61 protein-coding genes, 5 pseudogenes and 1 riboswitch are annotated in these 57,671 nt (G+C 48.5%); of the genes and pseudogenes, 45 read left to right on the top strand and 21 right to left on the bottom strand.

What is annotated here, in order from left to right:
- Window positions 1-60: 60 nt before the first annotated feature.
- The 17 genes and pseudogenes from ACFPQ4_RS02405 (at window position 61) to ACFPQ4_RS02325 (ending at window position 10,619) form a co-directional block, all read left to right on the top strand.
- A complete protein-coding gene (locus ACFPQ4_RS02405) occupies window positions 61-648 on the top strand; it encodes a histidine phosphatase family protein (RefSeq protein WP_378110131.1) in 588 nt (195 codons plus the stop codon).
- Between the two features lie 11 nt (window positions 649-659).
- Window positions 660-1,211 (top strand): nucleotidyltransferase family protein, encoded by a 552-nt coding sequence (locus ACFPQ4_RS02400; protein ID WP_378110130.1) that lies wholly within the window; start codon window positions 660-662, stop codon window positions 1,209-1,211.
- A 127-nt stretch (window positions 1,212-1,338) separates the two neighbouring features.
- Complete coding sequence (locus ACFPQ4_RS02395) at window positions 1,339-1,776, top strand: GNAT family N-acetyltransferase (RefSeq protein WP_378110129.1); 438 nt, start codon at window positions 1,339-1,341, stop codon at window positions 1,774-1,776.
- Between the two features lie 163 nt (window positions 1,777-1,939).
- Window positions 1,940-2,116, top strand: a pseudogene (locus ACFPQ4_RS02390) (serine/threonine protein phosphatase); the annotation flags it as partial.
- Window positions 2,117-2,134: 18 nt separating this feature from the next.
- Window positions 2,135-2,764: a hypothetical protein gene (locus ACFPQ4_RS02385; protein ID WP_378110128.1), complete on the top strand. Its 630-nt coding sequence runs from the start codon at window positions 2,135-2,137 to the stop codon at window positions 2,762-2,764.
- 15 nt (window positions 2,765-2,779) lie between these two features.
- Window positions 2,780-2,902 (top strand): hypothetical protein, encoded by a 123-nt coding sequence (locus ACFPQ4_RS02380; RefSeq protein WP_378110127.1) that lies wholly within the window; start codon window positions 2,780-2,782, stop codon window positions 2,900-2,902.
- 31 nt (window positions 2,903-2,933) lie between these two features.
- Entirely contained in the window at window positions 2,934-3,392 is a 459-nt protein-coding gene (locus tag ACFPQ4_RS02375) for a GNAT family N-acetyltransferase (protein WP_378110126.1), read from the top strand.
- Window positions 3,389-4,099, top strand: a complete 711-nt coding sequence (locus ACFPQ4_RS02370) for an alpha/beta fold hydrolase (protein ID WP_378110125.1) — start codon at window positions 3,389-3,391, stop codon at window positions 4,097-4,099. Before ACFPQ4_RS02375 ends, ACFPQ4_RS02370 begins: the two co-directional genes overlap by 4 nt.
- Window positions 4,100-4,111: 12 nt before the next feature.
- Entirely contained in the window at window positions 4,112-4,762 is a 651-nt protein-coding gene (locus ACFPQ4_RS02365) for a hypothetical protein (RefSeq protein WP_378110124.1), read from the top strand.
- A gap of 91 nt (window positions 4,763-4,853) precedes the next feature.
- A complete protein-coding gene (locus ACFPQ4_RS02360; RefSeq protein ID WP_378110123.1) occupies window positions 4,854-5,249 on the top strand; it encodes a GNAT family N-acetyltransferase in 396 nt (131 codons plus the stop codon).
- Between the two features lie 67 nt (window positions 5,250-5,316).
- Window positions 5,317-5,493 (top strand): hypothetical protein, encoded by a 177-nt coding sequence (locus ACFPQ4_RS02355; protein WP_378110122.1) that lies wholly within the window; start codon window positions 5,317-5,319, stop codon window positions 5,491-5,493.
- An 11-nt stretch (window positions 5,494-5,504) separates the two neighbouring features.
- Window positions 5,505-5,762, top strand: coding sequence for a DUF2164 domain-containing protein (locus ACFPQ4_RS02350; RefSeq protein WP_378110121.1), 258 nt, complete (start codon window positions 5,505-5,507; stop codon window positions 5,760-5,762).
- Window positions 5,763-5,780: 18 nt separating this feature from the next.
- Window positions 5,781-6,443, top strand: coding sequence for an HAD family hydrolase (locus ACFPQ4_RS02345; protein WP_378110119.1), 663 nt, complete (start codon window positions 5,781-5,783; stop codon window positions 6,441-6,443).
- Between the two features lie 15 nt (window positions 6,444-6,458).
- A complete protein-coding gene (locus ACFPQ4_RS02340) occupies window positions 6,459-7,304 on the top strand; it encodes an EamA family transporter (protein WP_378110118.1) in 846 nt (281 codons plus the stop codon).
- A 111-nt stretch (window positions 7,305-7,415) separates the two neighbouring features.
- Window positions 7,416-7,850: a GNAT family N-acetyltransferase gene (locus ACFPQ4_RS02335; RefSeq protein WP_378110117.1), complete on the top strand. Its 435-nt coding sequence runs from the start codon at window positions 7,416-7,418 to the stop codon at window positions 7,848-7,850.
- A 178-nt stretch (window positions 7,851-8,028) separates the two neighbouring features.
- Window positions 8,029-9,927, top strand: coding sequence for an LTA synthase family protein (locus tag ACFPQ4_RS02330; RefSeq protein ID WP_378110116.1), 1,899 nt, complete (start codon window positions 8,029-8,031; stop codon window positions 9,925-9,927).
- 77 nt (window positions 9,928-10,004) lie between these two features.
- Window positions 10,005-10,619 carry a LysE/ArgO family amino acid transporter gene (locus ACFPQ4_RS02325; protein WP_378110115.1) on the top strand — a complete coding sequence of 205 codons (615 nt, stop codon included), beginning with the start codon at window positions 10,005-10,007 and terminating at the stop codon, window positions 10,617-10,619.
- Here the strand turns inward: ACFPQ4_RS02325 and ACFPQ4_RS02320 are convergent.
- Complete coding sequence (locus ACFPQ4_RS02320) at window positions 10,554-10,895, bottom strand: hypothetical protein (protein WP_378110114.1); 342 nt, start codon at window positions 10,893-10,895, stop codon at window positions 10,554-10,556. The genes ACFPQ4_RS02325 and ACFPQ4_RS02320 overlap by 66 nt on opposite strands.
- A gap of 202 nt (window positions 10,896-11,097) precedes the next feature.
- Between ACFPQ4_RS02320 and ACFPQ4_RS02315 the strand changes: the two genes are divergently transcribed.
- Window positions 11,098-11,601, top strand: coding sequence for a GNAT family N-acetyltransferase (locus ACFPQ4_RS02315; RefSeq protein ID WP_378110113.1), 504 nt, complete (start codon window positions 11,098-11,100; stop codon window positions 11,599-11,601).
- A 75-nt stretch (window positions 11,602-11,676) separates the two neighbouring features.
- On the opposite strand, the gene ACFPQ4_RS02310 is transcribed toward ACFPQ4_RS02315, so the two are convergent.
- From ACFPQ4_RS02310 to ACFPQ4_RS02300, 3 genes are all read right to left on the bottom strand, one after another.
- Window positions 11,677-13,233 (bottom strand): ABC-F family ATP-binding cassette domain-containing protein, encoded by a 1,557-nt coding sequence (locus ACFPQ4_RS02310; RefSeq protein ID WP_378110112.1) that lies wholly within the window; start codon window positions 13,231-13,233, stop codon window positions 11,677-11,679.
- A 152-nt stretch (window positions 13,234-13,385) separates the two neighbouring features.
- Window positions 13,386-14,099, bottom strand: coding sequence for a response regulator transcription factor (locus tag ACFPQ4_RS02305; protein WP_378110111.1), 714 nt, complete (start codon window positions 14,097-14,099; stop codon window positions 13,386-13,388).
- A 93-nt stretch (window positions 14,100-14,192) separates the two neighbouring features.
- Window positions 14,193-18,017 (bottom strand): response regulator, encoded by a 3,825-nt coding sequence (locus ACFPQ4_RS02300; protein WP_378110110.1) that lies wholly within the window; start codon window positions 18,015-18,017, stop codon window positions 14,193-14,195.
- A 158-nt stretch (window positions 18,018-18,175) separates the two neighbouring features.
- Between ACFPQ4_RS02300 and ACFPQ4_RS02295 the strand changes: the two genes are divergently transcribed.
- Window positions 18,176-18,469 (top strand): response regulator transcription factor, encoded by a 294-nt coding sequence (locus ACFPQ4_RS02295; RefSeq protein ID WP_378110109.1) that lies wholly within the window; start codon window positions 18,176-18,178, stop codon window positions 18,467-18,469.
- Window positions 18,470-18,478: 9 nt separating this feature from the next.
- Here ACFPQ4_RS02295 and ACFPQ4_RS02290 read toward each other — a convergent pair whose 3' ends face one another.
- The gene (locus ACFPQ4_RS02290; RefSeq protein ID WP_378110108.1) at window positions 18,479-19,726 is read right to left on the bottom strand and encodes a sensor histidine kinase; all 1,248 of its coding nucleotides are present in this window, start codon (window positions 19,724-19,726) and stop codon (window positions 18,479-18,481) included.
- Window positions 19,727-20,398, bottom strand: a complete 672-nt coding sequence (locus ACFPQ4_RS02285) for a response regulator transcription factor (RefSeq protein WP_378110107.1) — start codon at window positions 20,396-20,398, stop codon at window positions 19,727-19,729.
- Between the two features lie 186 nt (window positions 20,399-20,584).
- Between ACFPQ4_RS02285 and ACFPQ4_RS02280 the strand changes: the two genes are divergently transcribed.
- From ACFPQ4_RS02280 to nrdF, 6 genes are all read left to right on the top strand, one after another.
- Window positions 20,585-21,208, top strand: coding sequence for an HD domain-containing protein (locus tag ACFPQ4_RS02280; protein WP_378110106.1), 624 nt, complete (start codon window positions 20,585-20,587; stop codon window positions 21,206-21,208).
- A gap of 3 nt (window positions 21,209-21,211) precedes the next feature.
- Window positions 21,212-21,796 (top strand): GNAT family N-acetyltransferase, encoded by a 585-nt coding sequence (locus ACFPQ4_RS02275; RefSeq protein WP_378110105.1) that lies wholly within the window; start codon window positions 21,212-21,214, stop codon window positions 21,794-21,796.
- A 4-nt stretch (window positions 21,797-21,800) separates the two neighbouring features.
- Window positions 21,801-22,859, top strand: a complete 1,059-nt coding sequence (locus ACFPQ4_RS02270) for a phosphotransferase (protein WP_378110104.1) — start codon at window positions 21,801-21,803, stop codon at window positions 22,857-22,859.
- 259 nt (window positions 22,860-23,118) lie between these two features.
- A riboswitch (cobalamin riboswitch) is annotated at window positions 23,119-23,319 on the top strand.
- A 176-nt stretch (window positions 23,320-23,495) separates the two neighbouring features.
- Entirely contained in the window at window positions 23,496-23,855 is a 360-nt protein-coding gene (nrdI, locus tag ACFPQ4_RS02265; RefSeq protein ID WP_378110103.1) for a class Ib ribonucleoside-diphosphate reductase assembly flavoprotein NrdI, read from the top strand.
- A complete protein-coding gene (gene nrdE, locus ACFPQ4_RS02260) occupies window positions 23,842-25,926 on the top strand; it encodes a class 1b ribonucleoside-diphosphate reductase subunit alpha (RefSeq protein ID WP_378110102.1) in 2,085 nt (694 codons plus the stop codon). Before nrdI ends, nrdE begins: the two co-directional genes overlap by 14 nt.
- A 36-nt stretch (window positions 25,927-25,962) precedes the next feature.
- Window positions 25,963-26,922, top strand: a complete 960-nt coding sequence (nrdF, locus tag ACFPQ4_RS02255; RefSeq protein WP_378110101.1) for a class 1b ribonucleoside-diphosphate reductase subunit beta — start codon at window positions 25,963-25,965, stop codon at window positions 26,920-26,922.
- A gap of 16 nt (window positions 26,923-26,938) precedes the next feature.
- Here the strand turns inward: nrdF and fumC are convergent, their stop codons facing one another.
- On the bottom strand, window positions 26,939-28,327 hold the full coding sequence (gene fumC, locus ACFPQ4_RS02250) for a class II fumarate hydratase (protein WP_378110100.1): 1,389 nt from the start codon (window positions 28,325-28,327) through the stop codon (window positions 26,939-26,941).
- 181 nt (window positions 28,328-28,508) lie between these two features.
- A complete protein-coding gene (locus ACFPQ4_RS02245) occupies window positions 28,509-28,844 on the bottom strand; it encodes a YqzG/YhdC family protein (RefSeq protein WP_378110099.1) in 336 nt (111 codons plus the stop codon).
- A gap of 165 nt (window positions 28,845-29,009) precedes the next feature.
- Between ACFPQ4_RS02245 and ACFPQ4_RS02240 the strand changes: the two genes are divergently transcribed.
- From ACFPQ4_RS02240 to ACFPQ4_RS02230, 3 genes are all read left to right on the top strand, one after another.
- The gene (locus ACFPQ4_RS02240) at window positions 29,010-29,834 is read left to right on the top strand and encodes a DUF3221 domain-containing protein (RefSeq protein WP_378110098.1); all 825 of its coding nucleotides are present in this window, start codon (window positions 29,010-29,012) and stop codon (window positions 29,832-29,834) included.
- Between the two features lie 174 nt (window positions 29,835-30,008).
- Window positions 30,009-30,611: a DUF3990 domain-containing protein gene (locus tag ACFPQ4_RS02235; RefSeq protein WP_378110097.1), complete on the top strand. Its 603-nt coding sequence runs from the start codon at window positions 30,009-30,011 to the stop codon at window positions 30,609-30,611.
- Window positions 30,604-30,861, top strand: a complete 258-nt coding sequence (locus ACFPQ4_RS02230) for a hypothetical protein (protein ID WP_378110096.1) — start codon at window positions 30,604-30,606, stop codon at window positions 30,859-30,861. Before ACFPQ4_RS02235 ends, ACFPQ4_RS02230 begins: the two co-directional genes overlap by 8 nt.
- A 66-nt stretch (window positions 30,862-30,927) precedes the next feature.
- Here ACFPQ4_RS02230 and xerS read toward each other — a convergent pair whose 3' ends face one another.
- Entirely contained in the window at window positions 30,928-32,016 is a 1,089-nt protein-coding gene (gene xerS, locus ACFPQ4_RS02225; protein ID WP_378110095.1) for a tyrosine recombinase XerS, read from the bottom strand.
- A 69-nt stretch (window positions 32,017-32,085) separates the two neighbouring features.
- Between xerS and ACFPQ4_RS02220 the strand changes: the two genes are divergently transcribed.
- The 10 genes and pseudogenes from ACFPQ4_RS02220 to ACFPQ4_RS02175 all read left to right on the top strand — a co-directional run.
- Window positions 32,086-32,337, top strand: a complete 252-nt coding sequence (locus ACFPQ4_RS02220) for a hypothetical protein (protein WP_378110094.1) — start codon at window positions 32,086-32,088, stop codon at window positions 32,335-32,337.
- 134 nt (window positions 32,338-32,471) lie between these two features.
- Window positions 32,472-33,260, top strand: coding sequence for a molybdate ABC transporter substrate-binding protein (modA, locus tag ACFPQ4_RS02215; protein ID WP_378110093.1), 789 nt, complete (start codon window positions 32,472-32,474; stop codon window positions 33,258-33,260).
- A gap of 344 nt (window positions 33,261-33,604) precedes the next feature.
- A complete protein-coding gene (locus ACFPQ4_RS02210) occupies window positions 33,605-35,431 on the top strand; it encodes an assimilatory sulfite reductase (NADPH) flavoprotein subunit (protein WP_378110173.1) in 1,827 nt (608 codons plus the stop codon).
- Window positions 35,432-35,467: 36 nt separating this feature from the next.
- Complete coding sequence (gene cysI, locus ACFPQ4_RS02205; RefSeq protein ID WP_378110092.1) at window positions 35,468-37,192, top strand: assimilatory sulfite reductase (NADPH) hemoprotein subunit; 1,725 nt, start codon at window positions 35,468-35,470, stop codon at window positions 37,190-37,192.
- A gap of 187 nt (window positions 37,193-37,379) precedes the next feature.
- Window positions 37,380-38,321: a helix-turn-helix transcriptional regulator gene (locus tag ACFPQ4_RS02200; protein ID WP_378110091.1), complete on the top strand. Its 942-nt coding sequence runs from the start codon at window positions 37,380-37,382 to the stop codon at window positions 38,319-38,321.
- A 15-nt stretch (window positions 38,322-38,336) separates the two neighbouring features.
- The gene (locus ACFPQ4_RS02195) at window positions 38,337-39,221 is read left to right on the top strand and encodes a prenyltransferase/squalene oxidase repeat-containing protein (RefSeq protein WP_378110090.1); all 885 of its coding nucleotides are present in this window, start codon (window positions 38,337-38,339) and stop codon (window positions 39,219-39,221) included.
- Between the two features lie 45 nt (window positions 39,222-39,266).
- A complete protein-coding gene (locus ACFPQ4_RS02190) occupies window positions 39,267-39,575 on the top strand; it encodes an MTH1187 family thiamine-binding protein (RefSeq protein WP_378110089.1) in 309 nt (102 codons plus the stop codon).
- A gap of 82 nt (window positions 39,576-39,657) precedes the next feature.
- Window positions 39,658-40,341 carry an AlkZ-related protein gene (locus ACFPQ4_RS02185; protein WP_378110088.1) on the top strand — a complete coding sequence of 228 codons (684 nt, stop codon included), beginning with the start codon at window positions 39,658-39,660 and terminating at the stop codon, window positions 40,339-40,341.
- 630 nt (window positions 40,342-40,971) lie between these two features.
- Window positions 40,972-41,688, top strand: a pseudogene (locus ACFPQ4_RS02180) (cbb3-type cytochrome c oxidase subunit I); the annotation flags it as partial.
- Between the two features lie 61 nt (window positions 41,689-41,749).
- Window positions 41,750-41,866 (top strand): annotated as a pseudogene (locus ACFPQ4_RS02175) (excalibur calcium-binding domain-containing protein); the annotation flags it as partial.
- A 149-nt stretch (window positions 41,867-42,015) separates the two neighbouring features.
- On the opposite strand, the gene ACFPQ4_RS02170 reads toward ACFPQ4_RS02175, so the two are convergent.
- Window positions 42,016-42,771: a hypothetical protein gene (locus tag ACFPQ4_RS02170; protein WP_378110087.1), complete on the bottom strand. Its 756-nt coding sequence runs from the start codon at window positions 42,769-42,771 to the stop codon at window positions 42,016-42,018.
- A 59-nt stretch (window positions 42,772-42,830) separates the two neighbouring features.
- Between ACFPQ4_RS02170 and hisC the strand changes: the two genes are divergently transcribed.
- The gene (hisC, locus tag ACFPQ4_RS02165) at window positions 42,831-43,955 is read left to right on the top strand and encodes a histidinol-phosphate transaminase (RefSeq protein ID WP_378110086.1); all 1,125 of its coding nucleotides are present in this window, start codon (window positions 42,831-42,833) and stop codon (window positions 43,953-43,955) included.
- A gap of 58 nt (window positions 43,956-44,013) precedes the next feature.
- Here hisC and ACFPQ4_RS02160 read toward each other — a convergent pair whose 3' ends face one another.
- The 5 genes and pseudogenes from ACFPQ4_RS02160 to ACFPQ4_RS02140 form a co-directional block, all read right to left on the bottom strand.
- A complete protein-coding gene (locus ACFPQ4_RS02160; RefSeq protein ID WP_378110085.1) occupies window positions 44,014-44,292 on the bottom strand; it encodes a cytochrome o ubiquinol oxidase subunit IV in 279 nt (92 codons plus the stop codon).
- A 1-nt stretch (window position 44,293) separates the two neighbouring features.
- Window positions 44,294-44,903: pseudogene (gene cyoC, locus ACFPQ4_RS02155) on the bottom strand (cytochrome o ubiquinol oxidase subunit III).
- A 49-nt stretch (window positions 44,904-44,952) separates the two neighbouring features.
- Window positions 44,953-45,330, bottom strand: a pseudogene (locus ACFPQ4_RS02150) (arginine decarboxylase); the annotation flags it as partial.
- Between the two features lie 312 nt (window positions 45,331-45,642).
- Entirely contained in the window at window positions 45,643-45,780 is a 138-nt protein-coding gene (locus tag ACFPQ4_RS02145; protein WP_378110084.1) for a hypothetical protein, read from the bottom strand.
- A 58-nt stretch (window positions 45,781-45,838) separates the two neighbouring features.
- Entirely contained in the window at window positions 45,839-46,960 is a 1,122-nt protein-coding gene (locus ACFPQ4_RS02140; protein WP_378110083.1) for a benzoate/H(+) symporter BenE family transporter, read from the bottom strand.
- Window positions 46,961-47,198: 238 nt separating this feature from the next.
- On the opposite strand from ACFPQ4_RS02140, the gene pdxR reads away from it, so the two are divergent.
- Window positions 47,199-48,641, top strand: coding sequence for a MocR-like pyridoxine biosynthesis transcription factor PdxR (gene pdxR, locus ACFPQ4_RS02135; protein ID WP_378110082.1), 1,443 nt, complete (start codon window positions 47,199-47,201; stop codon window positions 48,639-48,641).
- A gap of 641 nt (window positions 48,642-49,282) precedes the next feature.
- Here pdxR and ACFPQ4_RS02130 read toward each other — a convergent pair.
- The 4 genes from ACFPQ4_RS02130 to ACFPQ4_RS02115 all read right to left on the bottom strand — a co-directional run bounded on the left by ACFPQ4_RS02130 (window position 49,283) and on the right by ACFPQ4_RS02115 (window position 52,562).
- Complete coding sequence (locus ACFPQ4_RS02130; protein WP_378110081.1) at window positions 49,283-49,573, bottom strand: YolD-like family protein; 291 nt, start codon at window positions 49,571-49,573, stop codon at window positions 49,283-49,285.
- A 248-nt stretch (window positions 49,574-49,821) separates the two neighbouring features.
- Window positions 49,822-50,157 (bottom strand): NO-inducible flavohemoprotein, encoded by a 336-nt coding sequence (locus ACFPQ4_RS02125; protein WP_378110079.1) that lies wholly within the window; start codon window positions 50,155-50,157, stop codon window positions 49,822-49,824.
- Between the two features lie 335 nt (window positions 50,158-50,492).
- Window positions 50,493-51,899 (bottom strand): NAD(P)-binding domain-containing protein, encoded by a 1,407-nt coding sequence (locus ACFPQ4_RS02120; protein WP_378110078.1) that lies wholly within the window; start codon window positions 51,897-51,899, stop codon window positions 50,493-50,495.
- A 315-nt stretch (window positions 51,900-52,214) separates the two neighbouring features.
- Window positions 52,215-52,562, bottom strand: coding sequence for an ArsR/SmtB family transcription factor (locus tag ACFPQ4_RS02115; RefSeq protein ID WP_378110077.1), 348 nt, complete (start codon window positions 52,560-52,562; stop codon window positions 52,215-52,217).
- Window positions 52,563-52,794: 232 nt separating this feature from the next.
- On the opposite strand from ACFPQ4_RS02115, the gene ACFPQ4_RS02110 reads away from it, so the two are divergent.
- The 5 genes from ACFPQ4_RS02110 to ACFPQ4_RS02090 are packed head-to-tail and all read left to right on the top strand — an operon-like array spanning window position 52,795 to window position 55,740.
- A complete protein-coding gene (locus ACFPQ4_RS02110; protein WP_378110076.1) occupies window positions 52,795-53,109 on the top strand; it encodes an ArsR/SmtB family transcription factor in 315 nt (104 codons plus the stop codon).
- Between the two features lie 13 nt (window positions 53,110-53,122).
- Window positions 53,123-54,415: an arsenic transporter gene (locus ACFPQ4_RS02105; protein WP_378110075.1), complete on the top strand. Its 1,293-nt coding sequence runs from the start codon at window positions 53,123-53,125 to the stop codon at window positions 54,413-54,415.
- 38 nt (window positions 54,416-54,453) lie between these two features.
- Window positions 54,454-54,873: an arsenate reductase (thioredoxin) gene (arsC, locus tag ACFPQ4_RS02100; protein WP_378110074.1), complete on the top strand. Its 420-nt coding sequence runs from the start codon at window positions 54,454-54,456 to the stop codon at window positions 54,871-54,873.
- Window positions 54,874-54,875: 2 nt separating this feature from the next.
- Window positions 54,876-55,349 (top strand): ArsI/CadI family heavy metal resistance metalloenzyme, encoded by a 474-nt coding sequence (locus ACFPQ4_RS02095; RefSeq protein ID WP_378110073.1) that lies wholly within the window; start codon window positions 54,876-54,878, stop codon window positions 55,347-55,349.
- Window positions 55,350-55,374: 25 nt separating this feature from the next.
- The gene (locus ACFPQ4_RS02090; protein WP_378110072.1) at window positions 55,375-55,740 is read left to right on the top strand and encodes a protein-tyrosine phosphatase family protein; all 366 of its coding nucleotides are present in this window, start codon (window positions 55,375-55,377) and stop codon (window positions 55,738-55,740) included.
- 83 nt (window positions 55,741-55,823) lie between these two features.
- On the opposite strand, the gene ACFPQ4_RS02085 is transcribed toward ACFPQ4_RS02090, so the two are convergent.
- Entirely contained in the window at window positions 55,824-56,318 is a 495-nt protein-coding gene (locus ACFPQ4_RS02085) for a GNAT family N-acetyltransferase (protein WP_378110071.1), read from the bottom strand.
- Between the two features lie 133 nt (window positions 56,319-56,451).
- Window positions 56,452-57,671 (bottom strand): P-loop NTPase family protein (locus ACFPQ4_RS02080; RefSeq protein WP_465251451.1); only part of this gene is annotated, 1,220 nt, incomplete at its 5' end.

The raw sequence follows: 57,671 nt of genomic DNA, 5'->3' as shown, positions 1-57,671 counted from the left end.
GATAATGACCAACTAATCAAGATTAATAACCAATCGATAAAATAGTTTCGGAGGTCTACGATGACAACGATCTATATGGTTAGACATGCAGAGTCCCCCTATACGGAAGGTACGGAAAGAACAAGAGGACTAACGCTTGATGGGAAGAAAAAGGCTCAAGAAATAACTAAGTTACTTAAAGATGAAGGAATCGACGTTATCGTATCTAGTCCTTATGCGCGAGCTATGCTAACGGTTGAAGGTCTGGCTCAGGAGTTGAATGTAGAAATCAAGGTGTATGAAGATCTTCGAGAAAGACATTTTTCAGGGGTAGATTACACGATTTCAGATGAAGAGTTTATGCCGGCCATAAGACAAAGTTTTAGCGATCCTGACTTCGTGCTGCCAGGTGGAGAATCCACCGCAGTTTGTCAGAAAAGAGCGATTGCGGTATTGAAAAATGTTTTGGAACAGTTCGAGGGAAAGCGTATCGCGATAGGAACCCATGGGAATGTAATGACGCTGATGATGAATTATTTCGATTCCCAATATGGGTTCGAATTTTTATCGCAGACAAGGAAGCCTGATGTATATAAGTTGCAAATAGAAAATATGGAGCTAGTAGAGGTAACAAGACTTTCGATAGAATCGGATAGTATAGAGGGGTAAGATTCGCTACTATGACGTTAGAAGAGAAATTGAAATCTATCTTATCTACCCATAAGAGTCTGATTAGAGATCTCAATCTGGTTAAGTCATTAAACATGCCCAACTGGTGTATATCCGCGGGGTATGTACGCAATTTTGTATGGGACTACCTACACCACTATAAGGACGCGACCCCATTAAACGACGTCGACGTTGTGTATTACGATTCGTCTCAGCAACGTGCTGAAGCCGACAAGGAATATGAGGCGCTTCTGAAAAGGAGTTATCCAGACTATAATTGGTCAGTCAAAAATCAAGCCAGAATGCACGTGCGAAAAAAGGAGTCCTCGTATAGCTCCGTTGAAGATGCGATGGAGAGATGGCCAGAGACGGTGACAGCGATCGGAGTAAGCCTGGATCAGAATGATCATGTGACCCTAGTGGCGCCTCACGGATTGAACGATCTGTTTGAATTAGTCATTAGAAGAAGCCCCTATTTCGCAGATTATGATTATTTTATAAAGAGAGTCTTAAACAAAAATTGGTTGAATACTTGGCCGAAATTAAGATTGATTGAGGAATAGGTGGATTTCATTGCAGTGAAATAGTCGAAGAAGGGATTCCATGCAGGGATATGATCAGGCTTAGAATAGAATTGAGTCATTCGTGAATAAGAAGTTTAAGCATATGCGATAAAGGATGGGATTTTCGATGACAGAGGTTAGATCGATTAAATCTGGAGAGTTACCAAGTTTAGCTGCGTTGTACGATGAGTTGATCGAGGTTAAAACAAACGTAGCGAAGATGACCACCGTGTATAACGCTATTAAGGACAACGATAATTATATCATTCTCGGAGCATTTAACGATTCGGATCTCATCGGTTCTCTTATGGGCATCGTATGCTTCGATATAATCGGGGATTGCAAACCTTTTATGGTTATCGAGAACGTCATCGTATCGGATCGCGCCCGGCGACAAGGTATCGGCAAGCAGCTGATGATGAGAATTGAGCAAATCGCGATCGAGAGAGGCTGTTGGTACATCATCTTGGTATCCGGAGAGACGAGAAAAGAAGCGCATCGGTTTTACGAACAACTAGGGTTCAAAGAAGAGAAAGTCGAAGGTTACAGGAAACATTTGAAATGAGTGAATAAGGGGGCGTAAGCATTAAACACCTGCTCGTTATCGTATCGATTTTTGTGATCATTATTGGCTTGATCGTAGGTTGCGTAAAGCAAGATATGCTGATCATTGTAGCCTGCATCGTTGGCGGTCTGCTGCTTCTGGGAGTATCCAAAGCAAGTTCGATCTAGGTAAAAAAGTCGTATTCGGGCATACGAGAACAATCGAAATTCATGGCAAGCCGGACGTCTGGTTCGATAGCGACAAAATCGGGATCGATGGCGGTTGCGCGTATGGGATGCAGTTGAACGCTCTTATTTTCCAGGACGAGGACTATAGCGTAGTGAGCTGTAAAAGAAGCTAAGGCGAAAGAAGGTGCGCAATGAGGAAACCATCGTTGTTCTTCATCGCAATCGTAATAGCAATGCTTCTTATGACCAATCATTATATGAACTATTCCGTCGGTGATTCGCTTTTCCGTTTCATCGGGACTTCTCCTTGGACTGAAGGAGATTCGACAGGAATGCACTTGCCGGTCGTACTAGGATTAATCTTGATCGTCGTAGGCATAGCAGGTGCATCTAAAGCCTATAAGCCTACCTATCCCAAAATCGTAAGCCGAATCATAATCGGATGTATTCTATTCTCGTTCCTATATCCATGGGCTACCGAGAAAGCTGCGTTTATAATCAAACATAATGCTACCGGAATGGACTCATTCGACTATTCCAAGAAAGATAGCAGTTGCACGATTCGTTCGGATAAACCGAATAATAACCAATTAACCGCGAATTGTTCGTTTACGATCTTCAATTATGGTAACGAAAGTCAACTTACGGTTAGACCGATCGTTTCTTCGGAGGCAGATCTTCAATTTGAGGCGAAGAAGATTATGATCCCCTCGCATACTAAAGTGAATGTCGGCGCAATGTTCGACGGCGTGCAGAATAGGGGGACCGGGTTTAGCGGGACGGTCAGTAACATAGAGCTCGTAATCGAGTCGGTTGGATGAAGGGAAGAGAATAATATGAAAGTGTATCATATCGATGCTTTTTCCAAGACGCCTGGTATGGGAAATCCGGCTGGAGTAGTCGTAGACGCCGATCTCAAGCTGCCGTATTCGTCAAAGAGATTGACTTATGAAGCATAACTTCAACTTCCTACAAAAAGGGTGATCGCACATGATTCAATTGAAAAGAGTACAAACCGACGATACCGACTTCGCTACTTTGATCGATCTGCTGGATAAAGACCTATGGGCTAGATATCCGGATACGCAGCAGTTTTTCCATGCTTTCAACATAGTCAAATTAGACGCGAACGCAATCGTAGCGTACGAGAATGGTATCCCGGTTGGATGCGGCTGCTATCGGGAGACGGAAGACGGCCATGTCGTCGAAGTGAAGAGAATGTTCGTGAAGGAAGAAGCCCGAGGCAAAGGGATTGCTAAGAAGATCGTTATGGAGCTAGAACGATGGGCACATGAGAATGGTTATAGCAGAGCTATTCTCGAGACCGGAACGAATCAACCGGAAGCGATCGCTCTCTATACGAAGATGGGTTATAAGCTGATCGATCGTTATGCGCCTTACATAGACAGTGAACAGAGCGTGTGTATGGGAAAGGAGCTGAGCCTTTGAAGGCCGAATCGAAAATAGCCGACAATAACGGCGTGCGAATTCACTATTTGGATTCCAATAGCGACTCGTCCATGGTCCCGGTGCTCATCTGCCCCGGCTTATCGGAGACCGCCGAAGAGTATACGGATTTAATGGCCTACATGATGCCTAGACGGTGCGTCGCTCTTTCGTTCAGAGGTAGAGGGGGGAGCGATACGCCGGAAGCGGGATACGACTTGGCACAGCATATAGTGGATATTGAATGCGTGGTACAAGCTGCCGGTTTAAACCGATTTCATCTGTATGCCTATTCACGCGGGGTTTCGTATGCGCTCGGGTATGCAGAGAATAACTTGTCCCGAATCTCTTCCCTCATCGTGCAAGACTACCCCGCGATGCATAAGCGTATGCCAGATGGCTGGGCAAATCAATATATTAGCAGTTATTTAGTGCCGTTCTCCAGGCAGAGGAACATTCGTCCGGAAGCGATCCGTGGCATACAATTGGAATCTGAACATTTACAATTCAACTACGCCCTGCCTAAAAAGCTACTGGTGCTACGTGGCATGCTAGAGGATAGCTTGCTAGACGACGAAGGTGTTGACGGATATCGGAAGCTAAACGCGGACGTTATCGTCAAAAACTTCGAGCGGTCCGGTCATGATATTAGGAGCACGGAAAGAGATCATCTATATAAAACGATCGGAGACTTCATTAATAGTCTGTGAGGGAGCGGGACCATGATCTCTAGCTTAATAAAAACACTGTTCTACCGCAGAACGGATGCCATGTTTACCGATCAAGAGACCGCGGAATTCGAACTTATGCTTCGCAATACGGACAGTGAAGGATCCGTTCGGTATGAGTCGAAGTTTCCGAAGTACCGTTTTATCGATTACGTCGTTCAAAACAAGAACATGGTCGTACATGGCTCCAACCGAACGGACATCGATCAATTCGAAGTCAGGCGACAGACGCTCTTCAACGGTCAGCCTGTCGAGGCGGTATTCGCTAGCAAGGATGGCATCTGGTCGATCTTCTATGCGATATTGGATAGGAGCAAGGTAGTCTATAATTTTCGGAACGGCTGCATTAAGACGGCTAGCGACATGCGGTATTATTTCTTCTCCCTCACTGAGCCGACATACGCGAGCGATCCTTGGACTACGGGGTCCGTATACTTTTTACCGGCGGACGCTTTCGAGAGGACTACGAGAAGCAAAGCTTATTTCGACGAGTGGGTATGCAGGCAACGCATTCATCCCGTTATGAAGCTATCGATAAACAAAGAGGACTTTGTCTACTTGAACAAAGTAGCGGTGCATAAGCCGAACGAATCGATCGCGTTAACGTGGTTATTGTACAAATTCCGAACTCGAAGCAAACGCTGAACATAATTCGCGGACAATTACGTTTCATATTGCAGTTCAGAGGTTCGTCTGGCATAATCGTCATCATCAAAGATAGAGGGGGGACCGCTAAATGATCACATACGCGAACGACAGGAAAGTCGAAGCCAAAGACGTAGCCGAAGTATTCAAAAATTCGGGTATTAAAAGGCCTTACGACGACTTGGAACGAATTCAGAAAATGATTGACCATGCGGATATAACCGTTAGCGCATGGAGCGAAGGTAAATTGATCGGAATCGCGAGAGCGATAACTGACTATGCTTATTGTTGTTACCTGTCAGATCTAGCGGTCGATAAGCAATTCCAAAACCAACAGGTCGGCAAAAAGTTAGTGGCGCACGTTCAAGAGCTAATAGGGGAACAAGTTACCCTCATTCTAATCTCGGCGCCGGGTGCGATGGACTTCTATCCGAAGATCGGGTTCGAGAAAAACGAGCGGGCGTTCACGATCCCCCGAAAGAGATAATGAACCGTAGAGGAATTTTAACGACAGGGAATACACTCGTGCCCATTCGTAATCAGGAGGAATTGTAATGGATAGAACCAAATTGTTTTTATTGACCGGTTGTTTGTATTTGTTTGGAGCGCTATCTTTTATCGTGAACTACTTCTTTATTGAAGACCGGATTTTATGGCTGGTGCTGGCTGCCGTATTCTTGTTCTCGGGAACGACGAATATCGTGTTATACAATAAAAGAAAGAAACAATAGGAGCAAACCAAATGATTCCGATCAAATTGCCAAGAGAAGACAAGATGCAACTCGTTCATCGCCTTCAGCATTATTTCGAGGTGGAGCGGGATGAGAGCATCGGGGAGTTGGCTGCCGAGCAGCTCGTCGATTTCATGATCGGCGCTGTGGGCCCGTACGTCTATAATACGGCCGTCGCCGACACGCGACGCGTCATTCAAGAGAAGATGAATCAGCTCGAGGACGAGCTCTATTCGCTTGAGAAGCCTGCTTCGCGTAACAATCGATAGGCCAATGTGGAGGTATTCATGAGCGAGATTAAGGCGGTCATCCTCGACCTGGACAATACGGTTTTGGATCGGACAAGCACTTTCCGAGCATTTGCCGCGTCTTTCGTCGATCATTATTTTGCGCATGCGGAACATCGGGTAAAGTTGATCGAAGATATTGTCGCGCGCGATCTGGACGGGTACAAAGATAAGCCTGCGCTATTTCGCGAATTGCTGTCGGATTATGAATGGACGGCCAAACCCGATCACGAAGCGTTAATGAACTATTATCGCGTCCATTACGTCAAGCATGCCACATTGATGGATCAAGCGAAGAACGTACTGAGCTACTTGCGCTCGAAATACCGTACAGCTCTTATTACGAACGGCATGACAACCATCCAATACGGCAAAATCGATCAAGCGGGCATCAGGGACGACTTCGATCTCATCATCGTGTCGGAGGAAGCCGGCGTTAAGAAGCCCGACCCGGCGATTTTCGGAATGGCGACGAAGAAATTCGGTTTGACCCCCGCGCAATGCGTGTATGTCGGAGATCACCCGGTGAACGATATCGGCGGCGCGGCTAACGCGGGCATGCAGACGATCTGGCTGCAGTGGACTCAGCCTTGGAGAGAAGAAGTGAAGGCGAAGCCTCTTCATACCATAACTCGATTGGCGCAATTAACGAATCTCCTCTGAGAATGGTGATGGGTTTTGTCATTCGTTGCGATCGGATTAGTGTTATTGTCCGGGTTCGTGCATGCGATCTGGAACTTGTTCGCCAAGAAGAGCATGAACAAACACGTGTTTCTGTGGTTATGCTACGCCACTTCTGTCCTCGTGTTCTCTCCGTATTTATGGACGGAAGGAACATCGCTCACGCACGTTCATTCAAGCGAATGGTTGGTTATCGCGGCTAGCGTCGGATTGCACGGGGCCTATATTTATATGCTTGCCGTAACCTACGAGATCGGCGACCTGTCGCAAGTGTACCCGATCATGAGAGGCACGAGCCCGTTGCTCGTGCCTTTTATAGGCGTGCTTGTGCTCGGCGAGCAATTGCGTCTGCTGGGCTGGTTCGGCGTAGCTTGCATTGTATTCGGCATTTATATAGCGGGTAATTTACGATTAAGCGGCTTATGGCATCGTCGTAATCGCGCCATATGGCTGGCGTTGTGCGTCGGCGTTCTGATCACTACCTATACGGTCGTCGACAAAGTCGCGATCAGGTCCGTTCCGCCGCAGCTGTTAACGGAGCTAACGAACATCGGCAACTTTTTGACGCTATCCCTCATAGTCATGCGTCAGCAGGGGATCAAGAAGGAATGGCGCATGAACTGGCGCACAATAGTGCTTGGCGGCGTTCTTTCCCCAGGCGGGTATATTTTATTTCTGAAAGCTATGGCCTTATCGCCGGTGTCCCAGCTTGCTCCGATGCGCGAAATCGGCACCGTGTTCGGAACGGTTATGGGCGTGTTCTTATTGCATGAGCCGCAAGGCAGAAAGCGGCTTTGGGCTTCGGTCCTCATTACGGCAGGCGTGGTATTGCTTGCGCAATGATTTTTTTCAGTGTAAGCGCGACCAGGCTTGGAGCGAACATCCTAATTGACGTATAATGAAAACCAATGCTAAAGAGAAGCGGATACGATCCGCTCAAGGAGAGACGAAATTTTGCTTATCGACCTTAAATCGAGACTTCAGGATTCGGAAATTCAAGAACTCATCGGATGGTCGGTGTTTCCCGATCCCGACAGCGTCCCGCAAGTAATCGAGCAGTACGCAGCCGAAGATAGCGAACTCAGCATTATGGGTTATGAATCGGAAGAACAAATGATCGGGTTCGTCGGTTTTAGCATCAATTCGGAAGATCGGATGGTATTGCGTCATATTGCGGTGTTGCCGGAAGCAAGAGGCGCCGGATTCGGACGCGGGATGATCCTTGAACTGCTGCACCAATTCGCACCGAACACGATCGAAGCGGAAACAGACGAAGAAGCGGTACATTTTTACAGGAGTATCGGCTTCCGCGTCGAAAGCTTAGGAGAAAGAGTTCCCGGGACCGAGCGATTCCTATGTACTTACGAGGCATACGAACAAGAAGACTAATTCAACATAACGTCACATTTAACTAAACTTTAGCTCGAGGTCCAACATCTACACTTGCCTTTGATTTTTTTCTTTGCTAGATTGAAAGAATCGAAGTTGACCAGTGAGATTTGCACCAAGACGGCACAGCAGGGCTGCGGAACTTGTACCAGCCTATTTTGTGTTGCTACAGGAAGGAATGATACATGTGTCATTGTGGTTAAAATTGATTAACAGAAGATTCCTGCTGTTTACGGTAATCTTGGCTCTGAAAGGCTCGCTAGCCTGGTACGTTGTATTCGCTGACGGACCTTCTTGGCAGACGGTCGTTACGGAAGTGCCTTTCTTCTGGGTTATTTTCTGTTTAATCGAGTGGTTCGCGAAACGTCGGAAAGTCATGTATTACGTCATTGTCAATTTACTCGTCACGGTGCTTTACTTCGCCGTATTGATGTATTACAAATATTACGGAATCATTGCTACGTATCATGCCCTTAAGCAAGCGGATAAAGTCACCGCGGTCGGCAACAGCACTTATTCGCTTATGGATCCTTATTATTTGCTTGTGTTCTTTGATATTTTCGTGCTTGCTGGTTTCCTGATCAGGGCATCGTTCAAAGCTAGATCGGTTCGCAAGCCGATTCGCGTTAAACCGTTCCGAAAGCCGGCGATTTCGATTATGATCACGATATCCTTCTCGTTATGCTTCTTCAATATTTGGACGAATAAGGCGAGCATGAACGAGAACAAGCAAGCCGAAGAGATGGGCATCTTGAATTACGAAATCTATACGATCTTCGCGGATACGACGGAAGACGAAGATCTGGTCGAGATGGAAGATATCACCCAATCGACCATAGATCAGCTGAAAGGAATCACCAAACCTGTCGCCCCTCAATTCGAAGGCGTCGCGAAAGGCAAAAACCTGCTCATTATCCAGATGGAGTCGTACCAGAACTTCTTGATCGGCTTGAAGATCGGCGGCAAAGAACTGACGCCGAACATGAACAAGCTAGCGAAAGACGACTTCCACTTCAATCACTTTTACACAAGCGTAGGCCAAGGGACGACTTCCGACGCGGAGTTCACGGTCAACACGTCGCTCTACGTTCCGAAGCATGAACCGGCAACGGACAATTATGTTGGAAAAGCTTTACCAAGCTTGCCTAAACTGCTAAAGGCGCAAGGTTATGAGACGGCTACGTTCCATACGAACCAAGTCGATTTCTGGAACCGCAGAGAGCTTTACTCGGCAGTCGGTTGGGATCGATATTACGACCGCGACTTCTTCGGCGACGATGACCATATTGCGTTCGGTGCATCCGACGAAGTTTTGTACAACAAGACTTTTGGCGAGCTGCAGAAAATAAACGCTGGCGGTCAGCCGTTCTATGCGCAAATGATCACGATGAGCTCCCACCATCCGTTCGACATTCCGAGCAAGAAAGTGATGTTCGATTTGCCGGACGAATACGAGGGAACGCTCGTCGGTCATTATCTCGAAGCGCAAAACTACGCCGACTACGCGCTCGGTCAATTCATCGATCAGCTCAAGAGCAGTGGACTGTGGGATAATACCGTTGTCATGTTATACGGCGATCATCAAGGCCTTCCGCTATACTCGCTCGATAAGCACGAGAAGACGCTCATGGAACTGATGCTCGGCCATGAATACGGCTATACGGACATGTTCAACATTCCGTTAGTCGTACACATCCCAGGCGTGTCTTATCCGAAGGAGCTCGACAATACGGGTGGCGAGATCGATATTCTCCCGACGGTTGCTAACTTGATGGGGATTTCGCTCGACAATCAAATTCACTTCGGCGAAGATATCTTCAATCAGAATTACAACATGCTACCGATGCGTCACTTCCTGCCTTCGGGTTCCGTCTTCACGGATCACAAGCTGTTCTTGCCAGGCAAAGCTTATGCCGACGGCGAGAACTATCCGTTGCCGAACGTCCCCGATACGGCCAGTAACGTAACGGAGCAACAGTACAATAACACGCTGGAGCTTCTGCACTTATCCGACAGTTACGTTCCGCAATTACCGGACAAAGATCCGAACGTCGTTCCTGAAGCACCTAAACAATAATGCAAATCGAAATGGCCGCCTTCTCAATCGGAGAGGGCGGCTGTTGTCGATATTAGAGAGGGCACGAACAACAGCTTATGGAACCTATCTTCCAAGGATTCATTCTCGGCCTTTCCATCGCGGCGCCAGTCGGTCCGATCGGATTGCTCTGTATTCGCAGAACGTTAACGAACGGTATTACCCACGGCTTCGTCTCGGGTATAGGAGCGGCGAGCGCGGACGCTCTGTACGGTTGCGTCGCGGCGTTCGGTCTTACTTTCGCCACGCAATTTCTAATTAAGCAAGCGGAATGGCTACACTTCTTAGGTGCGATCTTCTTGCTCTACATCGCTTATCGAACGTTCACTTCTAACGTTGCGAAGGAAGAGGCCCATACTCGCGCAGGCAATGGATACAGGCGCGCATACGGGTCTACGCTGTTGCTCACGCTTACGAATCCGATGTCGATAATTTCTTTCCTCGGCTTGTTCGCGGGAATGAACATCCATCAAGGCACAGATTCGTCCGTGTTGCTCGTTGTCGGCGTGTTCTTCGGCTCTGCGGCATGGTGGTTGCTGCTTAGTTCCATCGTCGGCAGTCTTAGACGGATGATCAGCGAAAGCGCGATGAGAGCGGTCAACTATGCTTCAGCGATCATATTGCTCGCCTTCGGATTGCACAGCTTGTATGAGGCGTTTCGAGTCGGCTTGTAACGAATAGACGCGAGGGCGATGTCCGTGGCTGAAAAACAGCAATACGCGCGGCTCGGCATTCGGTTCAAGGAACAGGTATAGATCGGTAATCGGCTGCGGGTAAATGTTGTTCTTAAGCGTCACAGGTTCGGCATATCGGATATGAACGATAATGCCGTCCGTCGGATTCATCGTGACTCCGCCGTAAGGCTGCGGCATTTGATTAATGGCATTAATTAACGTATTGTTCAGTGTTTCCGTTAAAGGAAAGACGCGAACGACTTTTTCTTCCTTCACGTCGAATACTTCGACTGGTGGAGCAAGAGGAGCGGCATGTGCGATTGGAGTGCGAACCAACAAGACAAGCACGACAAGCATGGCGAATCGCAATGTTGATCGGCTATAATGGAGTAACGGTTTATACAGACGAATCACCTCAAGGTAACAGCTTGGGAATAAGAAGTTCAGACTATCATTATGACCTTGGGGAGGCACGGACATGCCATCGGAAATGACGATTACGGATGCGAGCGTATCCGATCTGGAGAGAATCGTCGACATTTATAACTCGACGATCCCAAGCAGGATGGTTACCGCGGATTTAGAGCCGGTGACGGTGGAAAGCAGATTAAAATGGTTCAACGAACATTCGGCCGATCATCGACCGCTATGGGTACTCAAAGATGGCCACGACATTATGGCTTGGCTAAGCTTCCAATCGTTCTATGGCAGACCTGCTTATAACGCGACCGCGGAAATCAGCATATACATCGCGGAAGGTTATCGTGGCAAAGGGGTAGGGAGCCTGTTGCTGGAGCAAGCGATAGCGGAATGTCCGCGACTTGGCATCGAGAACATCGTGGGGTTCGTCTTTGCGCACAATGAGCCTAGCTTGGCGTTGCTAAGGAAGTTCGGCTTCAAGCAATGGGGGTACTTGCCGCGCGTCGCGGTATTGGACGGAGTGGAGAGAGACCTTGTTATTATCGGGACTAATTTAAAATAACGCGCATTTTTCCTACCCGGAACAAAGCCCCAACCATAAGGTTGGGGCTTTGTTCGCTATATAGGACAATCGAAGTTAAAAGATTTTAGTCGTCCACGATTCGCAATTCCACACTTCGGTAGCGACATCGCGATAAAACTCGGGTTCGTGGCTGATGAGCAGGATGCTGCCTTTGTAGGCTTGCAACGCCCGCTTCAGCTCTTCCTTGGCATCGACGTCCAGGTGGTTCGTCGGTTCGTCGAGCACAAGCAGGTTTGTCTCTCTGTTGATCAGATTACACAAGCGGACCTTCGCTTTCTCGCCGCCGCTTAGGACGGAAATCCGGCTCTCGATATGCTTCGTCGTTAATCCGCAACGCGCGAGCGCAGCGCGAACTTCGAACTGGGACATCGAAGGGAAGTTTTTCCACACGGCTTCGATACATGTCTCGTCCGAGCTGCCTTTGATCTCCTGTTCGAAATACCCTATGAACAGGTTGTCGCCTTGCTTCACGGAACCGGAGAGGGCAGGGATCTCGCCTAGCAGACTGCGGAGCAGCGTCGTCTTACCGATGCCGTTCGCACCGACGATGGCGATCTTCTGTCCGCGCTCCATAAGCAAGTCGATCGGACGGCAAAGCGGTTCTTCGTAGCCTATGACGAGCGAGTTCGCTTCGAAGATGAGACGGCCGGACGTACGAGCTTCTTTGAAGTTAAACGTAGGCTTCGGCTTCTCTTTGGCGAGCTCGATAATATCCATGCTATCGAGCTTCTTCTGGCGCGACATGGCCATGTTGCGCGTCGAGACGCGGGCTTTGTTACGCGCCACGAAGTCTTTAAGATCTTCGATTTCCTGCTGCTGACGTTTGAAGGCGGATTCGAGCTGTTGCTTCTTCGCCTCGTGCAGCAACACGAAGTTGTCGTAATCGCCGACGTAACGGTTGATCTCTTGGTTGCCCATATGGTAGATCAAGTTAATGACGCTGTTGAGGAACGGAATGTCATGGGATACGAGAATAAAGGCGTTCTCGTATTCCTGGAGATAACGTTTAAGCCACTCGATGTGCTGCTCGTCCAAGTAGTTGGTCGGTTCATCGAGGAGCAGGATGTCCGGCTTCTCGAGCAACAGCTTAGCGAGCAATACTTTCGTCCGTTGACCGCCGCTCAGGTCGTGCACGTCCCGATCCAGACCGATATCGCCGAGTCCAAGACCGCGGGCGATTTCTTCGACTTTCGCGTCGATGAGGTAGAAGTCGTTATTCGTAAGCGTATCTTGAATGGTTCCGACATCCTCGAGCAGCTGTTCCAGCTCTTCCGGAGTGGCGGAGCCCATCTTGTCGTACATTTGATTCATTTCCTCTTCCAGATCGATCAAATAACCGAACGCGCCCTTGAGCACGTCGCGGATCGTCATTCCTTTGTGCAATACGGAATGCTGGTCGAGATAGCCGACGCGCACTTTTTTCGCCCATTCGACTTTACCCGCATCGGGTTCGAGCGAGCCCGTAATAATATTCATGAACGTCGACTTGCCTTCTCCGTTCGCGCCGATCAGACCGACATGCTCGCCTTTAAGAAGGCGGAAGGACACGTCATTGAAGATCGCTCGGTCTCCGAAGCCGTGCGTTAAATTTTTAACCGTAAGAATACTCATGAATCGACACCTTTTCCGTCTATATTGAGAATGGCAGTGTTCCTATTATAAGCTTCCGTTGGCATGGAACTCAACGGGATTCGCGCCCAATAACCGTCACGAAATCGCGCCTCCCCGGAAGTTCCCGAGAAAGCGCGAAAGGAGATAACGTATTATTTCATGAATTTGTAGCCGACGCCCCAAACGGTCTTAATATATTGGGGTTCCTTCGGATTCTTCTCCAGCTTCCGCCTCAAGTTTGTAACATGAACGTCGATGGCCCGGTCGTTAATGAAGGAGTCGATGCCGCGGACGGCGTTGATCAGCTCTTCACGCGTGAATACGCGCCCGGGATGATGCACGAACAGCTTCATGATTTCGTACTCGGAGAATGTCGACTCCACATGCTCTCCGTCGATAATAATCGTTCTTCTTTCCAGATCAAGCGAAATGCCGTGCTGCGTAGCGGTAGCGACGGGCTGGGATTCGGCGGCAGGCGCCGCTGTATACGTATGAACGGGTTGATGCGAATAACGACGTAAGACGGCGTTCATTCTGACTTTAAGCTCCTGCATGCTGAATGGCTTGCATAGATAGTCGTCCGCGCCGGAGCTAATCGCTTGGATCCGGTCTGCCACGGCCGATTTCATGGAGATGACGATCATCGGAATGAACGTTACGTTACGGAATTTCGCACAAAGTTCGGTTCCTGATGCATCAGGTAGCATGAGGTCTAACAAGATGATGTCGGGGGCGAAGGTAGTAATAGCATCTAAGCCTTCCCGAGCGGTTTCTACCCGATTGACGACAAATTGCTCTTCGACAAGGTAGAGTGTGAGCATTTCTCCGATGATAGGATCATCTTCGATTACTAGAGCTCTCGTCACGAGATTCACACCCTTTAGTAAAGTGTTAGGAACGCTCATATTTTGCTAACATTATCGTTATGAGTCTATTATAACTTGCCGGTTCTTGTTCGTCTAATAACTTTTTTGTCGATTATATGCACTCATTTGCATAATTGTACGGTCAGCGGAGCTAGCTAGATTCCCTAGTTGTTCGTCGCCGTTCTGGCCAAGTTTTAGCGCTTGCTCGAGCGCCGTGGCCGCATGCTGCAAAGCCGTCGCGCCTAAGTGTCCGGAAGCGCCGCTTAGCGAATGGGCGAGACGGATGGCATGTTCGAGATCTTGCGCGGATAAGCTCGTCCGTAGCTGTTCCGCGACGTCCGAATATTGCGCGACGAACTTCTCGAGCAGTTGCGCATAAAGATTCTTTTTGCCGGATAAGCGGCTGAGCGCAAGTCCGACCTGCAGTTCGGGCGTATCTTCCCAATGGGTAGACTCCTCGGCGGCCACACGCAAGGTCTCGTCGCCGGCAGACGGCTCTGCTGGCTTGTCGGACAGCCAGCGGGAGAGGGAGGCGTACAAGGTGTCAGGATCTATGGGCTTAGTAACGATATCGTTCATACCCGAGGCGATACATTTCGCGTGCTGTTCCTGGGTAACGTCAGCCGTAAGCGCAATGATTGGCAATTGCGCTGCGTTAAATTGCTCCCGGAGCTTCAAAGTCGTCTCGTGTCCGTCCATTTCCGGCATATGCAAGTCCATGAGCACGACGTCCGGACGTTTCGTCATTGCAGCGATAATCGCTTCGCTGCCGCTGCTAGCTAACTGTACGCGGTAACCGTTCTGTTCCAACAATTGTCGCGCGACAAGACGATTGATCTCTTGATCGTCTACGACGAGAATGTCGTATGGAGCCGCATTCGGAACGGGGCCAACTGACTTATCCGCGATAGCGGCGACGGCTTGCGGTTCCGTCCGATCCGCTTCGAACGTCAAAAATTGAAGCATCCGACGAATTTGCTTCGAAGTCGAAGGTTTGATTAATACGGCATCCGGCCTCAGTTCGTCAGGCACATGCTGCAGCGCATCGCGTCCAAGCAGCGTAGTAGAGGAAACGACTTTTACGCCATACGCATCCAACTGCGACATCCACTCGGCCCAAGTCTCCTCGCCATGCATGTCCCCGGCTTCCATATCGATAATCGCGACGTCCCATCTCCGGAGCTCGAGCAGTTCTTTGGCTTCGTCCCAACTGCCGGCGACCGAGCAGTCGCAGCCCATCGACTCGAGCATCATACGCCAGTTATGCGCGACTAACGGATGATCTTCAAGTACGAGCACATGGCAACGAATAGTATTCGAGGTTACGTCAATAGAAGCGGATTTCGCCAACTCAAAACGCAACGAGAACGTGAACGTACTGCCTACGAGATGGGTGCTCGACACCTCGATTTTGCCGCCCATTTTCTCGACAAGCGTATGAGAAATGACGAGACCGAGCCCTGTACCGCCATACTTACGGCTTGTTTTGTGGTCGGCTTGCACGAACGGCGTGAACAGCTTGCTTCGTTGTTCCGGCGTCATTCCGATACCAGTATCGCTAACCGTGAAGGTTAAGTTCGCCATTCCGTCCGAGTGATCGTTCATCGTGACCTGCAACTCGATCATGCCCTGGTTCGTGAATTTAATCGCATTGCTTCCCAAGTTAAGCAGAACCTGCTCTAGCCGGGTAGGGTCGCCTATAAGCTCCGCGGGAATGCGAGGGTCTGCATGTATGATAAAGTCTACTGGCTTAGGACCAAGCAGGACGGAAAACATCCCGCTAAGGCGCATGAGCGACTCTTCAAGTCGGAAAGTCACATGCTCTAATATTAATTTATCGGCTTCAAGCTTCGAGAAATCAAGAACATCGTTCAGAATGTGCAGTAAATTGTGAGAAGAGTCGGATATTTGGCGCAAATAGTCTTGTCCGATGTCCGAAATCTCCGACTTTTGGAGTAGGTACGTTAGCCCGATAATCCCGTTAAGCGGAGTACGGATCTCGTGGCTCATCCTCGCGAGGAAGGAGCTTTTCGCTTCGTTGGCATCGTCGGCGGTTTCTTTGGCTTGCATGAGCTGCCGCTCGATCGTCTTCTGATCGGTAATATCGCGAACGATCGTCGAATAGAACGTCTCGCCGCCATCGTTGGTATGATGGGCGACGACGGTCATCGAAGCGTATTGGATTTCGCCGTTATCTCGGACGAATTCAAGCTCGCTCTGCCAAAAGCCCATTTCTTGCGCGAGGGTAAGGCCGTCGGCGAACCGGATGGCGCTAGTAATCGATAAGTACATGTTCAGCTGATCGTTCTCGTCATTCAGGGATTCAATGCCTAAGAATGCTAAGCCGGCCTGATTCACGTAAAACATGCGTCCGCTCAAATCGAACGAACCGATCAGATCGTGTGCGCTTTCCATAATCTCTAGCAACCGCGTATTCGTTTCGACCGTCAGCTTAATATCGCTTATGTCTCGGGCAAGCAAAACGTAACCTTTGATCGTGCCATCCGGGTACCGCATGATGTTCGGAATGATCATCACGAGCAATTTTCTCCCGTCCCGGCTTCGCCAGCTCCATTCCGCGGCAGGAGGTAGTCCGTTAAGGGTAAGCGCGAACAACACCGATTCGTCCGGGTTCAGCGGTAATTTGAGTAGCTCCGCGTATTGTTTGGCCCGTTGTTGCAGTTGCGCGGAATCGTACCAGTCCGTCAAGGCGCGCTTGCCGAGCACCTCTTGTTCCGTATACCCTAGCATTTCTTCCGCATGCGTGTTGAACGACGTAACGTTATAGTTCGCGTCCGTAACGATCATCGCGAATTTGTTATGGTCGATAAACGTCTGAAAAGGTTCAAGCAGATCGCGCAAATTTTCGGTCATCGTATTGACGGAGCTGGCGAGCAAGCCGAGCTCGTCCATGCTTTGCAACGGGACTGGCGGCGTATGTAAGTCTCCGGAGGCCACCTGCTGCGTAACGGTAACGATTTGTTTAAGCCGCTTCAATATGACCCGGCTCGTGAACAAGTACAGAATCGTACCGAGCACTAGTTCCGCTATGCCGATGAATAGGATGTTCATCCACAGCGTGCTCCGTAGCGGCGCCTCGAATTCATGCTTGGAGACGGAGAATACGGCGTACCAGTCATAGCCCGGCACTTTCATGTAGAACATCTTAAGCACTCTGCCAAACAGCTCGACATCGCCAAAACCCTTTTCGCTGTTGCGGATTCGTTGCGCGAACGCTAAAGTGCCCGGATCGTCCTTGACATAGTTACGCTTCAAGATTAACGACGGATCCTTGGAATAGTGAAGGAGGTTCGTCTCCTTGTCGATGAGCGTAATGGCGCTGTCTTTGTACTCTTTGTTTTTCACCGTAATCAAATTGCCGAATAACTCAACCGAAGGAACCGCGACCGCGGCCACTTCTTTAACGACAAAGCTCGGACTGTTTTCTTCGTACATAGGAACGAAAAGCCAGACGATCGGCTTGCCTGACGCATCGAGCACGGGATCCGATATGCTGCTGATGCCCATGAGCGCGCTCCGGTAAGCCGGGAACGAGGCGACCTGTATCGTTCGTCCGTCCGCCAACGACAAGGTCCCGGTTCGATTGACGATGCCGTAATAAGCATACTGTCCCCTGGAACTCGCGACATTCGCGGCTAGCGCCCGAAGCTTCGAATCAAGCGTGCCCGTACGGACGCCGCTGGTCTCCGTCAGCACTTCGGCTTCGTGCAATCGGATCGATAACAGGGTGTTCAAGTTCGTGACAGTGTTCGTCAAATCGTTCATGCTCTGATGCTCGAGCTGGAGATTCATCCGCTTATTGGAGATCTCATAATTGATAAGACTCATCGTGATGAAGGATAAACCGTTCGTGATGATTAGGAAGATGGCGATCTTGAAGCGAAGCGAGCGGAACATGTGCGAATCGCACCTCCAACGATGATCTATGAGTTATTTTCATATCTAACACATACCCATTACGGAAAGATGCTAACATTTTCTGCTTATCCTAACAAGAGACAACAATCGACCGAATCGTACGCGAATCGAAAATATAAAGTCGGAGGAAAGCGTATATGCTGACGAATGTGATCCAATGGGAAGTTGCGAGCATGGCGGATGAGAAGTCGGGGCTTGCCGTTAATAAATTCGGGGAGCGTTACGGGTTAACGGCACGGGAAACCGAGTTGTTTCGCGCGCTCGTACTGTTCGGGCTTAGAAACGAGGAAATCGGAGCGATGTTCCATATTGCGCCGAAGACGGTTAAAAATCATATGACCTGCATGATGGGGAAGACGAGGACGCATTCGTCCCGCGAGCTTCAAGCGCTGTTCTTGCGCTTTGTCCTTAATCAGCAGGCCACAAATTAGGGGATGGAATTAGGTTCGCGGTGTAACCGACACGGAAACCGGAATGCGGACAGCCATAACGGCGCCGCCTTCGGTACGGTTGCTAGCCGTTACGGAGCCTTGGTGCATCTCCACGATTTTGCGAACGATCGATAGGCCAAGCCCGCTGCCCGTGCTGCTGCCCGAGCGAGTGCGCGCTTTGTCTACTTTATAGAACCGTTCGAACAGATGGGGAAGATGCTCCTCGGGAATGCCGATCCCGTTGTCCGCGATTTCGATGCGATAGCCGCTTGGCTCCGTCGTAACGCGAATCGAGATCGTGCCTCCAGCCGGCGTGAACTTGATGCTGTTGCCTAATAGATTAATCCACACTTGGTCGAGCAATTCTTCGTCCGCTATTATCGTAAGCGGAGGGAGGTCGATGTCGATTTCGATATTTTTGTCCTGCCATAACGGCTCGCATGAAAGCACGATTCGGCGAATTTGCCGATCAAGGCGATACGTGCGCGGCTCGAACGGATGATGCTTGGATTCAAGCGACGTTAATTTCAGCAAGTTATCGCTAAGCCGCGATAGACGCAAGCTTTCAAGCTCGATAATTTCCAAATAGTGTTTGCGCGTTTCCGGCGGCAACCGATCGTCTTGCAAGGCGCGGGCAAAACCGCTGATCGACGTAAGCGGCGATTGGAATTCGTGCGAGACGTTCGAGATGAACTCTTGCCGCATTCGTTCCATCTCTCCGAGCGCCGTCGCCATTTGATTGAAGTTTTTTACGAGTACCCCCATGGCGCCCGTGTGCCGCGGATCGAAGTCAAGCTTCACTTCGAAATCGCCTTTAGCCATTCTGCGCATCGCAGCCATCCAGACGACGAACAAGTTAATTTGATGACGGCCCGGATCGAAGATCAACCGGACTAACGTGATAATCGTACCGAAAATAACCATCATCAGAACGACGGTAAGCAGTTGTCGGCCTAACGTGTCGCTATAAGCAGGGAACCACTCGTCGTAAATGAGCGACATAATCCAATCGGCGAGCATGAAGTTAACCAGCATGACGAGATAGAGCATCGTCAGACCGAATAAAATCCACCTGATCGGCGGCCTCGGCAGCTTGAATTTCGTTTTCTTGTCGATCGTGATGCCGCTAGCTGAATGCGTTCGCAAAATTTCTTCGTAATAAGCCTCGTGTTCTTCGTTCATCTGCGTATGTCTTCTAAGATGACCTTCCTTAATCCGGCGGAAGGGACCGCGCGTGTTGCCGTCCTTGTCGCTCATCTAGTTCGCCTCCAACCGATAGCCAAGCCCGCGAATTGTAGTAATGCGGATTCCGCTCTCCTCTTCGCCGAACCGTTCGCGCAGCCGTTTGATGTGCACGTCTACGGTTCGCTCGTCGCCTTCATAATCGTATCCCCATATTTGCTCGATCAACTGTTCGCGCGAGAATGTCTTGCCCGGATAGCTTGCCAGCTTGAACAGCAACTCGAATTCCTTAAGCGGTAACGTGAGCTTATCGTCCCCGGAAATGACTTGGTACGTTTGCCTGTCAAGCTGGATTCGGCCGATCGTTACTTGCTGCGAGGTAGATATTTTATAACGTTTCAGTAGTGCCTTGACCCTCGCGACGAGTTCGACGGGCTCGAACGGCTTAACCAAGTAATCGTCGGTGCCGAGCGCGAAGCCTTTGACCTTCTGGGTCGTTTCACCCATGGCCGTAAGCATTAGCAGCGGCATATCGTACAGGTCCCGCAATTCGCGGCAAAGCTCGAACCCGTCCATCTCCGGCATCATAATATCTAGAACGACCAAGTCCGCAGGCGTCTTCTCCAATTGCTCGAGCGCGTCGACGCCGTGGATCGCTTCCATGACCGTAAATCCTTCTTGCTTAAGGAACACGCCGACCAGCTCCCGAATGTGCGGATCGTCGTCTACTACGAGTATCGTCGTCAAGCGGTTCATCTCCCTCATGTTTCATCATAGGTACATTATGTCTTTGTTGGACGTCTTTTTCTACCTTGAAAAGCATGTTCCATACCGACATAATGACGCACGGTTATGAACGGAATATGAACGGCTCCGGGAAGCATGGTACAATAAGGAAAACGCTTGCTATTAAGCCTTATAAGGAGACAACGCATGCCCGAGCAATGGAATAACGAACGATTGAGTGGACAGATCGCCTTCTTAACCGAAATCGACAAGTTGAAAAACGTGCTGAGAAAGACGTTCATTCTCGACAGTAGCCGATTGGAAAATACAGCCGAGCATAGCTGGCATGCATCGGTAATCGCGATGCTGCTTATCGAGCACGCCAACGAGCCGGGGCTCGACTTGAACAGGATCGTTCGCATGCTTCTGTTGCATGATATCGTGGAGATAGATGCCGGCGACACGTTCGCTTACGACACGCAAGGCTACGAAGACAAGGCGGAGCGGGAGCAAGCGGCGGCGAACAGGCTGTTCGGCATGCTGCCGGCGGACCAAAGGGACGAGTGGATGGTGCTATGGCGGGAATTCGAGGATGGGGAAACGAGGGAGTCTCAATACGCCGCGGCGATCGACAGGCTGCATCCGGTCATCAACAACTACTATACCGGCGGCTATAGTTGGCTTAAGCACGGAATCGTTCGCTCGCAAGTCGTGAAACGATTGTCGATCGTTTCATCCGTATCGGACACGCTATGGCAATTCACGCTGGAAATCCTTCAGCGCGCGGTCGATCAAGGCTTGTTGTTGGACGATCCTGTCAAGGGGGAATAACAAGTGCCTCATCTATATGGCGACACCATTAAGTTAAGGGAATATCGACGAGAAGATTTGCCTTGGATTCGGATGTGGGTGAACAATCCTGAGATCGTCAGCTACTTGTCCGATATATTCTTGTATCCTCACACGCAGCAATCGACGGAAGAGTTTCTCGAGTCGATGCTCGAGGGCAAGCCGGACGGCCGCGGCTTCGTCATCTGCGAACCGGGTTCGGAGCAATACATAGGTAATGTCAATCTGGACTCGATCGATTGGAAGAACAGAGTCGGGTCGATAGGCATCGTCATCGGCTCACCCGAATATTTGGGCCTCGGAATCGGTACGGAAGCGATGAAGCTGCTCGTCCGGTTCGCTTTCCTCGAGTTGAATTTGAACCGACTGGAGCTCCAAGTGTACGACTTCAACGAACGCGCCTACCGGAGTTACATCAAATGCGGATTCGTGGAAGAAGGACGATTGCGACAACGCCTCTATAAGAACGGAAGATACGCAGACGTTATCCAGATGGGCTTGTTGCGCTCGGAGTGGGTAGATGAACGCGAGAACGGCGATCTAAGCAAGACGAGGGAGAAGAGAGAGTAGAACGATGCCTTACGATAATGTGCTCGCGCAATATTGGCCACAGGGCGGATGGACGATCGCAGAGGGACAGTCGGGATGGAACAATACGACGCGTTACGTGGACGCGGACGGTCGCAAGTGGGTGTTGCGTATATATGAGACGCATCGCGAAGGTGACAAGGTTCGATTTGAACATGCTGTCCTACGAGCGCTGAACGGCATGTCATTGCCGTTCTCCGTGCCTTGTCCGGTCGACGCGGTTAGCGGGGATACTTTTGTAACGACGCGCGACGGTTCCGATCGTCTCGCATGCGTGTTTCCTTATTTAGTTGGCGAACGGCCTCCGCAGGGGGATGTCGATACGGCGTTCGCCATTGGCGAAGCGGCTGCCCAACTTAGCATGGCGCTTGCTCGGTTACAAGATGCGGTCGATTTAGGCGAACCTAACTATCCGCCGTATTATGAGCTCGATAAGACACATCCGATGTGTACGCCGGAGCGGGTTGCGAATTTCTGCGCTTCTCCGCCCGAAGCGTTCGCCGGGGAAGCGGGACGGTTGCGTGCGATCGGACAAGCGCTCGCCGAGATGGGCGCCGCGCTTCCGCGGCTCCGCGAATTGCCGCATCAGCTCATTCATGGCGATATTAACCATTCCAATCTGCTCGGCCATCGCAACAACATTACCGCGGTGCTCGATTTCGAGTTTTGCACGCGCGATGTCCGCGCGATGGAAGTCGCCGTTATCGTCGCGGGATTATTGTTGGAAGTTAACGACGAAGAAGACCAACCTTGCGACAACGAAGAAGAGAGCGACGACGTACGGCTCATCGCATCCGTGCTTAACGGTTTCGGCGCCAACCTCTCGTTAACCTATGCGGAGGCGAAGGCTATCCCGTTGCTTGCCCGGCTGCGCAAACTAGACGTTTTTTTGCACTTCCTAGGCCGATATTGGGATGGCGTTGACGAGCCTCAAGTATTACTAACGCAGCTACGTTCTACCGCAACGGGTTTGAAGCGGTTAATCGCGATAGAGGATCTGTTAAGGACATACTGTCTCGACTATTTAACGACGTTGAATAAGTAGTGGGCGCAAGTGTCGATCGATGATGAATGTTGTTCGAACTTTCTCTCAACAAAAATAGGTGTCCATTCGTACGGGTACACTAGGAATTGATTAACGGAATTAATGATCGGCCGCGAGCCCGCAGGAATGCGGGAATTCGGCTTTTTTGTTGTTTATTTCGTGCAATAGAAGCGCTGCCCATGACTATAAGACTAGAGCGGAATCTCGTAGAAAGACCCTTGACAATCACTATATATTGACGTACATTTTAGCTTATCAACTACATATCGATTGAACAGGTGATTTTCCGTTAGCCTAGGAAAAGCTTAATAGGGAAGCCGGTGAGAAGCCGGCGCGGTCCCGCCACTGTAAGGGAAGAGCGTCGTTCACACAGCCACTGGACATCCAAGGGATCTGCCGGGAAGGCGAACGACCGCGAAGAAGCCCAAGCCAGGAGACCTGCCTGTTCGCTGATAACAGTTCCCTACGGATGATGGGGAAGATGTTCGTACCGTCTAGATGTCGGCGCTCGCGATTCGCTCGCGAGACTCGCCGCTTGCTAGGACGTATCGGATTCTTCTGTCTCCGATGCGTCTTTTTTTGTCGGATCATCCCGGGGGAACTTGTCGAATGTAGTCATTGGAGGGAGAGAACGGAATGTTGATCGCTTATGATTCGCGCACGGGCAACGTGCGCCGTTTCGTGAAAAAGCTTGGTTTACCCGCCGTTCAGATCGAGGCGGATATGAAGCTCGACCAGCCGTTCATTCTCGTTACGTATACGACCGGGTTCGGCCAAGCGCCGGACAAGGTACTATCTTTTCTACAATCGAACCACCCGCGCATGAAAGGCGTCGTCGCCAGCGGCAATCGCAACTGGGGCGAAGGCTTCGCGCGCAGCGCGGACAAAATTTCCGCTTTATACGCAGTCCCCGTGCTCGGCAAGTTCGAGCTTTCCGGCACGCAGAGGGACGTCGAACATTTTCAACAGGAGGTGAGCCTCGTTGCGGCATATTGAATTGAACAACTTATTGATGCAACACGGCCCGGACGGGTTTTTCCAATTGGAGCAAGATCGCGAAGCCGTTCGCGAGCTCATGAAAGAAATCGACGCCAAGAGCGCGAAGTTCGCCACCCACACGGACCAAGTCCGCTATATGGTCGATAACGATTATTACGAGAACATATACGATACGTACAGTGAGTCGTTCGTGGAGAGCGTCTACAAGCTCACGAACGGCTACAAATTCGAATTCGCTTCATATATGGCCGCATCTAAATTTTATACCGACTATGCGATGCGCTCGAACGACAGATCCCAATACCTGGAAAGCTACGCGGACCGCGTGGCGATCGTGGCGCTGTACTTGGGACGCGGAGACGAGGCTACCGCTAAAGTGCTCGCATCTTCCATGATGGAGCAACGCCTGCAGCCGGCGACGCCGACGTTCCTGAACGCGGGCAAAAGCCGCCGCGGCGAGATGGTCTCTTGCTTCCTGCTCGAGATGGACGATTCGCTTAACTCGATCAACTACGTGCTCGGCACTTGCATGCAGTTATCCAAGATCGGCGGCGGAGTTGCCGTCAACTTGTCCAAGCTGCGTGGACGCGGCGAGTCGATCAAAGGCGTAGAAGGCGCGGCCAAAGGTATTATGCCGGTGCTGAAGCTGATGGAAGACGCGTTCAGCTACGCCGACCAGATGGGACAGCGCAAAGGATCGGGCGCAGCCTACTACAATATTTTCAGCTGGGACGTCATTGAATTCCTCGATAGCAAGAAGATCAACGCCGATGAGAAAACGCGTCTCAAGACGCTGTCGATCGGGCTTATCGTTCCGAACTTGTTCTACAAGCTCGCGGAGGAGAACAAGCCGCTTCACGTTTTCGCGCCGCATACAGTGTACAAAGCATATGGCGTCCATCTGGACGATATGGATATCGACGGCATGTACGAGACGTTGCTCGCCGACGATCGCGTGAAGAAGAAAGTCGTCATGAGCGCACGCGACATGCTCGTTAAGATCGCGATGACGCAGCTCGAGTCCGGCTATCCTTACATCATGAACAAGACGAACGCGAACAACGCGCACGCGCTTAAGGGCCTCGGCCAAATCAGGATGTCCAACCTGTGCACGGAAATATTCCAGCTGCAGGAGACTTCGGAGATCGGCGATTGGGGACAGTCTAGCACGATTCGCCGCGACATTAGCTGCAATCTGGCTTCGCTTAACATCGCGAACGTTATGGGACTCGGTAAGCTAAAGGAATCCGTACATGAAGGTATAACGGCACTCACGGCCGTCAGCGACATGAGCAGCGTTCAGAACGCTCCGGGCGTCGCCAAGGCGAACCGCGAGCTGCATTCCGTCGGACTCGGTGCGATGAACTTGCACGGCTTCCTTGCGAAGAACAAGATCGCATACGATAGCGCGGAAGCGAAGGACTTCGTCCGCACGTTCTTCATGATGATGAATTTCCACTCGATCGAGCGCAGCATGGAAATCGCCCGGGAGAAGGGAGAGACGTTCGCGGGCTTCGAGAAGTCCGACTATGCGAGCGGCGTCTACTTCGATCGTTACTTGCAGGAAGATTTCCGTCCGGTATCGGACAAAGTGAAGGCGCTGTTCGTAGGCATGGAAGTACCATCCGCCGCCGATTGGGCAAGTCTGAAGCTCGACGTGCAGGAGTACGGCTTGTACCATGCTTACCGTCTCGCCATCGCGCCGACTCAAAGCATCTCGTACATTCAGAACGCTACGTCTAGCGTAATGCCGATCGTCGAACCGATCGAAACGCGCACGTACGCGAACTCGACTACGTACTATCCGATGCCGTTCATGAGCAAGGACAACTTCTTCTTCTACAAGTCGGCCTATCGCATGGATCAATTCAAAGTGATAGATCTGATCGCCGAAATCCAATCGCACGTCGACCAAGGCATCTCTACCGTACTGCACGTCAACAGCGACGTTACGACGCGCCAATTGGCTAGATACTATATTTACGCGGCTCGCAAAGGCTTGAAGTCGCTCTATTACACGCGGACGAACCGTCTCGCGGTGGAAGATTGCATTAGCTGCTCGGTGTAACGGGCGATCGGCAACATCCGGAAGGGGAGAGACGCGTTGGCTGCGATCAAAGCGGTGAACTGGAATAAGCAAGAGGACGATTTTACGAAGACGTTCTGGGATCAGAACATTATGCAATTCTGGACGGACGACGAAATTCCGCTCTCCGACGACAAAATGTCATGGATGAACTTGAGCGAAGCTCAGCGGGAACTATACATGAAAGTGCTAGGCGGATTGACGCTGCTCGATACGATCCAAGGCGGCGTCGGCATGCCGCGCATACTCGAGCACGTCGAAGGGCTGCAGCGCAAAGCGGTTATCGGCTTCATGGCGATGATGGAGCAAATCCACGCCAAGTCGTACAGCAGCATTTTCACGACGGTGTCGACGAACGAAGAGATCGAGGCGGTATTCCGCTGGGTAGAGAACAACCCTTACTTGCAGACGAAGGCGGAGACGATATCCGCTTACTATAAGTCCATCGACTCGAAGAAGAGTCTGTACTTGGCGATGGCCGCGTCCGTACTGCTAGAGAGCTATTTGTTCTACAGCGGGTTCTTCTATCCGCTATACTTGGCCGGCCAAGGGAAAATGACGAGCAGCGGCGAGATCATCGACCTTATCCTGCGCGACGAGAGCATTCACGGCTTGTACGTTGGCGTCTTAGCGCAGGAAGTGTATGCCGAGCTTGATGCGGATGAACAGGACGAAGCCTACGAGACGTTCCAAGGGCTGCTTCAGTTCCTTCACGAGAACGAAGAACGTTATGCCGACCAACTGTACGCGGACGTCGGACTAGCCGAAGAAGTGAAGAAGTTCATGCGCTACAACGCGAACAAGGCGCTTATGAATCTCGGTCTCGATCCGGCGTTCCCGGAAGAAGACATTAATCCGATCGTGTTGAACGGACTAAGCACGCGCACGAAGCAGCACGACTTCTTCTCGAAGAAGGGCAACGGATATATTCGCACCATTCACGTCGAACCTTTGACGGACGACGATTTCGTCTTCTAATTAATGACGTTAATGATCATTCTTTCGGATGGATCATCAGCTCCGGTCTGACAATTTCATCATATTGCTCTTCCGTTAACAAGCCGCTCGCCAGAGCGGCTTGTTTGAGCGTTAAGCCGTTCTTATGCGCGGTTTTGGCGATGGCGGCCGCATTCTCGTAGCCGATGAGCGGGTTAAGCGCTGTGACGAGCATGAGCGAGCGGTCGAGATGGTCTTGAATGACCGATACGTTCGCCTCGATCCCGATCGCGCAGTTGTCGTTGAAGGAAATCATCGCGTCGGACAGCAATCTTGCGGACTGAAGGAACGCGTTCATAATGACCGGCTTGAACACGTTCAGCTCGAAGTTACCCTGGCTAGCCGCGAAGCCGATCGTGACGTCGTTGCCGAGTACTTGCGCCACGACCATCGTCATCGCTTCCGACTGGGTCGGGTTCACTTTGCCCGGCATAATAGAGCTGCCCGGCTCGTTCGCCGGAATCGACAGCTCGCCGATGCCGCTGCGCGGTCCACTGGCTAACCAGCGTACGTCGTTGGCGATCTTCATCAGGTCGGCTGCGAGCGCTTTGAACGCGCCGTGCACGTAGACGAGCTCGTCGTGGCTCGTAAGCGCGTGGAACTTGTTCGCAGCGGTGACGAACGGGTGGCCGGTCAGTTCGGCGACCGTCTCCGCTACTTTCAGGCCGAATAGCGGATGCGCGTTAATGCCAGTGCCTACGGCGGTTCCGCCGATCGCCAGCTCGAGCAAGCTAGCCGCGCTTTGCGAGATCATCTGCTCGGTTTTCTCCAGCATGCGCGACCAACCGCTGAACTCCTGGCCGAGCGTAAGCGGCGTCGCATCCTGCAAATGCGTTCTTCCGATCTTGATAATGTCGGCGAATTGCCGGCTTTTGTCTTCTAACGTCGTTCTAAGCTTGCGAATGGCGGGAAGCACTTGCTTCACGGTAGCGTCGTACGCAGCGATATGCATGGCGGTCGGGAAAGTATCGTTCGAGCTCTGCGATTTGTTCACGTCGTCGTTCGGATGGATGCGCTCGCTGCTGCCTTGCGCAGCCAATTGCTCGTTAGCAATGTTCGCGATCACTTCGTTCACGTTCATGTTCGTCTGCGTTCCGCTGCCCGTCTGCCAGACGGCGAGCGGGAAGTGCTCGTTCATCTCACCGGCGATAATGCGGTCCGCCGCGGCTACGATCGCTTGCGATTTCTCCTCGCTAAGCTTGCCAAGCAGTCTGTTCACGATAGCGGCGCTTTTCTTTAGAATAGCGAAGTCGGCAATAAGGGCAGGCGACATTTTCTCCGTGCCGATTTTGAAATTTTCGAGGCTGCGCTGCGTCTGCGCGCCCCAACGTTTGTCCGCCGGCACTTTGATTTCGCCCAGCGTATCTTTTTCAATGCGATAATCCATAGGGCACCTCTTGTAGGGGTAAGTTCGTTCCTTTAATCTATTCGTATCTTATTCAATCTAGAGGAGGTCTTAAGATGTCCGCGTCCGCACAATGGTCTGCCAACCGTATCGTTCCCATTTTACGGATTTTCGACGAAGCGAAAGCCAAAAGCAACCGGTTGCACTTTTATGAACGGCTGAACTAACGCGACGTTTCTTCGAATTCGATCGCCAATATGCGGTCGGATGATGTCTCGAACCTGATCGTAACGAATACGCCGAACTCTCGTGTATTGCTGCGCAACCAAAGCTTGAATTTTTCTTCCGCGATTCCGGGCGAAAGCTGTCTGCGGCCGACGTGCAAATAGTCTACGATCGGCAAATGGTAGCGTTCAATCGTTACCTGCATGGCGATACGGCCCCATTTGGCGTATTCGGGCGGTTGAATAGCCGCGGATGCGGTCATGCTGTTAACGGAGCCGCACGCGCCGAATAGAAGCCCGAGGATCAATATTCCGTTGCGGATTGCGGAGAACATAGCTTCACCTTCCTTAAATCGCGATTTTGCATAGCTATGATTCCCAGTATCTGCCGACTCTGCTGCGCCTTATTCGCGCTTTGTCCGAATGCGAGCAACATTTCAAGGCTTTCAAGCGTTTGGGTATATAGAACCTATCCGCTGAAGCAGGGGAGGAACGACCCCGTGAACAAACCATACGCACGCGGTTGGATATTCGTAGTCGTCGTAGCCATGCTGTTCGTCCTCGCAGGATGCGGCAACACGGGCAAAGACATTAAGCAGCTGGACCAAGCGGAAAGGGATCGATTGCCGGCGGAGCTTTCGCATCTATCGGACGTCTATGCCGCCTATGGTGTGCATATGCGAAGCTCCTATTCGACGAACGATGTAGTGATCGTTGAAGTTCTTAAGACGCAGAAGCCATGGGAGACCCTCACGGATGAGGAGACGGACCGCTTAAAGCAAGCGATATATAATAAAATCGGCTATGCATTCGCGCTCCGTATCGATTCCTTCGCCATACCGGCCAAAGCCGATATCACAGGAAAGATTACCGCGCTCGACGGAAGACGCGTGCTTATCGTCGGCGATGCGGCGAGTGGCAGCAATCCGAGCGCAATGTGGGTGACTTTCCCGCCCGCCATGACGGAAGAGCTCAAAATCGGGTATAAAGTGAATGCATGGAGCGACGGAATGGTTATGGACAGCTATCCGGGTCAGACGAGCGGGGTTCAGTTGCAGGTCGTTGATTTCGATGTTGGAGACGGGGATTTACAAGGCGAGATTACGGCACTGGATCTTGATCAACCGAATAGCGAGAACAACTACATCGAAGTCGATCACGTCAAGCTCCGCGTGCTGCCCATAACGATTTATCAATGGAATGGACAGACGGGAAACAGGGCAAATGTGAAAATAGGTTCCAAAGTTCAAGCATGGACGCTGAGGTACGAGATTACGCCGGACACGAGATTCGCGTCGCAAATCAATGTTATTACGTCGAAATAAGTTACAGGGATCGTCTTCGCGGCGGTCCTTTATTTTATGACATTAATTATCCTTTAATCTGCCGTCTCGCATTGAGTTAACATCAAATATATTATGTCAACCAAGTGGTGGTAAAATCTATCAACCCCTGTATAATAGGAACATCGCGTTCGTATTATCAGCAACCGCTTGGAGGTGCCCGACATCTCGATCGAAGTCGTATTTCCCGCCAAAGTCTATCACGGCACGCTGGACATTTTCCTGGACGGATTTAAAGCACAATTGCTCAATTCAAGCTATTGGAAACCGAATCGAGACTTCGGTAGAGGCTTCTATACGACGATCTCGATCGAGCAGGCGAGAATGTGGGCACGCGCGATGCAAGATAAGCTGAATACCGGCAATCCTTGCGTACTCGAAATCGCTTTGTTTCCGGATCGTCTTCCTAGTCAGCCTAGTTATCGGATCTTTACGGGCATATCGCTCAACTGGGCGCAATATATTTATGAGCACCGAACCGTTGCGGTAGACGCGCCCGATCCATGCTCCGTTCACGCGGATATTATAATCGGTCCGATGGCCGATGCGGATACTGGTAAGATTGTGGCAAATGGAGTAAAATTAAAGAAGAACGCCGATTGGTTTATGGACAAGATTACGCGTAACCACGCCAATCGCCGGCTAGATTCGCTTAAGCTAGGCAATCAAATCGCGTTCGGTTCCGAATCGCTCGCTCCGATGCTGCAGCTATCCGGGTATGAAATCTATCAAGGAAAAAGGTGGCGATCCCATGGCTAATCGTCCCAAGCTTAACGCTTACGAGAAGGCAATCGTCGATCAACTGCAGCAACGTTACGGATATAGCGCGGCGGTCGCGCGCGACATTCTCGAAGAATATCGGCCGGTTCTCGGCTTAATCGGCGGTTATCCGATGGCATCGGATTACGCGGAATATTTTCATCTGGCGAAGCAGGAGCGCCGTACCGGCAAAGAGTGGATGAACGCCATTCTTAAACGCAGGGAAGAAGCGGCCGCGCTCGCTCAATAAACGAACGAAACCACTCCTTTATCGGAGTGGTTTTTATTAGGAATCGGTTTATTTTTGCGACTTTCATTATTTCGAATCGTTCTGCCTTTTGTCGATCGCTTCCGCCATCGTCTTATCCGTTAGATGGGCGTAGATTTGCGTCGTCTCCGGCGAAGCGTGGCCAAGCTGCTCCTGCGTCTTGTACAGGTCATTGCTTAAGTAATAGTCGGTCGCGAACGAATGTCGCAGCTTATGGACCGACAAGTAGGGCTTGCCGAACCGTTTCGCGTATTTGATAACCATCTCTTGAATGGCGCGCTTCGTCATTCGGGCGCCTTCTTTTTTGCCGTTGGCGATCGCCAGGAACAACGCTTTCTCACGCTTCGGCGCCTTATAACGCGTCTCGCGCTGGCTCATATATTGCTCGAGGTCGGCGATCGCGTCGCTGCGGAAGTAGACCGGCGTCTTGAACGTATCGTCGTTTTTACCTTTACGGAACACGTATACGAGCCGTTTTTTGAAGTCCACGTCGTCGACGTTTAGGTTTACGAGCTCGGAGACGCGCAGGCCGGAGTTGAGGATCAAGCTCACGATGCTGCTGTCGCGAACGTGATTGAGCTCATGGGCGTAGATCGCTTGTTTGTTCGTTGCGACGTCATGGGCGTAATCATGATTAATGTAGTTAATGAATTCGATGATTTCTTGTTCCTGCAGCAGCTTGCCCTCTAGCTTAGCGGCCGTATCTTTCGGCTTCTGCGTACGTTTGACCGACACTTTGGCCATGACGTTGCGCTTTAAGAGCGGGTAGAAGTTGTCATCCTCGGCGATTTGGCTTAAATAGTGGAATAGCGATCTAAGCGAAGAAAGCTTGCGCGAAATCGTCGTCCGCGTATTCGCGTTATCCCGCTTCGTCGCCAGGTGCATGCGGAAGTTGTCGATGCTGTCCATGTGCAGCCGTTCAAGGTCCTCGATCGGGATCGTGCTCATCCGGTCCGCCGCGGTCAAGCCTTCGGCCATGAGCCAAGATAGGAACTTCTCGTAATCTCTCGCGTATTCGAGCAAGGACGAGGGAGATAAGTCCGGCAGCTTATAATTCATGAACTTCTCGACGTACCAGGGCAAAGTCGGGATGCGCTTGTCGAGTTCCTCGCGATCGCGTATTTTTTGCAAATTCATCGTGTCACCTCATAAGTGCTTTACGAGCAAGTAGCTGTTATTTGAATGGTTATAAGGAGGAAGAGCGTAATGAACTGGACTTATGTAGCCGGTATCGCCATGGTTATCGCCACGCTCGGAGCGATGTGGCAGCGAAGATGGGTACCGCTCGCATTATACGCGTTGGCGGATCTACTATTCGCTTACGAAGTCGGGCGCGATAACAACGGGTGGAACGATCTAGCGGATCTCGCGACATTAATCGTAATCGTCTTGCCGATCTACGTGATTGGCACGGCAATCTGGTTAATCATGAACTACCGCGACAGATACCGGAAGTAGTGACTCAGGTGTTTTAATCGAAAGACAAATGATCGGTTTAGCGGTATTGTCGTAGGTATCTATGGTCATTATTGTAACATAAGCCAATCGAACGATTACTTGAAATTTAGGAAGGGTGGGCGATCAGTGGAATCATGAACAGCAGGATGAAAAATAGGTTTTGGATCACGTTACTTGTCGTTGCGCTCACGTTTGCGTTAACGGGATGCGGCAAGGATAATGAGACGGTAAAATTAACGGTTTCCGCCGCGGCTAGCCTAACCGATGCGCTGACGGAAATCCAGAAGCAGTACGAAGCCTCGCATGACCGCGTGAAAATAAAGTTCAATTTTGCGGCTTCCGGAACGCTGCAGCAACAGATCGAACAAGGGGCGCCCGTCGACCTGTTCATTTCCGCAGCCGCTAAAAACATGAATGCCTTAGTAGACAAGCAGTTGATTGCGGAGGACGAGCATACGAATTTATTATCGAATTCGTTAGTCGTCGTTACGCCGGTGGATAGCAAAATAACGATTGCAAACATGGCAGACTTGTCGCAAGACGGTGTCAAGCAAATCGCGATCGGCATTCCGTCAAGTGTTCCGGCAGGCAACTACGCCCAACAGGCGTTAACGAAGGCCGGGTTGTGGGAGGCCATGCAATCAAAGACCGTCCAAGCCAAAGACGTTCGCCAAGTGCTGCAGGACGTAGAGACGGGCAACGTGGACGCGGGGTTCGTCTACAAGACGGACGCGTTAACGTCAAAGAAATCAAATATCGCCTTTAGCGTCGATCCAGCTTCTTACGATTCGATCGTCTATCCGATCGGTATCGTAAAGGCGACGAAGTACAGCGATGAGGCAAAAGACTTGTACGCCTACTTGCAATCGAAGGAAGCGATGGACATTTTTCTGAAATACGGCTTTGAGCTTCCGACGAAGTGAGTAATAATAAAAATTATGTCAACCGATTGATCGAAAAAGAAAAATTAACCCGTACAAACGAGAATAGGAGATATTGCTGATCGTAGATGCCAATTATTCCCGAATATTGTTTGCTCGGACATTGAAATAACCTGATTTCCACGGGATACCGCCCTATTTTGCATAATATTGTATTTGTTTGTGCCCAGAGAAGGTAGCAAGTGGTCGGTTCGACCCGCAACATAACCGGAACTGATAGAACCTATAAAATCAATCTAATTGACCCTGCCATGGCGCTGTGTTAGCTTCAAAGGTAGAGAATACAACAAAATACGAGTATTTCATGCTACGCGAGGTGCATATTGTTGGAATTGCAAACGACGAATAGTCCTTTTACTCAAGAACAAGCAGAGTTGTTGAACCGTCTGTTGCCGACGCTAACGGACACGCAACGAATCTGGCTGAGCGGATATTTGACGGCGATAGGCGGCTCGGCTGCCGCAGGCGCTAGTTCCGTACCGGCACCGGTCGCCCAACCGATGGCAGTTGCCGTAGCAAGAGAAGTAACCGTGCTGTACGGTTCGCAGACCGGCAATAGCCATAAACTGGCGACGAAGTTTTCCAAGAAGCTGACGGAGCAAGGGCTGCAAGTGGCTTTGTCTTCGATGAGCGACTTCAAGCTGAACAACCTGAAGAAAGTCCAGGACTTGTTCATCGTAGTAAGCACGCACGGAGAAGGAGATGCGCCGGATAACGCGATCGCCTTCTACGAATTCCTTCATAGCAAGCGCGCTCCTCAATTGGAGGACCTGCGATTCTCCGTACTGGCGCTCGGAGACACGTCTTACGAGTTTTTCTGCCAGACGGGCAAAGACTTCGACAAGCGCTTGGAAGAGCTCGGCGGCAAGCGGATCGTAGATCGCGTCGATTGCGACGTGGACTTCGAAGAGGCGGCCGGCGAGTGGATGACGCAAGTGTTAGGCGCGGTCAGCCAGTCTTCGGCTGCTCCTGCAGCGGCTAACGCACCGGGTTCGAGCGCTGCCGTCCAAGCGGAGACGGAATCCGAATATACGCGCAGCAATCCTTTTAAAGCCGAAATTTTGGAAAACTTGAACTTGAACGGCCGCGGTTCGGATCGCGAGACGCGCCACGTTGAGATTTCCCTCGAAGGTTCGAATTTGCAGTATGAGCCTGGCGATAGCTTAGGCGTCATTCCGCAGAACGATCCTGCCCTCGTCGACGCGTTGATCGCGGCGATGGAATGGCGCGCGGATGAGCTTGTTACGGTTAACAAGAACGGCGAGCAACGGGGCTTGCGCGATGCTCTAATCAACGTTTACGAGATTACGACGCTTACGAAGCCGCTGCTGTCCGCGATCGAACAAATGACTTCGAACGCGGAATTGTGCGATCTGCTGGCACCCGGAAGCGAGCAAGATTTGAAAGCTTACTTAGCGGGACGCGATTTGCTGGACTTGATCCAAGACTATTCGTTTAAAGGCATTCCGGCCGAGCCGTTCGTTACGCTATTGCGGAAAATTCCGGCGCGGTTGTACTCGATCGCCAGCAGTCCGAAGGCTAGCCCTGACGAAGTGCACATTACCGTTCGCGCGGTGCGCTATGAAGCGCATGGCAGACAACGCAGCGGCGTCTGCTCCGTTCACCTCGCGGAGCGCGTGCAAGCGGGAGACGCGTTGCCGGTGTTCATCCAGCAGAACGCGAGCTTCAAGCTTCCTGAGAATCCGAACGCGCCGATCATCATGATCGGACCTGGAACGGGCGTTGCTCCGTTCAGAGCGTTCGTCGCCGAGAGAGAAGAGACCGGCGCTGCCGGCAAGTCTTGGCTGTTCTATGGAGACCAGCATTTCTCGACCGATTTCCTCTATCAGATCGAATGGCAACGTTGGCTTAAAGACGGCGTGCTTACCCGAATGGATGTCGCTTTCTCGCGCGATACCGATCAGAAAGTATACGTACAGCACCGTATGCACGAGAAGAGCGAAGAGCTCTATCGTTGGTTGCAAGAAGGCGCGCACGTATACGTCTGCGGCGACGAGAAGAAGATGGCTCACGACGTGCATGCTGCTTTGCTGGCCATTATCGAGAAGGAAGGCAAGCTAAGCCCCGAGGAAGCTGCGGAATACGTAGCCGGTATGCAACAGCAGAAGCGTTATCAGAGAGACGTGTACTAAGGCGCGAGTTCGCAGCTTGCGAGAGGAGAATTAACTATGTCAAACAATCATCTATTATCAACGAACAGCGCTCCCCATAGCGATGTAGAGCATATTAAGCAACGTACGAATTACTTGCGGGGTAACCTGGAAGAGACGTTGAAAGACGTCATTACCGGTTCGATTACCGAAGACGAGAACCGCTTGATGAAGTTCCACGGCAGCTACATGCAAGACGATCGCGATCTTCGCAACGAGCGGAACAAACAAAAGCTTGAGCCGGCCTACCAATTCATGCTTCGCGTTCGCGCGGCGGGCGGCGTCGTAACGCCGGACCAATGGCTGATGATGGACCGCGTGGCGCAGAAGTTCGCTAACGGAACGATCCGTCTGACGACCCGTCAGTCGTTCCAATTACACGGCGTCATCAAGTGGAATTTGAAAAACACGATCCGCGAAGTGAACGACGCGATGCTCAGCACGTTAGCGGCATGCGGCGACGTTAACCGGAACGTCATGTGCAACCCGAACCCGCACCAATCGGATTTGCATGCCGAAGTGTACGAGTGGGCTTCCCGCGTCAGCACGCATTTGGATCCGCAGACGCGCGCCTATCACGAGATCTGGCTGGACGGCGAGAAAGTCGTCGACAGTCTCGAAGGCGTAGAGCAAGAGCCGATCTACGGCTTAGTCTACTTGCCGCGTAAGTTCAAAATCGGCGTAGCTGTTCCTCCGTCCAACGACGTGGACGTGTTCTCCCAAGACTTAGGCTTCATCGCGATCGTGGACGATGCGGGCAAGCTGAAAGGCTTCAACGTATCGGTAGGCGGCGGCATGGGCATGTCGCACGGCGATACGAAGACGTATCCGCAAATCGCTCGCGTAATCGGATTCTGCACGCCGGAGCAAATGGTCGATGTAGCGGAGAAAACCGTCACGATTCAACGGGATTACGGCGATCGTTCCGTACGGAAGCATGCGCGCTTCAAGTACACGATCGACGACCGCGGCATCGAATGGTTCAAAGACGAGCTGAACACCCGTCTCGGATGGAAGCTTGAAGAGGCGCGCCCTTACAAGTTCGATTCCAACGGGGATCGCTACGGCTGGGTCAAAGGAAGCAACGGCAAATGGCATTACACGTTGTTCATCCAAAATGGCCGTATTAAGGACGAAGGTGACCTGCAACTGATGACAGGTCTTCGTGAGATCGCCAAGCAGCATACCGGAGATTTCCGTCTGACGGCGAACCAGAACCTGATCATCGGCAATGTTAGCGCACAGAAGAAGAAGAAAGTCGAAGAGCTGCTAGCTACGTACGGGTTAACCGATGGTAGCTACTACTCGGCACTGCGTCGCAACGCGATGGCGTGCGTAGCTTTCCCGACGTGCGGACTCGCGATGGCGGAGTCAGAGCGTTACTTGCCGGCGTTGCTCGACAAGATCGAGCCGATGCTGAAGGAAACCGGCCTGCAAGACGAAGATATCGTCATCCGCATGACCGGCTGTCCGAACGGATGCGCCAGACCGATGCTCGCGGAAATCGCGTTTATCGGCAAAGCGCAAGGCAAATACAACATGTATTTGGGCGGAGGCTTTAGAGGCGAGCGGCTGAACAAGCTGTACAAGGAGAATATCGGCGAAGCCGAAATTCTCGATTCCTTGAAGCCGATTCTCGCGCGTTATGCGTCCGAGCGTCAAGACGGCGAACACTTCGGCGACTTCACGATCCGCGCCGGTTACGTTAAAGAAACGATCGGCGGACAAGATTTCCACGCCTAAATCGATTCCCATTATTTAATGATATTAATAAAGCTCGTATTCCGGAGTTGCCGTTAACGCGGCGCATCGGAATACGAGCTTTTTGCTTAGGGCATGAATTACTTTTTTTATTACCTCCATAATTGATGACATTCTACCTGTCACCAATATAGTGCTATCATTACGGTAGAAGACAAGGGGGATAACGGTGAGACGGACCGACAGATTGATGGCGATCTTGATTGCGCTGCAGCAGAAGCCGGCAACCGCGCAAGCGCTGGCGGATAAATTCGAAGTGACGAAACGCACGATCATGCGGGATATGCAGGCGCTATCCGAGATGGGCGTCCCCTTGTTCGCTACGACCGGACCAACAGGGGGCTTTCAGCTTATGGATGGTTTTCAATTGCCGCCGTTGCAGTTGGATTTCCATGAAGCGTTAACCGTCATGTTCGCGTTGCGAACGTTGGAGAGGATGTCGGACACTCCGTTCCGATACGGGCGATGGACGGTAGTGGACAAGTTGAAGGCGATTTTGCCGGAACAGACGTTAAGCGAGATCGAACCGCTATTGTCGGTCGTTGAAGCCGAAGTTCCGCAGCGTAACGTTAAAACGCCTCATTTGTCCGAATTAATGTCGCATACGGCCGAGTCGCGATGGATTCAGGTGAAGTATCGATCCGAGAATCACGAGCGTTGGCTTAAGCTGCTTCCTCGTAAAATATACGCTGCGCACGGGTTCTGGTACTGCGAAGCTTATTCGGTTACGCATGAAGCGGAGCGAACGTTCCGCGTCGATCGAATGGCATCCGTTCAAGCGTTGGAAGAGGTCGATGAATTTACTCGTAGCCTCGCTCAGCGGACGAAAACTAGCGTGCAACAACCATCTAGCACGCGCATAATCGCAAAACTAACGTATCGCGGAGCGCTGCTTGCCGAACAAGATACGCATATTGGCGAACTCGTCAAACAGGTGGGTGACGAATCGTGGGAGCTGGATTTTCAATGTCCCGTCTCGGAGTGGGAGTGGGTTAAGCAGTTTTTCTTCACGCTGGGCTTGAATGCCGAAGTAATCGAGCCGGTTACGTTGAGAGCTGAGATCGCGGAGATGGCAAATAGACTTCGGAGTCAATATGCGAACGATAATTAAAGGAGGGTGCTTAGGGTGAACAACGGGACAGTGCTAGAACAAGCGAAGTCATTCCTGTACAAGAACGGACGGTTGCTGGATCGCAGGAGATACGAATATCATTTCGAAGGCGGCTCGGCAGAAGCGGTCATCGATGCACTTCGCGCGTATCAAAATCCGGACGGCGGATTCGGCAACGCGCTCGAGGCGGATATCAGGTGCCCGTATAGCCAGCCTGTTCCGATCGAGATGGCGTTGCATGTCATGGATGAGGTTGCATTGTACGCACCGGATGTGCTGGATGGAATTATACGATATTTACGCGGGATTACGCTGCCGGGCGGTGGGCTTCCGTTCGTATTCCGCAGTGCGAGCGAGTATCCTCATATGCCTTGGTGGAAAACGGATCGTGACGACGTTGCCTCCATTAATCCGACAGGGTTGGTTATGGGCTTGCTTAGCAAACAGACAACGAACACGGCGATTTTCGAAGAGCATTGGTTTTTGAAAAACGTGGCGTATGTCTGGAGCGTCATAGATAACGAGCAGCCTAGCGGATATCAGGACGGCATTCATTGGATCGTATTTTTGCAGCATGCTGCGGACCAAGAACGAGCACTCCCTCAATTGGCTAAGATTGACGATTGGCTTCAACGTCCAGAGACGATCGAGCGCGATACCGAAGCGGAAGGTTACGTGCACAAAGTATTGGATTGGGCGCCTGCTCGTAACAGCTATGCGGCCAAGGCGATCGCTGCGGACGACTTGAATCTGCATCTAGAGGCGCTTGTTCGTCAACAACAAGACGACGGCGGTTGGCCGATTTGTTGGCCGACGGTGAGCCCGGGCGCCGAGACGGAATGGCGCGGATGGGTGACGGTGGAACGATTGAAAACTTTGAAATCTTATGGGATGTTATAATAAGGGAAAATCGTAAGCTTGAAGTCTAATGGAGGCGTTAAGGGAATGGCGATTGCGCAAGTGACGATCGTTCCGCTCGGTACCGGAACAACGAGCGTAGGAGATTACGTCGCGGCCGTATACAAGGTGCTCGAGCAAGCAGGGGAGGGCGTCAAATACGAGTTGACCCCAATGAGCACGATTATCGAGGGCGAGCTGGATGAGCTGCTCGCGATCGTACGACGGATGCACGAGGTTCCGTTCGAGAATGGCGCGCTGCGGGTGTCGACGACGTTGACGATCGATGATCGGAGAGATAAGGTCGGTACGATGGAGCAAAAAATGCGATCTGTCGAGAGCAAGCTGAATGGCTAAGTGGATGGACGAAAACATATTATTTGACAAATGTATACGTAACAATAATTATGTAAACCAATAGTGTAGGGGAGCTTATACGATGCAAACGACGATGAAAGTTGAACAATACGATGAAGCCGTGAAGGCGATCCGGGAAATCGGCATTTTACCTTTGTCGCCGCTTTTTCCGGAGTATCCTTCCTTAGAAAGCCTCACGAACAAAGCCGACTGGTATACGGAAACCGATCGGGATCCGTGGCTGTGGCGAGCTCGTTTTCCGGCGGACGGCGTTGCCGCATACGGCAAGTTTTTCAAGAAAAAGTCGATTCTGATCGCTCGCGAGCTCGTTCCGGCCGTAAAGTCGATTATCGGCCAATCCGCAAGCATGCAGCAACGATATGCGGACGGATTAGTTTCAAAAACGATGTTAGATTTGCAAGCGTTAATCGAAGTGAATCCGGGCATCGAGACGCGTGCTTTAAGGAAGCTCAGCGGTTTGGACGCAACCGAACACAAGAAAGCTTACGATCAAGCGATTACCGAATTGCAAGCCGGCATGGATATCGTAATATCCGGCGTCAAACAACGCTTGAACGACAACGGCGACAAAAACGGCTGGAACAGCACGTCATTCGAATCCGCCGATCATTGGCTCACGGCCAACCAGATCGATACGAATCCGATCGACGTTAACGAAGCCAAACGTTTCGTTCATGACTGGCTGCAACCAATATGCAATGCCGATGCGCTGAAAATGTTTAATAAGTTGCTTGGATTGACGTAAGAGAACCGAATGAGAATCATATTGAAGTACGTTTCTACATATTCGAAAACAATGGGAGCAACGTCGATGTAAGCCCAAGCCGGCGTTGCTCCCGTATTTATACTATAGACATTTTCACAAAACCCGTATTTTATACACATGTCAATAATAAATAGTTTGTTATGTCGAAGGACAAGAACTAAAAAGTAGTTCTTAGTCCGCATATAAAAATCGCGCCTCCCCACAACTCCGGTGCCAAGGTTGCTGCCCCATCATACCCAAGCCTGCGAAATACAAACTCCAGATCACCGCCGGCACGAAGACTGCCCGATACTGCCATGCAAAAGGATTATTGTACTTGTTTAGTCGTAACAACAAGTCCCCTACAATGCCACTGAACATCAAGATTGCGATCGTTCTAATATCCTGAAGCCTATCGAGAATCCCCATTAAGACCGCTTTGAACGCGAAATAAAAGTTTACTGTGCCAAACGGAAGTTTCTAACGTCGGAGCGTGAAAATCACCGGCACCATCAGAAGCATCGTTGTTATCAGAAAATCGACAATCGCTCGTGCAAATGTTCTTGTCTTCCGACATCTTCGGATAAGTGTCGGCGTCGTTACCGCTAACCTTGCCGAGTGTTTACATAGTATCATGATACTTATTTCGTCGTTGCTCACTTCCATTATGTTCTAGTGGGCGGCTCTATTCTGGGCATTTTCTCGGGCTTGCATTACTGGTGGCCTAAGATGTTCGGTCGAATGCTGAACGAAGGACTGGGCAAGCTGACGTTCTGGTTATTCTTCATCGGCTTCCATATGACTTTCTTCGTTCAACATTTTCTCGGTTTGCTGGGGATGCCCCGTCGGGTTTCGACTTACCTGCCGAATCAAGGCTTCGACCAGATGAACGTTATTAGCTCCATCGGTGCATTCCTAATGGGCATCGGAACCATCGTATTCGCCGTTAACGTCATCATCTCAGGGATAAAAAAAACCACTGTACCGAACGATCCTTGGGAAGACGGACGGACACTAGAATGGTCGATCCCGTCTCCACCGCCTGAATATAACTTTAAACAAATTCCGATCGTCCGCGGTTTAGACGCCTGGTGGAAGGAAAAAACAGAAGGCTACAACGAGATGCCCCCTTCGGAGCCGGTCGGTCCCATCCATATGCCTTCTCCTTCCATCCTTCCGCCGATCATGAGCATCGGACTGTTCATCGCAGGTTTCGCGTTTATATACGAACGTCATTGGCTCGCCATCGGAGGCATTCTCGTAACTTTTGCGTGCATGTTTGCCCGCTCTGTGTTTGACGACCATGGACTCCATATCTGTCCGGAAAATGAGGAGATGCACGAATGAGCGCATATAAAACAAACAAACAAACAAACAAACAAACGGACATCTTCCTCACGTGGAAGTCGTCACTTATGCAAAGTGCACAGCAGTTAGAGATGCAGGTAAAGCTCCGCTCTATGTGGGCGACCCTGGATATTCCACTAAGTTAGATTGCGATAAAGATGGCGATGCTTGCGAATAAAACCGTCTGTCCTGAGAAAATAAAGTCTTAGACTGGAGTTCTTGATTTTACGCGGTTTATGGGACGTAAAACCGAGAGTCCTCGAATTAAGAGCGGCAGCCTAGGACGAGAAATAAAGTCCTAGACTGCCGCTGTTTTATTTAACTAACTTATCCGTTAGCATTCCTGTAGAGCGTTAATTTTGAGTTTTGCAAAAAAAACGAGCGCCTCGGTAAGATGGGAATACGCAACGGGTCATAGCCCTTAAAGTCAACGTAGCTTTTCAATTGTAAATTTTCATTATTTGGACAATCAAATACCTTCATAGCTACATTCAACGGATGGTGTGTTCTCATTTTTTTGAGCGCGCGACGTTTTTTTATTGTATTATACGGACAATCATATACAGGTAATTTTGCAACGGAATTTTTAAGAATGCATTCAATTTTTCCATTCGAATCGTACACATTAAAATTAAATGCAATTTTGGGGAAACTAATTACTTTCATTTGGACAATATTGTTCCAGTTTGGAACTTTTAATTCAAGGGTACCTTTGTGTGCTATTTCAAGCCATTCCTTAAAGAAGCTAATACAAAATTCAGCTGTCACTCGGTTTAGCAACCAATTAACTGCAGCTTCTTGCTTGTCCAAAGTTAAAGTAGAGTAATCTAAGAATCTCAAGCGGTAATACTTTAATTCATCATGTATAAGTTTTGTGGCAAATTCCAAACCATAAAGTTTGGGAAGCTTGATTTCATCACCTCTTGTTTGTCGATAAAAATATTCTAATTTAAGCAAAGATTTGCGCCAAAAAACATAAGCGTAAGCATATGGACAAATTGGAGGGAAATCCTCCCCATCTTCTTTTTTTAATTCCATTAAGCTTTTAATACAGCAAATTGGATGATCCGTATTTATCGCCAATGGATGGTTTCTTAATTAACTAATGGGGATAAAATTAAAAATAAAACGCAGGTGAGAAGATGGAATACAATAAGAACCCCCAAGCTAGGCCAACTCTGCAAAATATTAAACCCTACTCGCCAGGGATGCCAATCTGGGAAGTACAAGAACGATTCGGTCTGACCCGTGTCATTAAGTTGGCCTCAAATGAAAATCCTCTAGGCCCATCGCCAATAGCCGTTGAAGCTATTCAACGCATGCTTCCGGAGCTCCATCGATACCCTGATGCAGATACGTCTAAGCTTCGTAAAGCCATAGCATATGAAAAGGGTATATCGTTTGATCAAATAGTCGTTAGTAATGGTGGCGATGAATTAATTAAACTTGTATCGGAAGCGTATCTCGAAACGGGAGACGAAGTTATTGTCCCTTCTCCCTCGTTCAGCGAGTACGAATTTGGAGCGCACTTAATGGGAGCCGAAATTATAAAAGTTCCGCTCACCGTCGACTACCATTACGATCTTGAAGCGATTATTAGGGCAATAAGTCCCCGTACAAAACTGATATATCTATGTTCACCTAATAATCCCACAGGTACCTACATGACAAGGCAAGAGTTAAGCCTTTTGCTGGAATCCTTACCTAAACATATTCTCGTAATGTTTGACGGTGCATACAGCCAATACGCAACTGCTAGTGACTATACAGATGGGATAGAGTTTGTAAAAGAGGGCTACTCTCTTATCGTTCTACAAACTTTTTCGAAAATATATGGGCTTGCGGGTATCCGAGTGGGATTCGGATTAGCTTCATCAGAGATTATTTCTCATATATTAAAAGTTAAAGAACCGTTCAACGTTAATGCATTAGCACAGGCAGCAGCCTTGGCGGCGCTCACAGATAAAGAGCATATTGAAATGTCCAAATCAATAAACCATAACGGACTGTTCCAAATGTATCTTCACTTAAATGAACTAGGGCTTTCTTATATTCCGAGCATGAGTAATTTTTTGATGATTAAGTTAGGTGCTAACGCAAAATACGTCTACGAAGCACTGATGAGCAGAGGTGTCATTGTTCGTTACGGAGGCTCCTGGAACCTTCCCGATCATATTCGCGTTTCGGTTGGAACACATGAAGAAAATGCGATCTTCATCGATCAATTGCGGACAATTCTGCAAGAGAGCGAAATAACCAACGGATAATATAGAGTGATATTCGAAGTGATATCGAAGAAAAAACCTTGGCCTTGGCCAAGGTTTTTCATCTCTTGAGGATGCCGAGAATTAGAGCCATTAGATTATAGCGCGGACCCTTCTCTTCGCGAAGGTGCATGAAGAACAGTAGTTGTACGGCAAATTGCAAAACCGCCGCGGCCAAGATAACGATCATGCCCGCTATCCCCGTCATCCAACTGTTTAAGATCACCAGTATCGGAATAATCGTTAGAACAATGGAGAGTGTGAATCCTGTTGCGTATTCCTTGAATGATCCGTGTATGCCATACCTAGTGCAATGGCTGTGGCTATCATGCGTACTCATCTCACATCACCCCCATCAAATAAACGATTGAAAATACGAAAATCCACACCGCGTCAAGAAAGTGCCAGTAAAGGCTCGTGATTTGAACCTTGCGTTCCCTTACAGGCGTTATTCCGTGCCGCCTTAGCTGTACGATTAGCCCGAGTATCCAGAAGAAACCGACGGACACGTGAAGTCCGTGAGTGCCCACGAGTGTGAAAAAACCCGATAAGAACGCGCTTGTACGGATGGCCTTCCGAAACAAGATTTTGAAATTCGGTTACCTCCATCCCGATAAAACAAGCTCCGAGCAAAATGGTGACGGCCAACCAGCCAATTAGCCCCTCTCGGCTCCCTTTATTCATGGCCAGAACGGCTAATCCGCTCGTAAAGCTACTCGTTAGCAGGATGAACGTCTCGGCGATGACGCCAGGCATTTCGATAATGTCCTTCGGTCCCGGCCCGTTTGCCGTACTGTCCTTCAAGACGACGAATGTCGCGAACAAGACGGAGAACAGAATACAGTCTGTAATTAGGAACAACCAAAAACCGAATTTACGCAGTTCCTCCAGATCGTGATGTCCGTCCTCATGCATGATTTCGTGGTATGTACCTTCGGCGAAATGTGCCATCAGACCGTCCTCCTCCCTGCGGCTTCTATGCGTTTGATTTCATCCACGGGGATATAATAATCAGAATCGTAATTGAACGAATGTGCGCGTTTCTCGGGATGATGATTTTATCCCCTTCAGAGCATACCGATAAAATCATAGCCATGATCGCGGAGCTCGTACCCTGTACCGAGTAGAACGTATGATCGGCATCGAACACATTGGCAGCCAGCTTCTGAGCTTGATCGATAATTCCCGAAGGCTGATGTAAATCATCAAGTGGATAGATGTTAATCAAATCTATAGACAATGCATTCTTCCCTATAAATCCGCCGAAATCAGAATCCACTCCGACACCTTGCTTATGACCTGGAATGTGGAATTGGATGGGAGCGCGCGCTGCATGTTTGACAAGTTCAGTGAATATCGGAGTTTCTTGTTGGTTCACGCTTATCTTGTACCTCCTTAGATAAAATCAACGTTAAGTTTAGAGCAGAAAACACGATAGCGTCGCCATCCAGTTACATCTGAATGTATACCAACCAATTCGATTTAAATGGATGAGCCACCGTGCCCTGAATTTCTCAACTATGCCGATATTTACGTTATTTGGTCCAAGCATGGTCCTCATACTGGTGTTCATAAAAAAAACGCCTGATCAATAGGCGTCTGCAGAAGTAATGACTACTAATTTATTATCTAGATAAAAGTACAATGAATATGGTTAGCACAACGACGATACAGACAATATATATACCAGTTAATTTAGCCATTTTTGCACTAGTGCGGTTAAATAACCTTTATTCTCTTCATGATTACTTTTTGAATTTCCGATCATGATTGTTGCAACAATCCCCGCTACCATAACAAGGATGACAATCCCTAATAACCAAAGCATAATTTGTCCCACCTTTCTGCTTACATCTGGAAGTAGCCAGTTGGTACCTTTTTTCAATTCATGCAGGAAAAATCTTTACTTTTATTAAAATATACCCGATCCCCAAAGCCCAAACAGGGGTTGATAAGCCAAGCCCATCGATATGAAGTGCGGCAATCAAAAATGTGATAAGTGCAGGAATTATTCCGTCTCTGTATGAAAGTGCGCTTCTCAGTCCCTTAACAAATAAGCCTAATAGCGAAAATCCAGTGATAATCGATATAAACGGAGACGGCAATAAAATTATCAGGTCTAATACCCTCCATGCAAAGAAACCATAACTAATTACAATGATGCCCGAAATGACCGCCGCCCAATACCTTTTTTCCTTAGGACCAGCTTCCGGACTGCTGCATAGGGCGCTCATCATCCCTCCAACATTTGCAGCATTCCCCCCACATAGGCCGGCAATGATGCTTGCCAGACCTGAACCAATTAATACTTTATTTACAGGGGGTTCAAACTGATGGCTTTTGATTGCTGCCAAGGCTACGGCGAGATCGTTACTTAGAATCAGGAGGGCCATAGGAACTGAAATTATACAAAATCCCGACCATGTGAATTGTGGGATGACCGGTATTGGAGCAATGAATTCTGCAGATACTATTGGCGAAATCCGGTATTCTAAACATAGTCCAATAACACCCATTAGAAGTGCCCATAATGACGGTGGTAATACTCTAATCACCCTTGGCATGATAAAGTATCCAATTGTAGCCATTATGAATGCTAACGGTAGTTTAATGCCTGCCGGACCCATTTTGAAGATGTATGGAAGGAGCAGCCCAGCAAGTAAGGCATCAATTAAGTTCTTAGGCAGATGTTCCATAATTTTTGTAAACAATCCAGTACTTCCTGCGAACAAAATCAATGCCCCAGACAAAACAAATGCTCCCGTTAATTCCGGAAAAGAAACATGCGCAGCTGTTGTACATAGAAACGCGGTAGCCGTAATAGAGTGTGCTCCAGCAAAAGGTATTTTATATTTAATTGTTAAGAATAAATTCAAAAGACCACCAATGACGTATGCGGCAGTAAGCCAGGAGACTAACTCTGCACGCGATAAATCAAAAACATCTGCCGCTTGGACAACCATGACAGCCCCACTGGTACAAGCCAATAAGGCAGACATAATACCCACTGTTAACGATTTCGTCCCCGTGATTACCCCTCCAAACAGACTAAAGTAAGAAACTTATGCAGACACTATATTAATAAAAAGGCTCCGACAAAGAACCATCCAATTGGAACGAAGTCTAACCATCCATGTTCACGAATTAGTCGGATTATAAGGCCACTCCGATAATATATGGGTAATTGAATAAATCTCAACAGTGATATGATAGTAGTATTATTTAAAGATTCAAGGAGACTTCGTTATGTGGAAGCCTGATCGAGATAGTAATAAACCGATCTATGAGCAAATCGCAGATTATTTAGAGCGCAGGATCTCATATGGGGAGTTTCCCCCTGGGAGCTTACTCCCCTCCGAGAGAAAATTGGCTGAACAGTTAGGCGTTAACCGGAGTACGATTATTGCTGCCTTTGCGGAGTTGCGCTCCCTCGGTATTATTGAAAGTCGCACAGGCAGCGGAACTCGAGTTAATAAAACTAAATGGGGAGCCACTCCGAAGCATACGCCAAATTGGAGACGATTTGCGGAGGGAGGCAACTTTCTACCGAACTTACCATTCTTGAGAAGAATCAGGGAGGCTCTCATACAGAATCCGACTTTAATTGATTTCGCCAGCGGGGAGCTGTCGGCTGATCTAGCCCCCACCAAAGAAATCGCTGAATTAATGAATAATTATGAATATACTTCTTATCTGGGCTACGACAATCCTCAAGGCTCTACTCTCCTTAGACAGGCTTTAGTTGAGTATTTAGCGAAATATCGAGGAATTCAAACAACTGAATCATCGATACTCATCACATCGGGTTCCCAACAATCTTTATATCTAATTACACAGTGTCTCCTATCACCTGGAGATGCGGTTGCCATAGAAGATCCTTCTTATTGCTACTCCTTACCTATGTTCCAATCAGCGGGACTTCGATTGTTCCGTCTTCCCGTGGATGCTGAAGGAGCGCAGGCTGAGGATATTAGAGCCTTATATAAAAAGCATAGGATCAAGATGCTGTTTCTAAACCCAAACTACCAAAATCCTACAGGTGCGGTTCTAAGTGATGAACGTCGCAAGCAATTTCTCGATGTTACGAGTGAACTGGGACTTCCGATTGTTGAAGATGATCCGTTTAGCTTAACTTCGTACGATGGTGAAGCGCCCCTTCCGCTTAAAGCCAAAGATTCCGCGGGCGCAATTCTCTATATTGGCTCCTTCTCCAAAATTGCTGCATCCGGCTTGCGAATCGGTTGGATGGTGGCGCCGCATTCCATTGTAGAAAGGCTCGCCGATGCGAGACAGCAAATGGATTTTGGCTTGAGTATTATTCCACAGCAAGTAGCTGGGCAATTTATAAAATCATCCTATTTTGAACCTCATTTAGATCGTTTGCGTATGGAATTGCGGTTTAAGCGGGATTTATTGATCGAAGCTTTAGAACAGGAACTCCCCAGTGCAGCACAATACACCATTCCTCAGGGTGGTCTTCATCTGTGGTGTAAATTTAACAACCAGATTAACGATAGCAAGCTACTGGACGAGTCGATTAAAAAGGGTGTCGTTTTTGTACCAGGCAGTGTTTATGGGTCAGACTCAGGATTTGTTCGTTTTACTTTTGCGAGACCCAAAGCTGAGGACATCCGTTTGGGCATCTCCCATTTTAGTAAAGCGATTAGGGAATTAGATTTGAATGTATAAGTAATCTGACAGTGCGCAGGAAGCGAAACCCTACGAGCGTGTTCAATTTTTATATAACTTTTCCTCAAGATTGACCAAATTGGATGGTGTAAAGTTTATTAAAATTGGATGGTGTTGAATGAATCGTAGTCCATTATTCTTTACTCGAGCAGATTTGATGATGCATTGATTCCATCAAAAAAGGGTGTATATATGAATACCGGACTATTGCTAATAGCTGTCGTTGTAGTCATGATTATAGGTTTTGCTGCCACTTTAATGGTTGGTTTCTCGAAACAGAACAAGAATGAGAACCCTGGATACGGGCAGGGAACTAAAAAAAAGTGGGCGCGGATAGGTTGGTTATATGTCCTGTGCGTAATAATTGCTTTGTCCGTATTTCTTTACCTTGTTAATCGCTAGAATTATGGAGGTGTACCGATATGTTTTATATCATTTTTCTTTTTGCTCTTATGTTCTCTGGAGTCTTAATACTGATGCTTGCGGGAAAAAGTATCATAGATTCGGAACAGTAACTAATAACTTGCTTTAAATAATCAGATAGGCTGCCATTGCGGCAGCCTTATCTCGTTAAATATGAACAAAAGTGTGATACGAAGACACAGTTCCTAGGCTTGGTAGCGTTATTTGTGCAATAGTATTTATGCGCCAACAATTGATGCTCCGATAATGTCATTCACTTTGAACCACTCGCCGTCGATGATGAACCTCCTGCTGTATGGATCAACTCGTTCAACCACGCCGATCGCCGAACAATCTTCGAACTCATGAAACATTTTGAATTCTGCTAGTATCCGTAGCCCCAGCGACTCCATAAGTACCCGCATGATTTCATCGCTCTCCTGCTCATCTAGTATCGGCCGCGTTCGTGGCGGATTTAAAATCAATTTGCCGAGTGATATAATGCGCTCTTTGTGCTCAGGCAGCATCATCCGCGATGCTTCCCAGATTCCATTGTCTTCAAGTTTGTGTACCAATATGATCACCCTCTAGAGAATTGGTGTCCTCATTATACACGAACATAAGTTCTCGTATCCATACTAATTTTGCGATAAATCTAAACCGTCACTTTTGGTGTTCAGAAATTCGCAAAATAGTTACCCATGACATTAACGGCAAGTAACGAAAAAAACGGATGCCATTAATTAATGGCATCCGTTGTTCTTCATTTAGTCAGTAGTCACTCCTCATCCAACAGCGCAAGCGGACTAAAGGACTCGTAATGAAAGTCCTCTTTAGGTATATACAGTTGCCGGAGCATCTTAGCGATGCTTTCCATGAAAGGAACGGATCCGCAGAAATAATACTCCGCTTGTTCAGTAGGCTTTATTGATGACAGCACATTCAAATCTATACGTCCATCTTTATCAAACCCTTGGGCCAAACGATCTTCATCCGTTGGTGAATCGTAACAAACATATGACTTCACTCGATTTTTTGATCCGGAAAGCTCGTCGACATGTTTAAGAACCGGTGCCGTTGACTTTACGATTTCAATCGTTTTGGTATCGAGCATGTGAGCAGACAACCCCTCTTCTGGTTGATTGTTTCCAGTGTATTGTTGCTTAGCTGAGTCCCTGTTATTCCTTCAATGTGATGTGGAGTTAAATTGAAAAGGCAGTGATCAATCTGGTTCGGGTGTGAGCGCTTTCTGTTTCAGGTTCGTTACCCATTTGCGGTAAACGATGTAAGTTCTTGACCTCTGTCGGGAAACAATGTAAGTTCTTGTCTTGGGCAAAGGACAAGAACTTACATCTATAAAACAAAAACTCCGCGCAGCGCGCGGAGTCTAATCAATGTATGTTCTTGTCCTTCTACATAGTTAGATTAATATTAATCCCCGATTTGGGCTTAACAGCAGCATTTTGATTTCGTGGCAACGCTATTGTTAGATGTTCCGCTTTCGCAATAATTTTGCAAGTCGACACTGCAAACTCCAGTTTCCGGCAAATCCAATTCTATGTTCGTTGCTGATTCCCAGTCACCTGACAAGGCAGCAACGATCGATCGCACTTGCTCGTATCCCGTAGCCATTAGGAACGTTGGCGCTCGGCCGTAACTTTTAGATCCGACGATATAAAAGTTGGTTTCAGGCTGCCGTAACTCCCTTTCCCCATGCGGCCGTACGGTTCCACAGCTGTGGACATTTGGATCAATAAGCGGACCGAGTACGTTTACGCTTTCTAAGGCTGAGTCGATGTCAATTCTGATTTCTCTTAGAAAACTTAAATCTGGTCTCGATCCTGTATTACTGATTATTTCATCAATGCCTTCGATTCGAAGAGTTTCCCCATTCTTTTTGCCGATAACCGTGATATGTCCCTCATCATTCGTGAAGCTCTGGATGTTGAAAGCGGTCTGTACTGCTACTTTACCCGATTCCACGAGCCTTTGAAGACGTATGCCAAGCGCCCCGCGTTCCTGAAGACTATCGCTCTCTTTGCCGCCATATACATCTTCTACTTTAGGTTTCCGGATGATCCAGACTATGCCGGTTGACGGTTCCTGCTCTTGTAGACGTTCAAGATCAAGCAAGGCATTGATGGCGGAGTGACCACTGCCGACGACAAGGACTTTCTTGTTGGCGTATTGTTCTCTTTGATTTCCCAAAACATCAGGTATGCTGTAAGTGATTTTGTTGTTCAATGCAAGTTCATCCTCAGTCCAAATCCCTTCGGAATTCGCCGGATTGGGGCTGGACCAGGTTCCAGAAGCATCTATTACCGCTTTTGCTTCGTATGCGATTCGCTTACCATCCTTATCAACATACAGAACGAACGGCAATGTATCGCGACCTGCTGTTTTCAGTTTGTTTATACCTTTACGGCCTACGGCGACAACTTTGGAATCGTAGTGAACGTAAGGTTTGATTTGAGGTAATTTAGAAAGAGGATCAAGATACTGTTTCACCAGATCATCCCCTGTCGGTAGAGTTGTATCTATGGGTGCTTTCCAGCCATGAACCTCAAGCAGTTTCTTAGCTGCCTTATCGATGTTATACTGCCATGGAGAAAAGAGACGAACGTGACTCCATTGTTGGATATTCCCCGCCACTTGACTTGCCGCCTCGAAGAGCACAAATGATTCTCCCTTTGCTATCAGGTTGGCAGCCGCAGCTAATCCTACTGGTCCGCCACCGATAATGGCGACAGGTAACTTTCTGTTGTCGTGTAATGGAGTCGATTTCTGATCTTCGCATCCACACGCGCTCTGTTTGACAGCATTCATATTTACCGTAGACTTACAGCATTCACTCATAATTGTATCCTCCCAATTTTGATAATCAATTTTTTTTGATTAATTGAGCGTAAATAAATAACTTAACAGCAATTGCAGCATGGTTGAGCAACAGTGAGGTTTACATTTAAAGGCTTCCTACCCAAAAGCTTCGCGAAGCTCGAAAACCTTGAGACTGTTTCACTCTTTGTGGCCAAGAAGTACCACGCATGACGAGATTCGTTTTGAATCTCGCGCTCCTTTTCAATCATGAGTTTCTCGACAACATAAGGGTTAAAATTCATTTAACTCCCTCCTATAATCAATAAAATTTGATTTATTCAACAGACGAAAGCATTAACAGCAATCGCCTGGGAGAATACTGTCTTTACGGAAGATGCAGCATAATTCCGGAGAAAGTAGCGCGTTCACCTCAGATGGATTGAGCTCGTAATAGCTCCATGTCCCTCTTGTTTCTTTAGTTATGAGTCCTGCATCCAGCAGAATCTTCAAATGATACGACAGTTTGGATTGCGGCATATCAACGATATCTGACAGATCGCATACGCATGTATTACCTCTTTGAGTGAGTTCATACATGATCTGCAGGCGCTTCTGATCAGCTAAAGCCTTGAACTTCGCCTCATACTTTGAGAAATCAACTGGTGTTGAAGTCCGATCGATAACTGGGAGTTCTTTAATCATGTACTCTTCCCTCCATCTGTTTAATCAATTTATTTTGATGTACTCATCCTAACATGGAGATATGACAAAAGCAACCAGTTAATCAAAAATAATTGATTTAAAAACGGGGATTAGTGATTTGGGGTTTACCTCCAACCTTAAAATAAGTGCGAACTAATATAAATGTTTACTTATGTTACGAAATGTGTATAATTCAATTTGATCCATAGTGATAAATGGAAGGTGATTCTGAGTGGAATCAATCGAAGCTATGTCCGAACAATTAAAGCTCATCTCAGACAAAAGCAGGCTTACTATTCTCGCTTGTCTTAAGGAAAAGGAGATGTGTGTTTGCGATATCGTCGAGATTCTCCAAACGACTCAGCCAAACGTAAGTCAGCATCTAAAACGCTTAAAAATTGGCGGATTAGTCAATGAAACTCGGCGAAGTCAATGGATTTATTACTCTTTAAACGTGGAAGACAAACCTCACCTAAAGCAGGTGATTGACCAACTTCCCTCCATGAAAGAACAAATCAACGCGACTCCATCGCAAAGCTGCGATTAATTCGGGGGTTACTATGCTGGCACTTGCCTCAATCATATTTCTGATTACTTTGATATTTGTTATCTGGCAGCCCAAAGGGCTTAATATCGGCTGGTCTGCATGCGGCGGCGCGATCATCGCGCTAATCTGTGGAGTCGTAAACTTTCATGATGTATGGGATGTTACGCAAATCGTATGGAACGCTACGCTTGCGTTCGTGGCTGTCATCTTGATTTCATTGATTCTTGATGAGATTGGGTTCTTCGAATGGGCTGCCTTGCACATGGCCCGTACTGCTAGAGGAAATGGCACTTTGATGTTCGTGTACGTCGTGCTGCTTGGAGCCGCTGTAGCGGCGTTTTTCGCCAACGACGGCGCAGCTTTGATTTTGACTCCGATCGTACTTGCAATGGTTCGAGCACTTAAGTTCGACGATCGAATGATTTTACCGTTTATTATGGCAAGTGGATTTATTTCGGATACCGCTTCATTGCCATTAGTGGTAAGTAACCTGGTGAATATCGTCTCTTCGGACTTTTTCGGCATCGGATTCGTTCAGTACGCCGGCAGAATGATCGTACCAACAATGTTTTCGGTGGTTGCAAGTTTGGCCGTTCTTTACTTATATTTCCGTAAAAGCATTCCGAGTCAATATGACCTGACCCAACTGAAAAAACCTCGAGAAGCCATTAAAGACGTACGCCTATTTAAGATTTCATGGGTTGTACTGGCGGTGCTTCTGATTGCCTATCTGGCGAGCGAATTCATCCATATGCCGGTGTCAATTATCGCGGGCATTGTAGCGCTAATCTTCTTGCTACTTGCTCGTAGAAGCCCTGTAATTCATACTTGGAACCTTGTGAAAGGCGCTCCATGGGCAGTCGTTGTCTTCTCCATCGGCATGTATGTCGTCGTATATGGGCTTCGTAATGTCGGATTAACGGACGAGCTTGGCAAAGCTTTTCAATGGGCAGCTGATCAAGGTCTATTCCTAGCTACGGTCGGCGGTGGGTTCATTGCAGCTATTCTATCTTCTATCATGAATAACATGCCGACGGTTATGATCGATGCTCTTGCAATTAAAGGAACATCCACTGAAGGCGTTATTCGCGAGGGCTTGATCTATGCGAACGTTATCGGATCCGACCTAGGGCCGAAAATAACGCCGATCGGATCGTTAGCTACCCTCTTATGGCTTCATGTCCTTTCGAACAAAGGCGTCAAAATCGGCTGGGGGTACTATTTTAAAGTCGGGATTGTCTTAACGGTCCCTGTCTTATTCATTACCCTGTCCGGTCTTTATCTTTGGTTGAGGGTCATCAATTAGACGACCAATACATTTAATACACACAAAGGAGTAATAACATGAAACCACTCGTTTATTTTCTTTGTACGGGCAACTCTTGCCGCAGCCAAATGGCCGACGGATTTATGAATGCACTTGGCGGTGACCGATATGAAGTGAAAAGCGCAGGCTTGGAAGCCCATGGCCTTAATCCACGTGCGGTTCAAGTCATGAAAGAAGCTGGCGTCGATATCTCGAACAACACTTCTGACGTTATCGATCCGGAGACGCTCAATCGAGCAACTTTCGTGATTACGCTCTGTGGTCATGCAGACGAACACTGCCCGGTCATTACGAATCCGAATGTCACAAAGTGGCACTGGGGATTTGATGATCCGGCAAAGGCAACCGGTACCGAAGAAGAAATCATGTCGAAATTCCGTTCGACTCGCGATGCACTTAAAGCACGCATCGAACAGTTCCTTCGTGAGGGTAAATAATTATGACTTCAGTTAAAAGGATGCACGTAGCCATAAATTGTACGGATTTAGATAAATCCCTCTCCTTCTATCGCAGCTTCTTTGGCGCTGAGCCCCAAAAGGTTAAGGAGAAGTACGCTAAATTTGAACTGGATAACCCGGCACTTCATTTCTCCTTGAACGTACGTCCTTTCGAGAAAAACGGTGTGTTGAATCACCTCGGTTTTCAAGTCGATAACACGGAAGACGTTCTTGCTATGGGTAAACGTTTACGGCAGTCGAATTTGCTGTTGATCGATGAAATGAATACGACTTGCTGCTATGCCGTTCAAGATAAGGTTTGGGTTTATGATCCGGACGGAAACGCTTGGGAAATCTTTTATACTAAAGCTGATTCCGAGTTCGAATCTGCAGGCGAGACCCGTGATCTCTCCTTATGTTGTGCGCCTCCCTCCAATCCAACTGAAATAACACTAATGAATTTCCGTAAAAAATAAAAACGGTCGATTGGAGAGATTCGTCTTGGAACGTAACTATCATTCTCTTTACGATAACAAAATCTTCATGGGTGGAGCAGCCGACGTTGAGGAGATGGAGAAAAACGAAATGATCGACGTCGTAATCGATCTTCGCGGAGAAGCAACGGGATGTGCTTACCATCAGTCCCAAGCCGAGTGGATACAGATCCCTCTTGGAGATAATTCAACCGAAAGCCACCACTGTGGAGGCGGAAAAGGCAGAACGGGTACGGTTGCAGCTGGTACGCTTTTGGCTCTTGGACTAGTTAGCGATCTCGAGGATGCTGAAGCACGGGCGAAAAGCATCCGTCCAGTGATTGATATTAAACCGGTGCAGAAAGAAGCGTTAGCAAAGATCTTTACTACATAAGAAATGTAAAACAAAGAGGAATGCACACTATGCATTCCTCTTTGTTGCTATATGTCTTTGTAACTCAAAACCACCGAAGGAGTTTAGTCAATTCCAACCACTGTACTTCTCCGTTCTAACAACAATACGTCTCTCCATCTATCGTCCATCTTTCCAAGTCGCTCTCTTCGACCGACGACTTGAAATCCGTGCTTCATATGCAATTTAACGCTAGACTCGTTTTCGGGAAAAATGCCTGCTTGTAAGGTCCAGAATCCGTTCTTCTCGGAGTATCTAACTAGCTCGTTCAGTAAATCAGAACCTACTCCATTCCCCCGGACGTCTTCTTTTACATATACACTGACTTCTGCGACCCCTGAATAGACGCATCTTGAGGAAATTAAGCTCAACGATGCCCATCCAACCACTATTCCATCTTGTACACATACCAAACTGCTGTCTAATACATGGCCGTTAAACCAACTCTCTTGCGTCGGGGCTTCGGTTTGAAATGTAGCATTCCTTGTTCGAATTCCTTCTTCATAGATTGATTTAATTGCGTCCCAGTCATGCTCGGCGACTAATCTTAGTTCCCGCATAAAACCACTCCAGTCGAGTATTGGTTTGAAAGCTCTTATAGAGAAGGTGAACAGCTATTGGAACATTGGTTCATGGCGTTACTAAGGAGTACAACATAACGACGATCTTTCGGATCTGAATCTTCAAAGCCCATTACGTGAAATCTTCTTGGTTGATTATTGTACTGTACATATTTATTTTATGTTTAAATGATGGCCGGCCACCTTCTAAGTAATTAATAATATGCTTTGTTATTTTTTGATCTGTGGGGTATCCTGTCTTCTCTATCCATCCCTTAATATTATCAGAATCAAGGACAATAACTTGTTCAGCATCCGCATTTGTGACAATAGTTGAAATGTGTGTTACTACAATTACTTGACGATTATTTTTAATCTGTCTTAAGCTAGTAACCAAATTTTTATAGATATACTGGTTATCCAAATTATCTTCTGGTTGATCAATTATCAAAGGAGTGTTGTCATTTGTATAATTCCCATATTCAAAAATAAAAGTGAGTATTGCAACAACCTTTTGACCCAATGAAAGTTGCGTTACATCTTTTAGTAAGGGTCCTAAAGTATCAACTTGTTCTTTTGAATTAACATTGAACAAGAGAGAAAAATCATCGATCACTTCAAAATATCTACCGAAACAGAGCTCTAAATTTATCTTGCTTTCCGTTATTTTATTCTTAATGTGTTTATAGATGAGGCTAAGATTCTTAGAACTTACTGGTTGAAGTTCGTCTATTACGCCCCTAATGGATAATTCATTTTGGGAATAGTCACTTATATGAAGCACATGTTCAATTGTTACGAAATCATCATTTAATAGTGAAATAAAGAAATCAATAAAACCCATTCTTTCAACAGCTTCAAATAAAAAACGTTCAACGCCATCCCATGTTAGTTTACTTTTTGCGATATATTCATCCGGATTTGATTGATCTATTAATGGTTCGAGGAAATAAGATAAATCTTTCTCTTTTGGAGAGTAGACAACTTTAAATTGCTTTTCATACTTTGAGTTAAAATAATTTAGTCTTGATTCAATGGTTGTTTTTCTGCTTTTTACGCTTGCATCGATATCAACCAACTTATTCTTTAAATAATTTTTTACTCTAGGTTGACTAGTATACATTAATTCCTTTAGAAACATATCTCGTTCTTCAAAAGGTAGACCATTAAAAATAACTTCTTTTAGAAAATCTCCAATGTTCCCGTGATTAATTTGATCTACAATGTTGTTTATTGCATAGTTTTTTCTATAAACAGACCTTAGAATACTTCTTTTTTCATCATTATTTGTTTCCGCTAACCTACCATGACCGAAATTAGCCGGTAAAAGATGTCCAAACATAGACCGATATA

This window comes from Cohnella yongneupensis (assembly GCF_042655785.1).
In the GTDB taxonomy this organism is placed as follows: domain Bacteria; phylum Bacillota; class Bacilli; order Paenibacillales; family Paenibacillaceae; genus Cohnella; species Cohnella yongneupensis.
Note: the sequence above shows the minus strand (reverse complement) of the source record. Positions and strands in the feature narration are given on the sequence as shown.

Coding starts and splice junctions, on each gene's coding strand:
- nrdI (WP_378110103.1), top strand. CDS start 23,496: ATGTTGATCGCTTATGATTCGCGCACGGGCAACGTGCGCCGTTTCGTG.
- ACFPQ4_RS02380 (WP_378110127.1), top strand. CDS start 2,780: ATGAAAGTGTATCATATCGATGCTTTTTCCAAGACGCCTGGTATGGGA.
- ACFPQ4_RS02315 (WP_378110113.1), top strand. CDS start 11,098: ATGCCATCGGAAATGACGATTACGGATGCGAGCGTATCCGATCTGGAG.
- ACFPQ4_RS02365 (WP_378110124.1), top strand. CDS start 4,112: ATGATCTCTAGCTTAATAAAAACACTGTTCTACCGCAGAACGGATGCC.
- ACFPQ4_RS02290 (WP_378110108.1), bottom strand. CDS start 19,726: ATGAGCGACAAGGACGGCAACACGCGCGGTCCCTTCCGCCGGATTAAG.
- ACFPQ4_RS02355 (WP_378110122.1), top strand. CDS start 5,317: ATGGATAGAACCAAATTGTTTTTATTGACCGGTTGTTTGTATTTGTTT.
- ACFPQ4_RS02130 (WP_378110081.1), bottom strand. CDS start 49,573: ATGATGCTGCCTGAGCACAAAGAGCGCATTATATCACTCGGCAAATTG.
- ACFPQ4_RS02190 (WP_378110089.1), top strand. CDS start 39,267: ATGGCGATTGCGCAAGTGACGATCGTTCCGCTCGGTACCGGAACAACG.
- ACFPQ4_RS02120 (WP_378110078.1), bottom strand. CDS start 51,899: ATGAGTGAATGCTGTAAGTCTACGGTAAATATGAATGCTGTCAAACAG.
- ACFPQ4_RS02270 (WP_378110104.1), top strand. CDS start 21,801: ATGCCTTACGATAATGTGCTCGCGCAATATTGGCCACAGGGCGGATGG.
- ACFPQ4_RS02325 (WP_378110115.1), top strand. CDS start 10,005: ATGGAACCTATCTTCCAAGGATTCATTCTCGGCCTTTCCATCGCGGCG.
- ACFPQ4_RS02105 (WP_378110075.1), top strand. CDS start 53,123: ATGCTGGCACTTGCCTCAATCATATTTCTGATTACTTTGATATTTGTT.
- ACFPQ4_RS02300 (WP_378110110.1), bottom strand. CDS start 18,017: ATGTTCCGCTCGCTTCGCTTCAAGATCGCCATCTTCCTAATCATCACG.
- ACFPQ4_RS02330 (WP_378110116.1), top strand. CDS start 8,029: ATGATACATGTGTCATTGTGGTTAAAATTGATTAACAGAAGATTCCTG.
- ACFPQ4_RS02385 (WP_378110128.1), top strand. CDS start 2,135: ATGAGGAAACCATCGTTGTTCTTCATCGCAATCGTAATAGCAATGCTT.
- ACFPQ4_RS02115 (WP_378110077.1), bottom strand. CDS start 52,562: ATGATTAAAGAACTCCCAGTTATCGATCGGACTTCAACACCAGTTGAT.
- ACFPQ4_RS02375 (WP_378110126.1), top strand. CDS start 2,934: ATGATTCAATTGAAAAGAGTACAAACCGACGATACCGACTTCGCTACT.
- ACFPQ4_RS02230 (WP_378110096.1), top strand. CDS start 30,604: ATGGCTAATCGTCCCAAGCTTAACGCTTACGAGAAGGCAATCGTCGAT.
- cysI (WP_378110092.1), top strand. CDS start 35,468: ATGTCAAACAATCATCTATTATCAACGAACAGCGCTCCCCATAGCGAT.
- arsC (WP_378110074.1), top strand. CDS start 54,454: ATGAAACCACTCGTTTATTTTCTTTGTACGGGCAACTCTTGCCGCAGC.
- pdxR (WP_378110082.1), top strand. CDS start 47,199: ATGTGGAAGCCTGATCGAGATAGTAATAAACCGATCTATGAGCAAATC.
- ACFPQ4_RS02295 (WP_378110109.1), top strand. CDS start 18,176: ATGCTGACGAATGTGATCCAATGGGAAGTTGCGAGCATGGCGGATGAG.
- ACFPQ4_RS02145 (WP_378110084.1), bottom strand. CDS start 45,780: ATGCTTTGGTTATTAGGGATTGTCATCCTTGTTATGGTAGCGGGGATT.
- ACFPQ4_RS02220 (WP_378110094.1), top strand. CDS start 32,086: ATGAACTGGACTTATGTAGCCGGTATCGCCATGGTTATCGCCACGCTC.
- ACFPQ4_RS02280 (WP_378110106.1), top strand. CDS start 20,585: ATGCCCGAGCAATGGAATAACGAACGATTGAGTGGACAGATCGCCTTC.
- fumC (WP_378110100.1), bottom strand. CDS start 28,327: ATGGATTATCGCATTGAAAAAGATACGCTGGGCGAAATCAAAGTGCCG.
- ACFPQ4_RS02095 (WP_378110073.1), top strand. CDS start 54,876: ATGACTTCAGTTAAAAGGATGCACGTAGCCATAAATTGTACGGATTTA.
- ACFPQ4_RS02160 (WP_378110085.1), bottom strand. CDS start 44,292: ATGAGTACGCATGATAGCCACAGCCATTGCACTAGGTATGGCATACAC.
- ACFPQ4_RS02350 (WP_378110121.1), top strand. CDS start 5,505: ATGATTCCGATCAAATTGCCAAGAGAAGACAAGATGCAACTCGTTCAT.
- ACFPQ4_RS02125 (WP_378110079.1), bottom strand. CDS start 50,157: ATGCTCGATACCAAAACGATTGAAATCGTAAAGTCAACGGCACCGGTT.
- ACFPQ4_RS02405 (WP_378110131.1), top strand. CDS start 61: ATGACAACGATCTATATGGTTAGACATGCAGAGTCCCCCTATACGGAA.
- ACFPQ4_RS02360 (WP_378110123.1), top strand. CDS start 4,854: ATGATCACATACGCGAACGACAGGAAAGTCGAAGCCAAAGACGTAGCC.
- ACFPQ4_RS02185 (WP_378110088.1), top strand. CDS start 39,658: ATGCAAACGACGATGAAAGTTGAACAATACGATGAAGCCGTGAAGGCG.
- ACFPQ4_RS02245 (WP_378110099.1), bottom strand. CDS start 28,844: ATGTTCTCCGCAATCCGCAACGGAATATTGATCCTCGGGCTTCTATTC.
- ACFPQ4_RS02310 (WP_378110112.1), bottom strand. CDS start 13,233: ATGAGTATTCTTACGGTTAAAAATTTAACGCACGGCTTCGGAGACCGA.
- ACFPQ4_RS02345 (WP_378110119.1), top strand. CDS start 5,781: ATGAGCGAGATTAAGGCGGTCATCCTCGACCTGGACAATACGGTTTTG.
- ACFPQ4_RS02400 (WP_378110130.1), top strand. CDS start 660: ATGACGTTAGAAGAGAAATTGAAATCTATCTTATCTACCCATAAGAGT.
- ACFPQ4_RS02085 (WP_378110071.1), bottom strand. CDS start 56,318: ATGCGGGAACTAAGATTAGTCGCCGAGCATGACTGGGACGCAATTAAA.
- xerS (WP_378110095.1), bottom strand. CDS start 32,016: ATGAATTTGCAAAAAATACGCGATCGCGAGGAACTCGACAAGCGCATC.
- modA (WP_378110093.1), top strand. CDS start 32,472: ATGAACAGCAGGATGAAAAATAGGTTTTGGATCACGTTACTTGTCGTT.
- hisC (WP_378110086.1), top strand. CDS start 42,831: ATGGAATACAATAAGAACCCCCAAGCTAGGCCAACTCTGCAAAATATT.
- ACFPQ4_RS02395 (WP_378110129.1), top strand. CDS start 1,339: ATGACAGAGGTTAGATCGATTAAATCTGGAGAGTTACCAAGTTTAGCT.